Below are 53,954 nucleotides of genomic sequence, written 5' to 3'. Positions count from 1 at the left end.
CCCGGTGCGGATGCCTTCGGCGGTTCCTTGCCGACCAGGGCATCAATGCCATCACAAATCGCTGTAGCAAGGCGATCAGGCGGCAATTGATGTCTAGCCACCCCGACGTGCTGAGCAATCCGCTGGAGCGCTGCATGATAGTCGTTGATGCGTTGTTCTAGTTCTGCGGTTTTCCTGCCTGCTCCGAACATACGTCTGATCCTTAGTTTTCGTTGATTTGGGCGCCGCAGAACAACTTCTGCATGTGCTGCATCGCAGCCTCGGCCTGTTGCTCGCTGGCTAGGCCAGTCACCTGAACGGTTACACCCCAACTGCCGTCTTCATATTTGACGGGCTGCATCGAGAACGTCGGGACTGGGGCCTGAGTAGGAAGCTTGCTCATCACTTGGCCAGCTTGTCGAACTGACCGGACATGCCAGAGCCAGACGGAGCAATAATGCACTCGTTGAAGCTCGGGCCAACGTCGAAGATCATGGGCACGGCACCCGGCGTCTGGCTTAGCAGGGAGTCGGCAAGAACGGACATCCCTTGGCCGGGATAGACGAAGCGCTTGGTTTGCGTCTCACCCTGCTCATCCTCGTACAAGGCATTGACCTCGCCAATCTCCCGCAGCAACGCTTCCACGCCTTCGTGATTTTCCCGCCGGGCAACCCGTACTGCACTTTCCCAGATGTCGACACCCGTGCCGGAGTCGATGCCGCTGAACGAGATGCAGGTTTCAGCTTCTTCCTTCTGTTGCTCAAGCCAGGCTTTCGTATTGCAGGCCGGGCAAGGCAAAGAGTGGTCGTTCGGATCGAATCCGTCACAGTCGGCATTCCAGCAGTAGCCGTCTCCCCGGCATTCAATGGTTCCATGTTGGAAATTACACATGCAGCCCCTCCGTTTATTTAGGCAAGAAAGCCCGCTCGACTGCCATCGCAAGATCGGCCAGTGAGGGTTCGTTGTACCAGGCATCGACAAGCGTCTTGATACTCACCGGATTGCACTTAGCGGCTTCCAGCCCCTTCTGTTTCGCTAGATCGTAAGGTTCAACGGCAAGATAACTGACCCCAGCGCCTCGCATCAGCATTTCCATACAGGCATCTGGTTCATCGATAAAGGCCGCAACCGGATTCAGCGTCACAGCGCCTTCTGGGAAAGGCGCTAGCTCAACAAACTGGATAATCTTTGCCGGTTTGCCCGTTTCGGCTGCGGACTGCTCTGCAATGCGAGTAACCGCGTCCAGTACGCCAGACTGCGGTGCGCCGGTCACATAAATAGGCCGCCCATCAGCAACCCTCTGCTTCAGGACATCTTCCATGTCAATTTCTGGGCGGCCATCGAGGTGTGCCGTGTGGGCACGCGCCTTGTTCGCCGGGCTTGCCCAGATGGAGTTCCAGCCCATAGCGTAAGCGGTCTCCGCCTCGGAGTTGCAGAGTTCATCCATTACAGCAAGCGGATGCGGAGAATTTTCCAAGGCATTCAGCGCAACATTCTTCCCTGCTTCAAAGGCTTCTTCTTGGCTAAGGTCGCGGCCATTCGATGAAGTGGAGAACGAGAAGGCAGGGAGTTTGTTTTCCGCCCCGTGTGTGTGCTTCACCACTTCCTTCAAATCGGCCAATATCATTCGGCCAATAGTTTCGGCTGATGGTTGAATTTCGTTGCCCAACGGATAACTGCCTTCATCCGGATACTCGGCGAAATAGGCAATGTGGGCGTAATGCGTGGGCTTGCCGTCATCGTCCAGTACACCACTCTCAGGGCACGGAATGATGGTGATTTCTGTTTCCAGTTCATCCTCATCCGGCAAGCAGTCTTCCTTCAGTACCAGCCCTGCACATTCCGCCAGGTCTTTGATTTCCGCAACAGTCAGCGTAAGCATCAGTCTCTTCCTTCCCGTTTAATATAACGTCAGTATATACGCAATGCGTTTATTTATCAATGCTCGCCGCATGTGGAATTCTGAGGCAGTATTGGGCGGATGCCCTGCGGCCCTGGTTTTCCAAGAATGTCGCCCTCCATAGCATCTACTAGCCGCGCAGCATGGTTGTAGCCGATCTGAAGATGTCGTTGCACCAGCGAAATGGACGCTCGGCGATGCTCAAGCACAACAGCTTTTGCCCGGTCGTAATAGGGGTCTACACGGGTGCCCTTAATGTCCGGTGCTACGTCGATGCCAGACACGGACTTGATCACGTTATCCGTTGCCTTGATGGATTTCTCAATGGCAACGTCACGTTCGGCTACGTACCGGCATTGCTGGTCATGGTGCCGCCGAAAGGCGTTGAACTTCCGCAGAAAACCAGTAGGGGTAAGCCCATTCTTGACCGGCTCTACGGTCTGGCAGTGCTCGCAGAATAGCTCGACGACACTTTCCTTGGCGCGTACCAGCATGAATTACTGGCCTCCGCCGTCATTGGGCGTCCCTTCCAGCATATCTTCCATTGCATCGAAGTCGAATTCCCAATCCTGCCGGATACCTTCAAGCGTGTCGTCGCCAATGGAAACATGGTCACCACACGTCAAAAGGTAGCGGCTCCCGAACTTGCCGGTTGGGTCTTCGGTAATCACAGGCATGCCGCCGCAGTTCTGGCAAGGCTTGAATCCTTCCGGGAGCGCCACGGGCTGAGCGACTTTAGCCCGTTCGGCCATCCGATATTCACCTCCTGACTTGTTCAGGAATTCCCATGCCAAGGGGAAGCGGACGCGGAAGGACGCCAGCGCATTCAGGCAGGCCCAAGCCTCATCCGATTCGCCGTTCAGGAATTGTTCCTTGTCGATCCCGATGGTGCTGAACTGCTCCCCGCTTGGCAGGAATACCGTCATGCCGTCATTGTCGAAAACGGCATTCTCCTGCTTGGCTTGGAAGAGCACGAGAATCTGGTCACCGATACGGGCTGCATCACGCCCGCTGGGGTTGAAACCGTTGACGGGCGAGTTGGGAACCTCACGGTCACCCCACCAGTAATCGCCGTCATCGCGGACGCGCACCAAGGGCATGGCCATGCCTGGCTTGAACGGTTCGCCCTCGTGCCGGACGGATTCCCACCAGTCGCAGAGAAGCTTCATGGCTGGATGCTGTTCCATACCTCCGGGCACCCCGGCAATCGTCTTGGCAAACTTGCTTTTCTTGCCAAACGCCACTTTCTCCGCATGATCGATTGCCCGCAGAAACAGTTCCGCAGGCATCTCAACAGGGCCATTGGCCCGGTGCGCCTCGATGTCGTGGGTGAGAATGGCTGTTTGCCGCACTTCATGAAGCTGCTCTTCCTGGAAGGCGTCGATGCTCCAAGCGTGTTCCAGCGGAATGCCCGTAATGTCCACCTGCTCTTCCAGGAAGTAGCCCGCCAGTTCGCCTTGGAGTTCCCCGTCCGTGTAGATCAGATCGCAATCCTTGATGATCTGACGCCGCTCCCGATCAATCTGGTCTTCCTCTTCGAATCCCAGCACGGAAACGGGGGTAATACGCATGGCCGGGCCTTCACGCTCCGGCCAGCAGGAGCCATCCATGGAATAGGTAATCCCTTTGCCGGGGTGAAGCTTGATATGGATGAGATGGCGAACCTCCCAGTCATCCTTGGGATAGACACGCCACATGGCGGCGCTTTCGATGTGCCACTGAAATTCGATGTCGAACTCAGTTACGTCCGCAGGGATTGGCACAATCCAGCCATTGCGGATCAACTTCGAGCCACCAACGAAATAGCGCCGATTTGGATACGGCTGCCGAATCTCGATCCCGCCTTCCGGCATCACATCAATCGGGAGACTGGAGGTCACCGTCAGGATGATTTCCTCGCACATCAGCCCATCATCAAAGCGCTTGTTCGGGCGTCCAAGGATTTCGGCGGGAACCCACAGCTTCGGCAGAATATGCAGGATCGGACGATCTGCGTCAGCGCCACTGAGCGGATTACCGCTGGCATCAACCATCTGGGTCTGGCCGTTGGGAAGCTTTTGGAGTGCGTATTTCATTGTTTCTCGCCTTCTATATCGTCAATTTTTCTTCCGCAACAAGGCCGATAAATCGTCAATGGTGCGCCGCATCTGTTTCGCCTGTTGCTCCAGTCCGTTCTTTTTCTGAACGACAGCGCCGAAGGCTTCCCGACCACCATCGATTTCTGCCAGTAGCCATCGGACATCATCCCGAGAGAGCGTAATCGAGTTGTCGCCCACCTGGCGCAGTCGAGCAAGCACCTGATCGACTTCGGGGATGGTTTGATGTTTATCAGCCATTGCTGGAACCTTATGGTGCTCTGAGGGGGTTTGACGCACCGAGCTTGCGGATCAGCGTAATCGCCGCATTTCGCACTTCGACAATCCGGGGATCGTCAGCGTGGCGCGTGGCATGGGTCATCCGGCCCAGCATGGCACCAAGATTGTCGGCACGCTTCTCGAATTCATCGCGCTGGCGCTCGTACATGGTCAGCATGCCCATATACGAAGGTGTTTCCATCCAATCCGCAGAGCCATTGGCCATGATGTTGAAAAGCTGCGTTTGAGTCGGCTCCGGAAGCGTCCTGGCCAAGTCACCAAGGCGCTCGAAACGAGCGGCATACCATTGTTGGCAATGCTCCAACCGAGATGCCAACTTGGACATCTGGTCTTGCATGCCAGCGATACAGGCTTGCTTGAGTTCAACTTCATCAGCCAGCGCCTCGATGTCGTCAAACAGTGCTACCGGGCCATGCCAGTGCGCGTTGGGATCGGGAATCTGCTGATTGGATGTGCGAATCCAGCCTGCAACGTCATCTTCCGTGTGCCAGATATAGCCCCAGCGGCCATAACGGTGAGCGCCAAACGCGACCGGAGGCCAGCGGGTCTGCGAACCACTGAGCGGTTTGCGGGCATTCCAGACAGCGGCAGCAGCCTCCGGGCTGTCGTGATAGCTACTGCTTTGCTTCACTTTGCAATCCAGGCACATGCACTGGTAGCCTGATTTTCGACCGGATCGGCCATGGTGACAGCCAATACGTGTTGAACCACAGAAGGGGCAAGGCAGAAAATTGATCATGCTGGTTGGATGCTTTCAACGATGTTGCTGGGCACCTCAAAAAACCCTTGCTTCCCGGTGAAGGGAATCGGTGATGCTAGCGGATCGTGTTCAACAAAATGCCACGCGAAACGGCCTGGCCCGAAATTGCCGAAATATCCCGGTTCGGCCAGTTTCTCTGTTGGCAAAAAGCCTGCGAGAACTGCCGTGCCCAGCAGGCAACCACGAGGCATTTCCTTCAGATGACCAAACCCCATCTGCTTCAAGGCTTCCCGATACGCTTCCCACGCAGGATCGAACGGGCCTCCATCGGCTCTGGCGCAGAGATATTCCATCATCTCTTCGAGATCGTCCGTCGCCTTCCCGGCGTGAATCCAGATACGCTGGCCGATCAGATTGGCCCACGGTTTCCAGGAACGAGTCTCATAGGGCTTATGCAGGCCGGACATCAGCAAGGATGCGTGCGGCTGCCAAATGGAGAGCGCTTTCATCGTCCCTCTCCAAGTAGGGCTTCCATCATTTCAAGCGTCCGGGTCTTGGAGCCGCGAAACTTCAGCGTCGCACCGTGCCCTTCATCCGTTACTGACGGCGACTGAAGGGGGATTACAAAGGCGAGGAAAGTTGTTCCCTTCCCGTCTGCTGGGCGGCTTTCCAGCGCATCCACAAGGCTCCGATTGCCGATACCCAAGGGAACGGCAGCGCCGCCGATTCGGGCGTGCTCTTCGTCTTCGTAACGGCCCCATGATTTACCACACTCGCAGGTACGCTGCTCGAAACGCAATTTGAGCACGTCCTGGCAGTGCGGGCAGAAGAGCAACTTCATCCTGCCGATTGCTCCATAATGACGAAGGATTTGACATCGACTCGGAGCGGCACCTCTTCAACTGACCACCCGGCACCATTGGTTCCCAATTCAAGCTGTTTGTCGTGCTCGACCATCAATTCCTCTATCTTCTCGCGGTCTGGGTAATCAAGGCCGGTCGTACAGCCTTCAGCCACCTGATCCGCAGCTTCCTGTAATTTCGCTTCCAGAAAGCTGACATGGGCTTCGGCTGCTTCCTTGGTTGGCCACGAGGCCAAAGTCCAGGTCGTGTCTTCCTTGTAGCCGTACCGCGTACCCGTGACGACGAAAATCGATGCAGGCATCGCGGCTTTGCGCTGTTTTTCTACCGACAGAACGTGGTCGACACCCCAGCGAATCTTCTCGGCAAAGACAACTCCATCCACGGTCGGTGCGTTGTAGCCTCCAACGCCAAGGTAGATAGCCAATGTCCGCAAGGCGTCTTCACAGCTATCCAAGCGATGACGCACGGAAACCTCAAGGGGGTTACGAACCGGTGCCGCTACAGCATCCTCAACAGACGCGCATTCATGCCATAGCGCATGCTTGCGAAAAACACGGCTCAAGCTTTCGCATTCACCTACGAGAAAAACGGGCGTGCCTGCCATCAGGGCCGCGCCCGCCTCAAGAAGCGCTCCCTTCAGGATTTCGCCTGGCTGGCAAAACAGCACGAGGCGTTCGGACTGGGCGATTTCATTCAGGCAGCGCTCAGACAGTTCCGCGTAGTCTGCTGTCTGGCCTTCTCCGGCCTCATCAATCCAGGAAGATGCCGTCGTAACGCCAGAAGCCCGCAGTGCTTGCCAGCGATGGGCATGAATAACCTTGGATGCAAAATAGATGCCGCCACGTACCAGCGAACGACCATCGCGGGATGCAATACGCAAGACAGCCTCTGCTTTGGATAGGTCGAACTCGTTATTCGTCCTAACCCCCGACTCCATGTCGATCCAGAAAGGAAGATCGCGCCATGCAGTTGCAGCTTCACGGATGCGGGGCAACTCTTCGTCCAAAACATCCGGCCCCAAACCACCAGCGTAACCACAAAAGAGCGGAACCGAGCCGACAGTAGACATCGGAGGCCAGAACTCGGGCCGCTGCCCGGTGCCCTTCGATGCATCGTAAAGAAGGGCGATGCGGGACAGGCTTTCCGGAGCAGCATCGGCAATGAACTTCTGAATGACGCGCCACGACCCATCGTGATGCTGAAGAATCAAGTGCAGACCGGCGTCAAGCAGCTTGCGATAGATTGCCAGCACCTCTTCTTCAGTAAAGTCCGGGCGGCGGGCATTGATGTTCAACTGGATACGGCTGTAGCGCGACAGTTCGTCAATTCTTGCCTGGGCGGTGTCCGGAGCCAGAAGCTCACGAAAAATCTGTGTGCCGCACAAATGCGCCGCCGTATGAGGCAAGTCAAGGGAAAGGAACTTTTCCCGCCACTGGCGAGAAGGGTTGCGAGGGGTGCCTTCCTTCTCCGGAAACACAAGAATTGCCCACTCAGCGAGCGGATATCGTCCAGAGAGCGCCGCCAAGGTTTCCGGCGAAACAAGATCATCGGCACCGGTCAGGGATACGAGTTCGAGGCTCAATTCATTGCTCCTTGGTTGTACTGGGCTGTTGGCCCAAGGCAAGCTCCCAGCCCGCCTCACCCCACGACATTTGGCAATACTGGCAGTAGCGCATCCGCCCGGAAGCCGTAGCTTTCCATTGACTAACTCCACGCTTCTCGCAGCATGGACACATTTGCCGTTTCGGCTTTTTTGCCCCGAATCCTTGTCCTGCGCGAACGCCCATGATCAAGATTCCTCCGAAAATTCGTCTGGCACGTCAACCATGATGCAGCACCCGGAATATTGACCAAGCCGCGAGGCCACGAAGCATCGCCATGCTGCCACCAAGGGGGATGGGCCAAAGGTCTCAAATCTGACCCGCTTTCCAGCATGCTCTACATACTCTGGTAGGTGCGCCCCGTAGTCATTACCTGAGCATTTGAACGGGAAAATATCGTGCTTCGACAAGAACGGCCCGGACAAACCCCAATCGCTTTGCGGATAAAAACCATCGACAGGGTTTCCGGTGTCTTCGTCCAAGGAAGGCAGATAGCAGCCATCAGGCCTGTCAATGAACCACCAGGCGGGGAACTCCTTCTCGGGCCATATTGCTTTTGCTATCAGGTAACTCAGCGCTTTACCTTGAACGTCGTTAATCTCAATTTGCATGTTCGCCTCTTCAAATACCGCACTTGACGGTACGAACGATCTTCGTGCCCTCGAAGTAGTAGAAATACACATCGCCGTAACAGCCGTGCTTGTCGATCAAGCGACTCACAATGGAACCCCTTTTGATTCCCCAGCCTTGGTAGACGCCCTTCACCGGGCCGCTTTCGTTCTCGCCGACGTAGTGAACCTCGCGCCGAAGTTCGAATCGACGGTATTGGGTTGCCTTCTCGTAGCCGCGCAACCAGTCCGTATAGCGAGCATGATTTTGCGGTTCAAGAAAATGATCCGGAGGATGGCGCTCATAAAGTCGATTTCCAATCCGTTTCTTGCCCTGCAATCCGGTTTCCCAGCCAAGAGCAATGTCGGTATTCCAGCGGCCAACTTCACGCTGGATAACTTCGACGGAGGTATGTTTAGCGTCCATGGGAATCCTTAATGCAAGGCCGCAGCAATGCGGCTCAAAACGTCCGGCTCGATGATTTGCGCTTCATCGGCCAACAGCCCTTCAACGGTCGGATATAGGAACGCCTGGAAGCGCAGGCAAGATGCCAGCCATTCGTGCTCTTTCTCGGTGGCGACCCGATAGCAGACGCAACGCTCCGGCGTCCATCCACGATGTTTCAGGATTCGCTCCGGCCAATCACCAAAGGCCACCACGATCCCGGCATTGCGCCCAGCAGAAATGCGGTAGTAGCGAACCATCTGAATCACGACTGAGCCGCCTTTGCCTTTTCGACACGCTCTGCGCAGCGCATGCCCATTGCAAACCCGAGCCACATCGTATCGGTATCAGGGTCTGCGTAATGACTGAAGCTGTCATTGATCGTAATCGCACCCAGCGGGGTGTTGGCAGCAAAGGCAGGCGTTCCCTTGATCATGCCCTCGAAATGGGCACGCATGGTTTCGACCGAAATACAACCCGGATAGTCTTTGACGTTGAGCATTGGAACTCCTTGCAATATGGGTTAAGTATAAACGCATTGCGTTTATTTTGCAAGGTGCCAATAGCATACTATTGCTGCCTATTGCATCGGTGCATCTGCAAGAGCAAACGACCAGTCCGGGTGCATTCCGCGATTCCTAAGCAGCTCCTCACCTTGCTCGGTCACTCCCGGTGAAATCTTGCTCAGGCGCTCAAGCATTTCCGAAACACGGTTTCGAAGAATTTCGATATGGAACTGCTGGTCGTCGGTTTCATCACCCTCCAGGGTGGAGGACTCCATGCTGCTCAACAGGTATTCCCTGTAACTGAGTAGCTTCCAGGCATGCTCAGGATCAGCGACAAGCCGGAAGTATTTGCACCAGACGCAACTCAGGAAATCCGCGCAGACCCGTGACGCGACTCCTTTTTCGGCGTGCAATTTCTTGTGATCCTTGTTGTAGCGATCAATCTCTGCTTCATTGCCACTGGAGGCGCATTCCCCAACCGGGGTGTGCTGCATGTCCAGGGATGGTTCTGTAATGATGACAATTTCCTTGGCAATCTCCTTGCCGGTGAAATATTTGCCCATTACGTCCACCGCCTTGCCAAGCGTGTAGCGCGACTGATTCTCATCGATCCTGTAGTAGTGGGATTCGAAGGTCTCAAAATTGTGTTTAGCAGCCGCCTCGTAGGCTTGCAAATCCTTCTGGACTTCCCGATACAGATGATTCACGCCGCCTTTACGAATCTTCTTGGTGTCAAAGGTAAGCGAGCTTCCCCGGCGCTCAAGGTAATAGGTCAGCGTCTTGGCGGCATTGGCTCCAAGCCTTTCAACGCCAAGACCTTCCCTGTCCACAAGGAAAACGTAAGTCCGGAACGGATTGTCCAAGGGCAGAGACTCCCGTAACGAGGTTGTCAGGGTGTCTCGAACCATCATTAGATCGGCGACAGCGCTCTTCATGGCAGCGGCATTCGTTTCTGGATCGGAAAACGTGTACCCATCAGTCCGATATCCTGCGCGTGCTTTTTGCAACACTACGGTCACCGTACCGTTGGGGTTGAGAGCCGAAGGCGCTCGCACGATGTCGTCACACTCAATACCAAGCGTAGGAGCAAGGTTCCAACCGGTTTTCAGAAGGATTCGCCCCAGCAGCAAAACAGCTTTGAAATCATCCGGAGTCTCAGCATCCAGCAGGCCGCACTCGATGTGATAGGCAATCTCCCGGCATTGCTCGGCACTGTAGTAGTCGTCGGTGTTCAACCTTTTGAGATGCTTTGCCGTCTTGGTCTGCGTGATCGGGAAAGCTTCAACGACATGGAAACCAAACTTATCCAGGAACCATGTGACGCTGGATTTGTAGGTATAGGCCGTGGATGTCGTCAGCACACCTGTCTTTGCGGTGTTTTGCAGGAATAGCCACAATGCCTTTTGCAACTTATGGCCGGGCAGATCAAAAGCCTTCATCCCGTGAGTTGCCAGCAGCACAAGATGCTCGGCAGAGAGTGATTCCTTGGCAAGCATCATCACCGCCTTGAATTGCGTGAACTGATGATAGACGGTTGTGCTGTTGTACGACTTCTGGTCAATTGATTGCTTTTGTTCATACAGGAAAGCGGCCATGTCGTCGTAGAGTTTGACCGAAATCTCACGAATTGGGCCGTAATCGCAGTAGGTAGGGCGAGCAGAAAACTCGTTATCGAACGTCAATCGATAGGGAAGGGAAATTTCCGTCCATCTTGGAACTTCTAGGAACAGTTGCTCAATCAAATCCTTGATAGAGGTGAAGGTTCGCGCCTCGACGCGGGTTTCTCCACTCAGCCATCGAAGCAATCGCAGGTCGTTGGCGATGAAGACACAAACACCTTGTTTCTTTAGAGCAACCGCATCCTGATCAGAAAGATATGGGTAGCAATCGTGGATGGCCCGCTGAACCGCTGTCAGCTTATCCTTGAAGGATTGAGGCTTGCGCCCCTTCAAGGGGGTTGCTGAGAGCAAATTACCGAATCGTTTCAGGTCGCCGAACAGCGTTGGTGAGAGATTGTAGGTCTCCGTCAGATCAGCAGTATGCCCATGCACCAAAACCAATTTTCGACCCCACCGCACGGGGTCATGCTGTTCCAGCACAGCCTCCAAGGCGGTAGGCGACTGCCAAGTTCTGACTTCCTCCATAACCTTGTCGAGCAAGGCTGATTCCTTTTCGAAGGCATCCAACCCATGAGCCTTTAGCGCAGCCACAGCGGCTACATTTCTGACCAAGAGTGCGAGAATTGCGTAGGAATGATGCTTCACCGCCATCGCGGTCGACGGCAATTCTTCCTTGGCGTCCAAGGACAGAATCAACTGCTTGAAATACAGCAGGAAGGAAGGCGAAACCCGATATAGGTCACCCACGTCGGAGGTGCCAAAGCGCAATCTCAGAATGCTTGGCGGGAGCAACCCAGGTTCATTCTTGTGAATGGAATACAAGAAATTGAAGGTGCGGGCAGTTGAATTCCCCCGCTGGGGTTTCGGGCCAGGCAGGGTCAGTGACTTGCCTTCAAGGTCTGCCCACACCGCTTCTATACTCAGCGCCGCCAACCCGTCCCGAGCCAATGCTGAAAGGTGTTCCGGCTCCAATGCCGCTGCCACCTCCGGCAACGCTGGCAAGAATCGTGACAGGAAGGTTCTTACCGTGGCGGGCTTCACTTGCCACCGATCCGGATCAGCCCGGTATGTTTCAATGGCTCGTGCCACATCGCTTGCAAAACGAGGGGAAATATCAACGACGCGTTGAAGGTTGATCGTGCCGCCATGCTTGCCACGATGGCTGGTGTCCAGATTTTCAACCTTCATGCTGACACTCCCTGCGCATGCGTCTTGGCTTCGGCAGACAGTGTTGGATTCAGGTCGCTGAAAATGCGATTCACCCAGTCCTCCATCTGGCTTTCAAAAGTGACTGAGCGGGCAAAGTTGATGTATTTCAGGGTGGATGAGAAGTTCTCGTGCCCCATCAACGCCATGAGCTTGTACTGAATGAATCCGAGCGGCAAATGCTTCTCCAGCATGAAGCGGGCAAGGCTCGTGGCAAATGTCGCCCGAAGATCGTGAAAGCCTCGCTCAAACGACTGGCCAACCATGAGTTGTTCTTCGACAACCTTGGATGCCGCATTGGTAATTGATTTGCTCTTGATACCACCGCCCGAACGGTTGAGGAATAGTGGGCGGCGCTTTCCTGACCCCTTGAGCAAATCCCACTTGGCAGCCCGCCTCAGTCGTTCCGGTGAATTTTTGAACTCCCAGAGGGATTTCATCAAAAAACGAGGGATCAGGATTTTTCGTTCCTTGTTGAATTTCCCAAGGATGGTCGCCTCGAATACTGTCTTGTCAGTCAAGACGGGATCGACCACGATATCTTCAGGGAAACCAGCTACCTCCATAGCGCGTAGCCCACAGGCCAAGCCAAGCTCACCCCAGAGCTTCCTGTTCTCAAGCTGCATGTATTTGCTATCGAAGAACACCCGAAGTTCCGCAGCGGTGTATGGCGTCAGGGCTTCCCCGAGGGCGTCGTTTTTCGACTTGTACTTCTTCGGAATCGTCAGGTCGCTGGTCTGGATCATTAGCGCCTTTTCATCCTGGAACGTGCTGAACAGAAGATCGAAATCCCCATCCTTCCGGGGCTTCTTGATCGCAATACGAGAGTAGGTGAATGGGATGCGCTCAATCCGGCGTGTCTTCAATGCCCACTCGTAAAACTGCCGGATATGGCTGAGGTACAAATTGGCCGTGTCCCGCGAGATGTCCTCCCGCTTCACCCGCTCGATCAACACCTTTCGATACCGGTAAGGGGGAAGCCATTCCTTTGCCTTTTCGCTATCGGCGACGGCATAGACTTCACGCCAGTCCGTATTGGTCTCGGCCAGCCAAGCGAGGAAGCCACGCAATGAGTTTGCAATACCACCGAGCGTATCAACAGTGACGCCGCCTCGAACGTTGCGCTTGCCGCCCTTCTTCGGGGGCAAAAACTTGCCACGATAGCGATGCTCCATGAACAAGTTCATCTCAAGGCCATCGATAATTCTGGCTGGGCAAAACAAGAGGGGAAAGCCTTCCACCACATGATCGCGGTGAAAATGGATGTCACGAATCTCGGCCACTTCGTTTTTCATGGCGATCTCGGACTGTCCATCGAAATAGGGCAAGTCGCCGAGATTGATCGAGACACGGACAACCTGAACCAAAGACGAAGGGAGAACCTGTGGAACGGAATCCATCAGACTGCCCCTCCCGTGCCATCCTCAGAGGCATCGAGGCAAACTTTCACAGCCTGCACAAACCCGAGGCCAGTGATGTGGCGAACGAAATCAACAGCACCTCCGCCGCCACGGTTTGGGGTGCCATCCGGCAGCAGCTCGTTGACAAACTTCTCACCGGTCAATATGAAGCGAAAATCGAGGCCCTGGTAGCCGACTTGGACTCGAATGCTTTTCCGGCCAGGATCGAGGGGTTCATATTCACGATCAACCTTGTGGTACGCGCCAATGAAGTCCAGCACCTTCGAGAAACGCACGCGCCTGGCTTGGTTGATCTGGTCGGTATTCCACGGCCCCATGAAAAGCACTCCTGAACAGCACTACTGGATTTGGATATAGAACAAGGCAATAGCCCCGATCCAGTGTAACACTTTCAGATTGTGTTACAAAAGGACGTTAGTTTATAAATACCGTAGATGGCACTACTCGGCGCACACCTGTCACTGAGACGACGAATTGGCCCGCCGCCAGGTTGTTCCGACCCAACAGGCGTTTGCGGAGCCGTGATAGCGGTTCCGTCTTCCAGGAGGTCGTGCAATCTCTCTTGTGCCCAGCCATGGACGGCAGGGCACGGCCGCCGAGGATGGACACGGCGAATTCGTTGGCGAGGCTCGGAGTAGCAACATGGGCGCTGCCCGGCAAACCAAACCGCTCGATCCACGCCTGAACCTTCACCAGTTCGGTGCGGGCCAGTTGCGCAATTAGGGGGTTCTCGACTTTGGTATCGCAAGTGAGGACCACGAACGGCTGAACAGGCAATCCATCACGAACAAGCTCTGCAGCGGCAGCCATCGCCAGCCCGAGAACCGTTCCACTATCCTTCCCGAAACTCGTGCTATAGGCCGTTCGATAGTTGCCCATCAGCCATTTCAGGATGGCCTTGGCCTTGGCGATCTTCTCCTCGATTTCGCCCTCGGGCATCGCACGCAGTGCCACCGGGGCTTCCGCGATAATGACCGGAGAGAACCCGTCGACGGCCTGGTGGCCAATCAAATGGGTGTGGAATTCGGGAAAGAGGACTGCTTGCTCCGGCATGACTGATCTCCTGGGGGACTGAGACCAGTTTGCCTATCTGGGCAGGGTGTTTCTGGAAAGATATATGGCTACTGGGAACAGGCCATGCCCAGCGGCGTTGTCCGATATTTTCGACAAACTACGTTGTTTTGTCCGGAATATCGGACATTCCCGCGTTGCTGTGGAGCCAGGCCGCTGCCTTCTCAAGCACGAACCCATGGCAATTGGCCGGCGCGCAGCAGCAGCAAAGATCGCGTCCGTAAAGGTCAGCCACTTTCTTTCGGAAGGTCGGCTCAGCCTTAATTCTGCTCCACAGGTATGAGCGGAATTGCTCGACCACTTCGTCCCTGGTACCGTCTTCGCCTACCTTGAAGGGATTGCCGAAGTCGGTGCCGCGCATGATGTTCACCGCGCCTGGCGGAACGCGGTTGCCGTGATGGTATTTGTTGAGGACCGCCACCTATCGATGTGACGCTATTTGGCGAGCAGAGCAAGGGCTTCAGCCCGCTCCTGTTCCGTTGCCCGCTTCCAACCAGAGGGTTTTCCTGCCCACAGATCGCCGGTCTCGAGGTCTATCGACAGCCATTTGGTAGGGCATCGGGTTGTCAGGGTAAGGTCGACGACCGAAGGCAATTCTGGAACCTGGCGGCCACTGCGTAGGGCACGCTCGCTGATTACCTTGATCCAGTGCTGATGACCATGACGCTGAACCCGGCCGGCGCCGGCCAACTCTCTCAGCAGCTTTGCGGCGAGATGACCGGCAACTTCATGGGATCGTGGCACCGTGAGCGGATAAAGGACTTGTGAAATTGCAGATTTACGAAACGGTCCGGCAAGTGAATCCAGGGCCGCTTCGACGACTCGGCGATGCGAGGATTTGATGGGCGGGAAACTGGTAGGCATGGTTACTCCTTTGCGCGGGCCTTCGCTTCAATAGCTTGGGTAAAGAGCTGCCCCATGTCGATGCGTCCCTCCGCGATCTCTCGCAAGGTGTCGTCCGAGAAGGCCATGAGGATGCCTAACTGGCGCGAACGGAGCACGTCTTTGGCGCCTTCAGCCCAGGTTGCAGGGTTGGTCAGAGCGGAGTCGATGGGAAGATCCCGGGAAGAAACAAAGCCTTCGAGGATATTCGTCGCTTCGGAAACGGCAATTTGGTGCTTGGATGGCATTTCGAGTCCTTTCGGTAAGCCTAGAACAGCGATGGCTGGGTCAGGGCCGTAGCCTCGGTTTGCGGGGCGATGATGGGGGCAGGGGGTTTTTCCTGCGCGATCGGCGCTGCCTGCTCACCGAGATGGGCCAGCAGTTCGGCTTCATCCCAGATCGGAATGGACAGGGACTTGGCGGTATCAAGCTTCGTCCCGGCCGCCTCGCCGGCGACAACAACCGAGGTCTTTTTGGAGACGCTGCCAGCTACTTTGCCGCCGGTGGCTTCGATCATGGCTTTGGCGGCTTCCCGCGAGAGGGTGGGCAGTGTGCCGGTCAGGACCACGGTCTTCCCTGTCAGGACCCCGGCAGCGGCTTTCTCGACGGCCTTGGGCATGATCAGGCTGGCGAGGCGATGTGCTTCCTGAGCGGTGTCCCGAGACTGCAGGAATTCGAGGACCGAATCGGCCGTGACTTCGCCGACGTCGGGGACGGCAAGCAGAGCTTCCCGTGTGGTCGCGGCAAATGCCTCCCAGGTGCCAAAGGCGCGCGCCAGGTCTTTTGCAGTGCTTTCCCCAACCCCCTCGATGCCCAGGCTGAAGAGGAATTTGGGCAGGGGGCGGCCCCGTGTACCTGCGATCGCGGCTGCAAGGTTTCCAGCGGATTGTTCCCCGAAGCCAGGACGGGAGGCGAGGCGGGCCGTATCGAGGCTGTACAGATCCGATGCCTGGGCGATGAACCCTTCATTGAGCAGGGTGGCCACCGTGCTTTCGCCGAGGCCTTCGATATCCATCGCCAAGCGGGACGCGAAGTGCGTGATGCGGTACAGGCGCTGGGCAGGGCAACGCGAACCGCCAGTGCAGAAGTGCTCGGCGCCGACTTGATGAAGAGGGGAGCCGCACTCGGGGCAGGTGGCCGGCATTTCCCAAGGGATCGAGTTTTCCGGCCGGCGCTCAAGCATCGGCCTCAGAATTTCGGGAATGACATCGCCAGCCCGGCGAACGATCACAGTATCGCCCACGCGCACGTCCTTCAAGCGGACCTGACCAAGGTTATGGAGCGTGCCATTGGTCACCGTTACACCACCCACGAAAACAGGCTTCAGGCGGGCCACCGGGGTAATCGCGCCGGTGCGACCGACCTGGATGTCGATCGCCAAAACCTCGGTCGGCATTTCTTCCGGGGGGAACTTAAAAGCGACGGCCCACTTGGGCGTTCTGTGATTCCAGCCGATCTGCTCCTGCTGCTCAATGTCAGCCACCTTGAAGACAACACCATCAATGCCCCACCCGAGAGTCTTGCGCTTGCCGGCCATGGCTGCGAACGCAGACTTGATGCCCTCGAAGCCAGTCACTCGCTTCACGTTCGGGCTGACCCGAAAGCCTTGAGCTTTCAGGAAATCGAGCACCGCCACCTGGTTGGTGAACGCATGGTCTTCGGCCCCGTTCATGCCATAGGCGAAGAAGGTCAGGCGGCGGGAGGCGGTCACCTTTGGGTCCAGCTGGCGGACGGCGCCGGCGGCTCCGTTGCGGGGATTCACCAACGGGTCCTTGCCGGCAGCCACTAGCTCCGCATTCACCTTCGCGAAGTCGGCATCGAGCATCATCATCTCGCCACGCACCTCGATGGTCAGCGGCTCCGACAGGCGAAGCGGTACCGACTTCACGGTGCGGACCTGGGCGGTCACTTCCTCGCCGGTTTCGCCGTCGCCGCGGGTCGCGGCCCGGACCAGGAGGCCATCATCGTAGGTGAGGGTGATGGCGAGGCCGTCGTATTTGTCCTCACAGCAGTATTCCACTTCCTCGATGCCGACCCCCAGGGCGTCTGCACAGCTCTGGGCGAAGCGACGGGCTTCACCCTCGTCCATGGCGTTGGCCAGCGACAGCATCGGGGACCGGTGCGTTACCGAAGGGAAGTCCTTCAGCGGAGTCCCGCCGACCCGTTGAGTCGGCGAATCGGAGGTGACCAGATCGGGATATTCGGCCTCAAGGCGCTCCAGATCGCGGTAGAGAGCATCGTACTCCCCGTCGGAAACGAGCGGCTTGTCCAGGACGTAGTAGGCATGGGCCAGGCGGGCGACGTGGGCGCGCAGTGCAGCGACGCGCTCTGCTGGGGTGGCATTGGAATTCATGGCGGGTAATGTGAGAGGAATTGGTGGGTTTTCGGCAGGCAGCTGTGGCCATTCGACACGAAGACATTCCCCGTTGACGAACCACTTCCTGACGCCGGTATGGAGGATTACCGCAGGGCCTTCGTCCGGGTCGCGGTGCACCTTCCCGAGTTGGTAGTAAATCTGATCGCCGTTGGCACGGACCAGGGCCGGACCGCCGACACGATGCTCCACTGAGGAGTGCTGGCCGAATCCTCCGCGCTTGGGATTCTCGCAGTAGTAGACGACACCCCTATCGGGGTACTCGACTGCGGGAAGGTCGCCATCCCGGCCCAGGGCACCATTGATGAAGTGGCGGATGGTGCCGTCGGGGGCGGTTAGGCTTCCGGTGAAGGTCTTGGAATATTCGGCCATGACGAAATAGTACCGATCGGAACCTGGCGTTTCAGAAGAAAGTCACCACGACCCCCAAGGGCGTTACGGGTGGACAGGGGACATCACCAGCATGCGCTCGAGGCGGCCTGGAGCCTCCGAGTGATCGAAATCCTTCGGTAGGATTGCGCTGGGGTCGGCTGCGGCGCGCCGGAGGCAGGCGATAGTGCTCTCTCGGTCGTCAGCGTTTCGATGGAGCTGGCAGGTGAGGGAAAGTCCTGCCAGAAAGGCGCGTTCGTCGGAGGACATGTGCGGGAAATAGGGCCAGACCTGACTCAGCAGCTCGATGTCGGCTTGGCCCGCCTCATGACCGGCGTACTGGCCGATCAACACGAACAGGAACAGGGCGACGCCGCTGGCGGCAACGATGAAGGAGCGGCGAAGAATGAGAGACTTGCGGGTCATGATCAGTCGACGAACTTGATCTTCCCGGATCCGGAGACGTCAGTGTCTTTATCGGTAGGGTTGCCCGCGATTTTGATCTTGCCCGATCCGGAGACCCGGGCGCGAACGGTATTGGTGACCGTAGCCCTGATGTCACCGGAGCCAGACACCCGCAGTTTGGCGGTCTTTACGGAAAGGCCAAAGGCGGAAACTTCCCCGGAGCCAGATATTTCCGCCTCGAGCCGATCAGCCACACCTTCGAGCTCAACATCTCCGCTACCGGAGATTTCAAGCCCCAGCTCTTCCTGACGAAAACCACGATAAGTTATCTTCCCTGCGCCCTTTACTCTCAAGCCGGTCACTTCGGGAAGAACAACCGTCACTTCGGCCGTAGGGCCGCCGATGTTCGTGACGCAAACGTTGCCGCCGCCGATTCGGATGTTCTGGCCGGAAACGCCGCCGAGGATCGAGCCATGAAATTGCTGGACTGCCCCTTTGATGATCGTGGTAACGCCACCGACCTGGGAAATGAATGTGGGCTCGGTATCGATGGTGAGCACGTGGCCAGAAACGGTGGTCAGGACCTTCGGCAGGTAGGACTTGTCCTTGCATTGGATGGTAAGGCTTGGTGTTGGCCCCTGAACGATGGTCAGATTCACGGCGCCATCGAGTTTGATCTGCCGAACATCCGGAGATAGCGGGCGAACCTCGCTTCCTGGCTCGGGGGGGCGGTTGTCTTGCCCGCCAAGGCGATCAATGGTTTCGCAGATCGCGGAAGCAGACGCCTGCACGTCAGGCCGGTCGCCGAGGCGCAAGCCAACATGTGAGGCAATTTGTGCGAAGCCTTCACGGTACTGGGTAACTTCGCGTTGAAGGGCTTCGATATCGGTCTTGGGTTTTCCAAACATGAACGGTGACTCAGGGAGGGGGATGACCTCTACAGGATGACAGAGGTGGGGATGCCTTTCTGCTTTAATGCGGTCGCCAGCTCGATGGGATCGGTGGTAACGGCATCGGCAAACGGCTCATCGCCGAAATTGTCCGCGCTGTACAGGTAGCGCCAGCGCGCAGCAGTCTCTTCCGGAAACGCAAGGGCCTGGAAGATCATGGTCTGCCCACCATCGAGCCAGCCGCACTCGACCTTCTGCTCGTCCGACCAGTCATGCTGGAAAGCTTCTCGAAAAACGGATCGCCCGAGGTTGGCCAGGTCAGCATCCAGTCCTGCCTGGACGGCAGATTTTTCCCACCGATCCCACGGATAGTCGCCGGCGGTGCCGCCGAAACACGGCGCTGTCAGTATGGTGTCCCGCAGGCGGATCATGTCAACGCCGTTGAGGGTGGGTGCAATTGGCATCATGGGAATTTCCTTTGAGTCGGCAATTTCAGAGCCGGAGAGCGTAACACGCTGAGTCATGGGTACAGAGCCTCGCATTCGGCATTGGCCATGGAAACGTGAGGCCCACGCATTGAGGCCGCATCAGTCGACCGGTGGCGATAAAGGATCTGCGGTCGAGGCGAGTGTTCTTGAAGTCCGGCCACCTCCGCCGGCGCCGGCTCAATGATCGGGGTAGGCGGGTCAAGGGGAGCCACCATCTTTACTGGCAGGCGCTTCACAATTGCATCTCGCCACCCCGGTAGCAATGAATAGACCCCCTGCGTGATGGCAATGCCGAAGCTGGCGGCCGCTGCAATCTTGCCAAGAGAAACCCAATAGCTGATCAGCTCGGGCAGAGGGAGATTCGGGACGAACATCGAGCCAGCAAAGAAGTGAAGGGTGAGGGCCACGAAGTCCGTGACGGACCAGATGAGTTTCTGCAAAGGGTCCGAATGCATCAGGGCTGTCCAGCCCATCAGCAGGATGCAGAAGCGGTGCAGACTGGCTGTGTACCAAGGGGGAACCGGCACCAGTCCGCGCTCATGCCCAAGCCCAAAGGCGATCCCGAAGAGCAAGGAGCAGAAGACCAGAAGAAACGCATCGTGGCGAGCCAGGAAAGACGAGAGGGCATTCATTCGTTGAAGACCTGGACCCGTGAATGGTTGCGCTGCATCAGCGATGCCAAGCTGCGCTTTGCAGCATCGAGCTCGTCATTACCGGACGGGGATAGTACGAACACAGGATCAGGCGTCCCGCTCGAGAGGATGGCAAAGTCCGCTAGGGGCTGAGCGGGGTCGCTGTCAAAGCGCAGAGGCCGCAGCAAAGACTTCCCTTCCTCGATAAGCCGGCGCGCAACCGCTGCCTCGCGGTCATTCCGGCACGGGAAGTAATTGGCGTCGGTGGGCAGGCAAGCCAGATTGGTAACGGTGTAGTTCCCCTCACGTCGCCCGGGCTTGGCCGCAACCAGACACAAGGCATAGGTCGGGGGAGTGCCAAAGTAGGGGGTGCCGCACCTTGCCTCGATTTCCTCGGCAACCTCCTTTGCAACCCACAAGCGAAGCCCCGGCAAGTGCTTGAGGACGAGCTGCCAGCTGTAGGTGGTGAGTCGGAGTTCCTTGAGTGGGGCAAAGATCAAGGCGTGGCCTGCTTGCGCCTTCAGGAACGATTCGCAATCGGGGACAGATGAGACACCGGTGTCGCGCGAGTAACGCTCAGGCGCAAACAGGGAGTCGGCGAGCGAATGGTTGCCCATGCGTATCCAGGCGGCCGCCTCCAGCACGCGTTCCCGAACGGACAACCAGGAGCGATGATCTGCGCCTGCAGAAATCTGGTTGAGAACGGATTGCTCCATCAGAAGATCCAGCACGCCGTCGATGCTCACCTCGGCAATGGGCTCTTCCATCCGCTCCCGGATGTCCAGGTTGCCGGCAATACTGAGGCACCCGTCATCCTTTTCGAGGATTGCACCAGGCCCGTAGGCGCCGGCCCCAGAGAAAAAGGATGTGTCCTCCACGGAGTCGCAATTGTCAGCGTGAAGGAATCCGGTACCGGGCATGCGGGACAGATAAAAGAGACCGCCCCGTCGACCCACATACATTTCAACCCCGCCGGGGACGCACATGCAACGGGGGCGGCGATCAGATTTGCGGCAGTTGGCCAGCAACTCCTGTCCAGCGCGAGTCGAAACCAGCCATTCCGCGGTGTGAACGCCGGAGCCGACCTCAATGCGCTGGACTTGTGGCTTCATCCTGGTGGCCTCTTGTCGGGGAAAAGAGCAAAGACGTTGGCGGGCAAGCCGGCCAGCAACCGGTAACGATCGGACGCAGTGTCGCGGTCGGTCCATTGGAGAAGGTCGGTAAGGCCTGCTCGGGTCAAAGGGCCTGAGAGGAGACCATAGCCGTCAGCTTGGTAGTTCGGGGACATGGCAATCAGCCGCTTAGGCTGCATTTTGCACACCGAATAGGCTCCGTCTTTGCCGAGCAGGACAGCATGTTCATCGGGGCCTAGTTGCTGGTGCATGACAAAGGTGTACTCAGGAAGGTTGCTGATCAGCTTTTTCATTGCTTTTTGTTGTTGTCGACCGCATGCGGGGACGTTCCCGTCGGTTCCAAAGGCCCCGGCACTCGTCCTCGGTTGCGGTAACCGGAGTTGCAATACGACAGTGGCTGCACTGAACCTGATATCCACCATCGCAGGAAATAAGAGATGCCTCGCCAGAGCAGCAGGGGCAGTTGCGCAGCGTGTTCTCGCCACCCCGCCGCGGGGCGCTCGCTGCGATCCGATCAAACTCAGCCGGAGTGAGCTGCAGGGCCTCACAAGCGAATTGCCGGAAGAAAATCCCCAGGCTAGGGGCAGAGAACTGCCTCCACAGCGAAGCTGCAACGGACAAGGACCGAGCTCGTGCTTCGGGCAGCTTTGCCCCTCGCGTAATCTCACCGATCAGGTAGGCAGTCAGTGTCGGCGAAGCGTCCAGGGCTTCCTGGAACTTCTCGGCACCGAACTCGCGGACGAAGCTGTCAGGGTCTTCGCCTGACGGTAGGCGGCACAGACGAATTTCATGTTGGTCACTAGCCAACGGCACCAGCATCTCTGCGGCCCGCCAGGTCGCTTTCGCGCCCGCTGCGTCCCCATCAAAACAGAAAAACACACGATCTGCTAGGGACAGCACCATTTCGGCTTGTGTCTCCGTCAGGGCGGTTCCACAGGTTGAAACGATGTGCTCGATCTGCGCCTGAGACGGAGTAACCACGTCGAAGAAGCCCTCGCAGACGATAATGGAGCGGGTCATGCGAATAGCCTGTCGCGCCTGTTGAAGTCCGAACAGGACGCTCCCCTTCTGGTAAAGGTCAGTTTCCGGGGAGTTGAGGTACTTTGGTCCTTCTTCGCCCAAGCGACGCCCACCGAAGCCGATCACGTCGCCATTGTCGGCCCGGACCGGGAACAGCAAGCGGTTGCGGAAGAAGTCGTAGCACCCTTTCTTTTCCTTGCGCGGCACGGCCAAGCCTGCTTCGAGCAGGGCATCACGCCGGAAGGTCCGATCGTCGCAGAGCGTCGCCCAGGCTTCAGGCGCGAAGCCAATGCCAAAGCGGATAATGGTGTCGTCATCAATTCCCCGCTCAGCCAATGCTGCCATAGCCGGCCCACCGTTCGGGCCGAGGAGCAGCTGCTGATATTTGGCGCAGGCCCGCCGCAGGACGTCCCGCGCCTTCGCGTGGCGATCAGGCTTTGCCTGGTTGGGCTTGTTGGAGGGAATTTCTACCCCTGTCCTGGACGCCAGCATACGGACCGCCTCGGGGAAGGTCAGTCCCTGCTTGTTCATTACAAAGTCGATGGCGTTCCCGTGTGCGCCGCAGCCGTAGCAGTGGTAATGGTCAGCAAAGACTTTGAAGCTAGGGGTGGCTTCGCTATGGAATGGGCAAAGACCACTATATGTGGATCCCTGCTTTGCGAGCGCAACCGTCTCCCCGATAAAATCGGGAAGATCCAGAGCGGCCACAATGTCGTCGATCACAGGTTGAGGTATCACAGGCCGAAGTAAGCCCCGAAATGACGAGGGAAACAACGCCGCCGGTCCATTTATACGTCTAAGGCCGGGATTTCGGCTGTATTTCGCTATCGGCAGAGTCTTGGGTGACGTGCAATCATTCGTCACGTTTCTCAGACCCGTGGACATTGCAGATGAATCGACCGACCCCGCAGCTGATCAAGTTGAAGAAATGGATGCGCAAGAGCACCATCAACTTCTTCGAGCGCAATCAAGATGTCATTGCCGCGCCGAGCTTCGTGCCGTTGTGCAATCAGATGATCGTCGACGTGATGTCGTCGGGGTTTGAGGTCATCTCCCGCGACACGCACTTCATTACCTGCCGCTCCCGCCAGATCCTCTCCCATAACCTGAAGGGGGATGTCTTCAAGGAAGACGAGATATTCGCCGCCGAGCTGGCAATGGACGAACACTTCAATCGTCTGCACGAGTATTTCGACACCCGCATCGATCAGGGCGAAAAGAAACTCGAGATGGGTGGATTCTCTCCCAATGAGATGCAGCGCTTGGTCAATAACTACGAGACCAAGACGGTCACCAACGGTGTCACGCAGTACCTGGATATCCTGGCCAAGGCCGACTATTACATCACCATCCTGCATTACCTCTGGGTCACCAGCGAGCTCTCCGACAATCCGGATGAAGCCCGGCGCGTGAAGCTCAACACCGAGCGCGAGGTCCGGCACCATCTGTTTGGCATCATCCGCGCGAGCAACACCCACTACAACAACATTCGGCGCATCTGCAATGGCGTCGTCGAGAAGCGCCGCCAAGAACGGTTGGCCCAGGCCGAACGCGATCGCCAGAAGGCGGCAGAGAAGGAAGCCAAGCGACTGGCTGCGGCCCAGCAACGACAGGCTGAACAGCGCAAAAAGCGCCTAGCCAACCAACAGCAGAACTTGGATGCCGCGCAGTCCGAGATGGACGGTCTTTCCTCGCCAGCTGTTGCCGTCGCGTGATGAACAATGTCCGTGGTCAAGCTCAATGAGGCACAACAACGGGCAGTAGAGTCCGAGGACCCGATCCTGTGTTGCGCGTGTCCGGGCAGTGGCAAGACGCGCGTCCTCATTGCCAAGGTGCGGCATATCCTCCGCACCCACCACGACCCCCGCATCGTGATGACAACCTTCAGCCGAGATGCGGCTGAAGAAATGCTTGACCGCATCCAGAAGGAAAAAGGTCTATCCCGCGAGCAACTGAGCCGATTGACGATCGGCACGTTCCATTCCCTAGCCCTGCGCCAGCTCAAGGAAATCGGGAAGATCGGCAAAATCCTCTCCGACATTGAAACGCGCCACCTGATTAACCGAGCGCTCCACGACACCGGCCTTGAGATCACGCCCGACGAAGCCGAGGCGAATATCGCGCGCTGCAAGGCCGATAAGGAATTCGCCAAGGCCTACCCGGAACTCGCGCGCCTCACGGCCGTTTATCGGAAGCACCAGGAGGCAACCGATGGTCAGGACTTCACCGACCTGCTGATCATGGCAAATGAGCTGATGTCCGCAGGGAAGATGAAGCCGATCAGGGCCACCCATATTCTCGCCGACGAGTTTCAGGACATCGACGACATGCAGTACGAGTGGTTGATGCACCACCTGGGGCAGAACCCCGCCCCCTGCGCTTGTGCCGTCGGGGATGACGATCAATCGATCTACGGCTTTCGCCGCAGCCTGGGCTACAAGGGCATGATGGACTTCGTGGCGGCCACCGGTGCCGAGATCATCACCCTCGACACCAACTATCGTTCGACGTCCGGGATCATTGAGTCCGCGAGCAAGCTGATCGCTTACAACACCGACCGTGTGCCCAAGAACATCAAGTCCGCCCGGGGCGATGGGCCGGCGCCGAAGGTGATCCCCCTTGGCAAGGACGACAGCCAGGCGATGCGGATCGTGCATCTGCTGGACAAGGTGTGCGCCAAGAACGGCGTCCCCGAGCCCCTGCCGAACCGTGAGCCGTACCGCTTTGGCGTCCGTGCCGGACAGGTTGCTGTGCTGTCCAGAACGAATGCCGGCCTCCACGAGATCGAGTCGGTGTTCATCAACAACCGTGTTCCGTACATGCGGACTGGCCGGTCGTTCTGGGACGCGCCAGTGCTTCAGGTGTATCTGGCCATCCTCCAATCGCTGATTCACAAGGATGGCATGGGGCTGGAGATCGGCCTTCGCTGGGCCAGGATCAGTGATGCCCAGATCCGCCAGCTCACCGAAATTGCCGGGGGCTCCATCTGGAATTTCATTGACCCGATGGAGCCGGTGCCTTTGCCCGGTACCGGTAGTGCCGAGCTGGAGAGCATGGTGCGCCTTGGCCGCGGATGGACCACCAAGCTGACCGGCAAGGGGGCCGAGGCAGGCGCCCAAGGTCCTATCTACGGCGTGGCTTCATGGATGTCCCGCGTCATGACCAAAACCTGCGGCGAAGATGACGACGGGAATGCCATTCAGGAGCGGGGGCGGCGAGAGGTCCGCGATCTGGATCGTCTGGAGGCAGCCCGCGATGCTCTTGCTGATGCTCGGGGGCCGCTGGCCACCCGAATTCGCCGCGTCCAGGAAGGCGACGGCGCCGAGATCCCGCGCGTGATCCTTTCAACCTTCCATGCCAGCAAGGGCCTGGAATGGGATCACGTCTATCTGATCGACTGCTATGGAGGCGTTGTGCCGAAGGTCTCGGAGCTTTGCTCTGAAGCCGAGGTGGCCGAGGAACGCCGTGTCTTCTACGTGGCAATGACTCGCGCCCGGGACGAACTGACGATCTTTACCCGTACCGACAAGCCAAACAGTGAATTCCTGGTTGATTCCGAACTGTGGTTCGGTAAGACCCAATCTCAATCCAATGACCAAAAAGAACAGGTGATGCAATGAATCCTGCTGTAGTTCCTGATGCAACCTCCATCCCCGCCATGGTGAGCCACCTCGCCGGGGCCGAAGTATCTGCTCTTGCCCTCGTGTGCGCGGTGGGCGAGGGCGCTCATGCTTCCGTCGCGGCCTTCATCACGCCTGGTGCCCACTGCTTGGCGTCCTTCCGGAACGCAATCGTGAAGGAGGGTGACTACAGCGACACCCTTCTGAGCTTCGACGACAACCCGCCCCCTTACTACGGGAGCAGCACCCTGGATATCGACCTCTCGACAGCCGCCGACGTCATCGGCGTCGACCGTGTGATTTGTCTCGTCACTCAGGTGGGCGACCAGGTAAGCGTGGTCCGCGACTACGACGGCCTCGAGGTCACCTTGCTCGAGGCGACGAAGATCCAGTTCGGCCGGTTCGTCGAAATTCTCGATGGCTCCGGAGTCGGTGGCCGCCACCTCCTGCATTGAACGATCGCACCATGGACTCCTCCGCCCGCCCCCTAACCCGTCTCGAATGGACCAGCACCCTGGCAGGTCTGGGTCTGGTCATCGGCGCTGCCGTGCTGCTCGAAAGCGCGCCGCGCGGTGACTATGCCCAGATCATGCTGATCCTGGGGGCGGCAATGGCGGTGTCGGTGGTCTGCATGGCGCTCGTCCGCACTTTATCCAGAAAAGGGCGTGACCGTTCCGTACCCTTGGAGCCGGAGGTAAATACCAATGGTTACGCACGAATCTGACGACATGCCCAACTGCTGCTACGTCTTCATCCACGCTTCGCCTGGTGCCCGAGTCGGCCTGGTCAAGAAAGGCGCGCCGGGATGGCTCATCACCTCGGTCGACCAGAAGGACATGAGCGACGCCGATGCTCGCAAGGTGGTCGAGGTCCTGAACGGCGTGAAGGGTGTCAATCCGGAGATGGCTGACCGCATGCTCGCGGCCGCCACAACCGGTTGGCGCTGCCCCCGTTTCCAACTTGAAGGAATCGCTGCATGAACGGAAAGCAGGTGGCGATCTTGTTCACCGCCTTGGTGATCGTGCTGGCGCTCTACGACGCGCTGCTGCACCACTTGTCGGCACAAGATGGCTCTCCGCCACCCCCTGCAGCTACCACCGAAAGGAAGAACCCATGATGCTCCGCCCCCTTATCCTCGCCGCCGGCGTCGTTTTCGCCGCGGCTGTCCACGCCGAAAGTCCCGATCTCCTTATGGCGATCGAGCAGGCCGCCCAAAGCGGGCAGGCTGGCGAGGTGCTGGCTTATGGGCAGCCGGCGCTCGTCGTGCCGGTGCAGAACCGCCCCTGCATGACCGTCGGCGTCGTCTATCAGGAAGGAAAGCGCCAACGCGGCGGTCCCCGCATCGATAACTACCAGGTGTGCCAGGGCGCCGAGCCCGAGCGCATCAATGACGTGTCGCCGGCACTGCCCGACGATCAGCAGTTCAAGCAGGTGGCCCAGATGGCGATCCGGGGCGCGCTGCGCTATGGCGTCCAACGTCGCGACTGGAACGATTACCGCCTCGATACCCGCCGCCTGTCCGCTGCGGACTCCTATGGCTGCGCCCAGGTCGAAACCGTCGTCTCGACCGAGGGCATGCTGGTCTCCTACAACGTCGGGAGACTTTGCCCGTGATGCGTCTCTCGCTGGCCGAGGCCAAACGCCTGGGCCTGAAGATCGCCGCCGCCACCCCGGCCGCCCGGAGCACCGCCGGCCGAGGGCGGAAGGGCAGGATGCCTGAAGACGTCCTCTGGATGTCGGTCCGCGCGTCCTACCCGGAAGCCGTCCGTGAATATCAGGGCGCGGTGCCGGGCCGGCGCTTTCGGATCGACGTGGCCTTGGTCGATGAGAAGATCGCCATCGAGTGCGACGGCTGGCAGTACCACGGCAAGTTCAAGAGCGCCCATGAGACCGACCGGGAGCGCCAGAACCTGCTGGCGGTAGCGGGCTGGCTTATCCTGCGCTTCACCTCTGGCCAGATCTTCAAGGACCTGTCCGGCGTCTCAGCGACCATCGACGCTGCAGTCCAGCAGAGGAGGGCGCTGCTGTGATGGCGGCCCTTCGCGATAGCCCTATCGGCCTCGGCAGCAAGCGCCAGCGGTTCGCTTGGTGGCCGGTGGCCAGCTACGCCGCCCCCAAGCCCTTCACCTCTCACAAGGGCTGGTATTGGCTCCGGCCCGTTGTTGAAACGAGCACCATGAGCGTGGGCCGGATCGCTTACGCCAACGATAATTCCGCCCTGCGGCCGCTGTCCCATCGGACGATCGTCGCTGCATCCCTGGTGGGCTTGGCTACGGCGTTCGCCGCGCTGGCCAGCGCGATCCACCCCCTCGTCATCTCCCTCCGCTGAAAGGAATCACCCCAATGGAATCGGCCAATTCGACCCATACCGGCGGTCATGCAATTAAGCGTCAAGCCCTGACCCAAGGCGTCAGTCCCGCCCCCCGCCGGGATATCTTTGACACGCTTCCCCATTGGCTTGACTCGCCTAGTCTTGCTTATTCCTCCTGGCTGGCGGGGCAACGGCTGAAGGACTCCACCAAGACCGTGTACATAGCCATGTTTGGACGTTTCTGTCAGTGGCTAATCGGGCAGGGGAGGAGACTGGACCAGCTGGAGGCAGACGATATTAGAAAGTTCCTGGACAGTGCGAATCCAAACCTCCCCGAGAGCCGGAAAGCTCGCACTAACAGCGGCCGCCAGCGGCAACAGTATGTTCGCCAACTTGAAAAAGTCTTTGCTCATCTAGGCTCGCTTGGCCACGCCGGCACCAACCCTGGTCGGATGGCAGGGTATGAGCGCGTCGGCTCCGGCTCCGATAAGCCGACGCGGTTCCTGAGCCGTGAGGAGGCCCAGGCAGTGATCCGGCTTATCCAGACGAGACTAGACGAGCTCAGAAAAGAAGAGAAAAGCATAGACGAGTGGATGGAGTTCCGAGACCTCGCCTTGATCGGAGTGATGATCGGGGGGGGACTCAAGGTGAACCACATCGAGCGCCTGACGCTTAATTGCATGGATATGGTGGAAGAGCGGATTGACCTCTCCCGACCGGGCCATGCCCACCGCGCCCGGCTGTTGGCTTTCGCCGTGCCGGCCGTGAAGGCCTGGCTCTCCGTACAGGAGCAAATGCACGGCCGGAAGCTGGAACCGGCGCAGAAGATCTTCGAGGCTGACCGGTCCTCCGGCTTCGGTCGGAACAGCAAGACGGTGACGCTCTCGGCCTCCTCGATCCATCGCCGGACGCAACGACTGCTGGCCATTGCCGGAATCACCGGCGAGCGCGCCAGCGCGCAGACCCTGCGCAACACCTACGCCGGTCTCCTGATCGACGGCGGCGCCACTGACGATCACCTGGTCGATTACCTCGGCCTGCAGGCCTCGGTGACCGCGCAGCGCCTGCGCACCGCATACGCCAGAAGCCAGCCCAAGCCCGCTGGCGACGCGCATCTCTCCGAAGAGGGCTGACCCCATGACCACGAATTTCCGAATGATCCGCCGGGAGGCACACCAATGAAGCTGAAGTTGAAACCCCTGCAAGCAAAAATCCTCGTCAAGCTGGGCACGGCCCGGGAGATGCCCTTGGACCAGCTCGCTAAGGCCCTGAAGCCTGTTCGCGAAATGCAGGGGATGTCCCTTGCGGAATGGGACAACGAGATCCGCCTGAACATTGAGCTCCTGTCCGTCTACGGCGTCATCCAGATTCACGATCGACTGGGCGTCAGGAATTGCTTCGCCCCGGACTTCGTGGTCCGCTGGGCCGACGTGCATCGGGTGCGCGCGGCCGCCGAAGGAAAGAAGTACAAGCCGTCGATCGCCATCCCCCTGGTAGTCGCCGCCGTGCTGGCCACCGCTACCACCGGCTGCAGCACCTTCCCCGGGATGACTCAATCGACGCCGGCGCCGGTGGTGAAACCCTACAACGCCGACGGGACCCCGCCGCCAGAACGCATGGAGCAGTTCTACAACGCTCGCACCGGAAGCATGGTCTATCGCTTCTGTGTCGGCGATGAATGTCCGTTGCCAACACAGAAGAAGCCCGTCCAAAAAATGGCAGTCGTCACGGAAACCAATCCGGATGGCACTACAACCCCTGTAGAACAGAAGGCCGCATTCGCCAGTGCGGACACCATCTCTCCGACCCAGAATGCTGCTGAGACACGCAAGGCGGTTCGCGAAGCGCTGTCATCTCCCAAAACAGCATCCAACAATGCGGCTGCCGCGGCTCTCGCCGCGCAGCTCAACGAGCAACGCCGAGCCCTCCAGGCCGCCGCGGGCGTCGAGCAAAGCCCCGCTTCGCCTATAACCGCCCCAAAATTGTCTGTGAAGACGCTGGGGGTGGGCAGCGGCCAGGCTCCGGCAGCTGCCCCTGCGCCAGCGGCAAAGCCGTCCGTACAGGACAACTCCCCGGTCCTACCGTCCACCGGCACGCGCGTTCCGTCAGCTCCATCCGCCAAGGCTTCGGTCCTCAGCGGTGCGACGCTGGCCAGCGCCAACGCCGGCATGGCTCGCGAGGCCGTCGGCGGGGTGGCGGCAAACGTCCAGATCACCGAAACACCGATGACGTCATCGGTTTCTGAAACAGACCAGATGGTGTCCCTTGGAAGAACCGTCGTCGTCGCGACCGCCGGCGCCATGGCCGGGGCCGCAGCAGGTATTGGTGGTGCCGTCGCCGCCACCCACGCGGTCGACAACCTGGTCAGCAAAGCGATCGCCAAGGCTACCGGCGACTCGTCGGCCGAAGATTTCCTCGCTGGCTGGGCAAACAAGTGGTCCGCAAAGGACGCAGACGCCTACTTCAACCAGTATGCGAAGGATTTCTGGCCCAGCTATGGCCAGGCCAAGAACCCGTCGACCTGGGAGCAGCAACGCCGCTCCGTTATGGTCCGCCCCGGCGCGATCAAGGTCGATGTCGAGGTCGTCAAGGTCGAGGAAAAGGACGGCAAGGCGTCCGTTCGCTTCTGGCAGACCTACGAATCGACATCCTTCAAATCGCGGGTGCTGAAGTCCCTCGAGCTGGTAAAAGCCGATGGCGGTTGGAAGATCCACCGTGAGCGCCTGATCCCGGTCGAAGCGAAGGCCTCCAACGCTTGAGCCCATGGCCCGCACCCGCAAACCGAAGCCCTGGCAGCCCACCATCGGTGGGTTGGCCCACTATGCCAGCCGCTACAGCGGCCTGAGCCGCGGCTGTCCTGTTCGGGTGCTCGCCGAGGCCATCGGCGGCCGCATGCGGGTGGAAATCATCGGCCACGCCGGACATCCGGTTCGCATTACCGTCAAAACCTCCTACCTCTTTCCCATGCCGCCCAGTCTTTTCGACGGCATGCCATGAGGCCTGCTGATCGTTCCGAGAGCCACCATGAACAGACCCCTATCCCCCCTGCAGATCGCCATCCTGGGCCGCGTACAGCACCTTGATCGGGTTCCGGAGGGGCAGCTACGAAGCTACCTGGTCAAGTCCATCCACCTTGAGTTCGGTGGGCAGGATCAATGGGAGAAGGAATTTCTCCTAGCGGTCGACTTGCTGTGCCTCTACGGCGCATTGCGTTTCGAGAACCATCCCCGGAAAGGCCGTGTGTTCATCAGCGCCAAGCCTTCTGGCAACCCCACAATCTCTGCCGGCGCTTTGCGTGAAGGGAACTCAATTCTTGAACGGCTACGCACACATGCAACCGTTCCGTTGATGGCGTCCGTTCTCCTGGGGGCGGGGTGCACCCTTATCCCATCGAACGACCCGCCACAACCGCCTCCCAGCTACAACCCCGATGGGTGGATGGCGCCCAGTCGCATCGAACAATTCTTCAATCGCGGGAAGATGGTCTATCGCTACTGCCATGACGATGAATGTCCGTCACCGACACCGAAAGTCACCGCGACAGCCCAGCGGCGCATCGAGCCACCTCGCTACGATGCTGTGGCCACCACGCGCCAGGCGACACCCCTGGGAACTACCGGTGGTGTCGTTGCTGCAGAAACCGAGAAGATGGCCAAGGACGCCGCGCCGGCCGTTAAGCCAGCTGCTGCCCTCGTCGCGGTAGCGACTGGCGCCTCCATGACCGCCGCCGGGAAAGCAGTGGCTGCTGCCTCTCCGACCATGTTGGCCACGCTCACCAACAAGGAAACCCCGCCTGTCGGCATCACGCTCAGAACCGACGGAGATTTCACGTCCTACAAGGGCATGGTGGGCTTCCAGCAGGGATCGATGGTCTTGGATGGTCTGAACCGCCAGAAGGTCTCCGAGATGGCATCACAGGCCCGCGAAGCCGAGCGTGTCCGCTTGCGGGGACGGGTAGCTACCACCCAGTTGTCCGAGGAGATGAAGAAGCTGGCCGTCGGCCGCGCCTACGCCGTAAAGGTCGAGTTCGTGAAGCACGACGTAGACAAGGCCAAGATCCGCATCTTGAGTCCTCAACAGTCCTCCGGCGAAAACGCCACCGGCACTGTCCGGGGCGTCGACGTGATGCTCGACATGCCCGAGAGAAAATTCCTGTCCGGCACGGTCAAGGAAGGTGCGTGATGAGCCTCGAACGCGCTGTGACCCTTTCTGCCGACCTGGTGCAGCGTCGTGCGGATCTGATTCGACTGTTCGGCGAGGCCCGGTACCAGGAACGCACGTCACTGGCCAAGGAACGCATCAAGGAGGTGATGGCGCTCCAGAAGGGGGACAACCCAATCAGCGCCGCCATCACCTACTGCAAACACCTCGCAGTCCAGCACCCGGGCGAGGACGTGTCCACCACCCAGCAATTTGTTCTGGCCGCCGCAGCGGACCTCGCCGAAGGCAAATGACTCCATGATCAAACGCGCAACCGTTCTCTTCGTCTTGCTGTCCAGCGGATTTGCCTTGGCCCAGCAGCCGGTCGACAACGCCCCGATCTTCCAATTCAACCAGCAGGCCGACGCCTCCGCGCTGGCGGAAAAATATGCGGCGGCGCTCAAGGATGATCCAGAGTGCGACACCTACCGCCTGCAGCTAGCCAAGCTCGCCAAAGGCAGCCCCTACGACGGCCGAACTGCACCCCAGATGACCCAGGTCCTGCGCAAGGCCAGGGCCGCTGGCTGCCACAAATAGCATGCCCTGCTACATCCAACCGATGAAGGACGGCGGGACGATGTTCCTGTGCGGCGAATTCGGCCCTCACTGCGGCGCCTGCGCGTCCGTTGGGGACTTCCTGTGCGACTTCCCGGTCGGGGACGGCAAGACGTGCGACATGCCCCTGTGCGAGAGCCACGCCACCGAAGTCGCGCCGAATGTCCATTATTGCCCGGGCCACATGGTGCTCTGGGATGAATTCCGCGCGGCCGGGGGCGTTCAACGTGAGCTGGAAAACGTGGTCCCCTTTGCTCGGCCGAAGGAGGGTCGCTGAGTGAAGAAGAAAATCCAGAAACGCCTATGGCGGCTCCGTAGCATGGCAGGAAACCCTTCAAGGATTCCTCCATGCCTCTGAACCTCGTTTCCATCACCGGCGCCGACGATAAAGTCCTACCCTCCGAACTGGCTACCCTGTCGGCCCGCTACACCAATCCGATCACGCCCGAGTGGGCGATTCTCTATTTCCCGGAGAAGGAAGGCTCGCCACGGAACCCCTCTGCTGCCTGGCGTGAAGCATTCCTGGCCCTGGGCTTGCCCTTCACCGCAGCCCATCTCTGCGGCACGCAAGTCTTTCGCGAGATCCTTGATCCACGCACCGCCCCGGCGCGCATTGCCGACATTTCTCGGTACCGGCGCATCCAACTCAACATCAACGCGCGCCGACCCGAGTTCACCGAGGAAGAGGTCCTGTCGGTCTACCGCACGCTGCACCAGGCTGGCCTGCACCTGATCCTTCAATTCCACGACGGATCTCGCCAGGCCATTCAGAAGTTCGTTGCCGAGGTCGATGCCAGTTCCCTGTCCCGTATTGATCTGCTCTACGACGAATCCAAGGGGACCGGGCAGTGTCCGGAGCAATGGCCACCGATCTCGACCGTCGGCCAAATCCCGTTGCACTGCGGCTACGCCGGCGGGCTGGGCCCCAATGTCCTCGAAATCGAGCTGCCACGCATCCACGCATCCGCAACTGCCTGGCGCGACGTGCCCTACTGGATCGACATGGAGTCGGGGGTTCGCAGCGACAACCATTTTGACCTGGCCAAGGTGAGAGCCGTGCTTGAGATCGCCGCCGGTACCGCCAAAGGTCGAGGGGGCGTCTATTTCGCCTCCAAAGTCGTCCATGCCCATCGCTGGAAGGCGCTGCGCGACAGCGGCACCAAGACAGCATCTTCCTGGATCGATGAAGCCGGCGAGGGCCAAACCGCCGATTACGAGGAGCTGGCTGACCGGTGCCTAAGCGAAATCGCCGGCTCCGAGCGCCTGGTGCTCTACTGCGAAGCCGGGGAAATCCTCAAGGGGGCAATTCTGGAGGCTGGCGCCGCCTTGATGGCCGGCGTGCCGGTATTCCAGGTTGGGGAATGCGACAGCATCAGCCGCGTTTTCCGCCAGCACCGCCTCTGGCATTACTGCCTCTCGATCGACGAGGCGATCTCCTCTCCCGCAAGACAGCATCAGAAGCAATGAAGATTCAGGCCCCCTTTACCCCCGCCCAGGTTCAATATCTCAACGAGCGACAATGCCACGTGGACGGCAGCATGCCCATCCACCCCTTCACCTGCCCAAATCGCGGTGACGGCATTACCTACGACGAATCGGGTGCCGCCGATGTATCGCTCGCCACCCACAGTACCGAGGGCGGTGACCGCGGCCTCCTGATCGCTACCGAGCAAGGCTGGATCTGCCCCCATTGCGGCTACACACAGCCGTGGGCCTACGCCCTCATGGCCGAGCCGCCGGTACCGGTGGGCGAGATTTTCAAGGACTTCCCGACGATCGACCAAATCTACGGCCACGTCCAACCCACCATCCTCGACCAGTTGATCGCGGATTACCGTGCACTGGCCGCCCAGGGCAAGCCGGGGGCGGAAATCATGTGGTTCTGCCTTGAGCGCCGCCGGATGGCGCTGATGCCATTGACGGCCCGCCTGGCTGGGGAGCACGTCGCATGATCCGCGGACACGATATCGATGAAAGCATCAAGGGAAGTCGGCTAGACCCCCTGTACCAGGAAGCCCGCGATCTCGTCCTGAAAGGACGCCATGCCTCCATTTCCATGGTCCAGCGCCATCTGCGGATTGGCTATAACCACGCTGCACGGCTCTTGGAGGCGATGGAAGGCGACATCCTTGGTCCTCAAAACGCCAGTGGCGTTCGCCAGTTTCTATCTACCGTCACGCCACCGGCGGCTGCTGATCGGAGAACATCATGACCAAAGCTCCCAACATCGAAACCCTCATCCAACAGCGCGTCGATGTCGCTCTCGCCAACCGCTTCCGCTGCGAGCTGGCAAGCCCTACGAACGGGCAGCCCCTGGCCCCGGAGGAGCGCCGGCGGACGTTGACCATTCTCTTCACCGCAATCGCTAAGGGCATGGGCCTGGAGCGCTTCCTGGAGACCCCTGTCGAGCGCCTGGATCAGTTTGCCGTGATGTCGGTCGTGAAGAACCACGACACCGGCGGCTTGCTCCGCAGCCTGATCAATTCCTTCATGATCGCCTACAGCTGCCCGGAAACGGCAGACCGCGCATTCGCTGCGCTGCTCGAGCTCGAAGCCATGCGCGCTGAACTGGCCCATGCGAGGCAGCAGCCAACCAAGAATCCAGTTCTTGAAGCGGCGGAGAACGATCTGAAGGCGGTACTGGCCGAGAAACTGCCGGCCGCCCCCTACCGCATCCTGTACGGCGCCGATCGGCTGTTGGTATTGGCTGCTGAACCAATCCAGGGCCTCCCGCCCGAAATCAACGGCGTCCCGGTTGAATTGCGGGTCAGCAATACAGTGGCCACCACCCATTGAGATCGATCATGAAGGCGCTATCCATCCGACAACCCTGGGCCTGGCTGATCGTGCGCCCAGACCTGACCGACCCCCAGCAACGTGCCGCCGCCGTCGCCGCCGGCGAGATCAAGGACATCGAGAACCGTACCTGGGCAACGAAGCACCGGGGACCATTTCTCGTCCACGCCGGCCAGACGTTCGACATGGAAGGCTACCTGTGGGTGAAGGGCCGCTTTCCGAAAATTCCGCTTCCTCGCCCGGGTCAGTACGACCTTGGTGGAATCGTCGGCCAAGCCGTGCTGACCGACTCCATCCCGCCCGAGAAGGCCAGAGACGGCCAACTGACGTCTCGCTGGTACATGGGGGAGCATGCCTTCGTGGTGGGAGATTCAAAGCCGCTGCCTTTCCGCAAAGTGAAAGGGAAGCTCAACTTCTTCGAGGTGAAACCGGAGGAGACTCAGCCATGAGCCAGGCGTCCACAACTCCCCCTGTGATCGCCGACGTGATCCGCCTCGTGCAGCGCAGCCGGCTCGACCTCTCATCGGAAAAGCATCTGCAGGAAGGCGTCGCCGAAGTGCTCAAGGCAGCCGGAATCGCTTATGAAAGGGAAAAACGCCTGTCCCCAAAAGACATCCCTGATTTCCTGATCGCCGGCGGCGTAGTGGTCGAGTGCAAGATGCGGAACAAGTCCAAGAAAATGGACATTTTTCGACAACTGGCCCGGTACGCCACCTATCCCGAGGTGACCGCGATCATCCTGGCCTCGAATGTCTCCATGGGGCTTCCACCGGAGATCGAAGGAACGCCGTTATTCGCCGCCTCGTTGAGCCAGGGGTGGATCTGATGCGGACCTACGGCGAACTCCGATTGATCGAAGGCGGTACCGCCTGGGAAATGTCCTCCCTGGAGCCGCATGTCGCCATTCGCCTGAAGCACATCTTCCCCCGGGTGCCGAAGCAATCAACCGGTCCCTTCCGCTTTCCCCGCGATCTGATGCACGCGGCGGACCTCGATTGGTTTCTCTCTCGGTATCCGCTGGCCATGTCGGACGGTGACCGGAACGCGCTGCGAGGCGGTCGGCTCGACTTCGAGATGCAGCAGGCCGAGATGGAGCGCATCCTTCTCCCCGAATACGTCCCGCCGGCGGTTGTAGGCCTTCGCGAAGGGCAGAAGGTACGTCACTACCAGATGCAGGCCGTCGAACTCCTGCGGCGGCGCCGCTCGCTGCTCCTGGGCGATGAAGGCGGACTGGGGAAAACCTACACGGCAGCGGCGTTCCTGTGCGCTGAAGCCCAATCTCTCCCAGCGGCCGTCGTCTGCGACCCGCACATGCAAAAGCAGTGGAAGGACAAGCTCACCGCTTTCACCCACCTCCGGGTGCATATCATCACCAAAGCATCCCCATACGATCTGCCGCCGGCGGACGTCTATGTCTTCCGTATCTCGCAAATTGGCGGATGGGCGGACATCTTTGCTACGGACTTCTTCAAAGCAGCCGTATTCGATGAGCCACAAAGCCTGCGCACGGGCACGTCGACCGCCAAGGGCGCCGCTGCCAAGGTGTTAGCGAACCACGTGTCTTACAGGCTCGGGCTGACCGCTACCCCAATTTATGGATACGGCATTGAAATGCACAATGTCATGCAGTTCATCGACGACACGGTGCTCGGTAGTTTCGCTGACTTCTCCAGAGAATGGACCGATGACATGGGCCGCATCGGGAACCCGAAGGCTCTGGGAACATACCTCCGCGAACAGCACGTCCTCTTACGACGCCTCAAATCGGATGTGGGCCTCGAGCTGCCAAAGGTGTCCAGAATCATCGAGTATGTGGACTTCGATGCCAAGGCTGTGCAGTCCATCGAGGACCTGGCCAGGGTGCTGGCCATCCGCGCCACCACTGGCACCTTCGTCGAGCGCGGGCAGGCCGCCCGGGAACTGGACATGATGGTCCGGCAGGCTACCGGGCTCTCCAAGGCCAAGGCAGTAGCACAGTTCGTCCGCCTGATGGTCGAGGCCGGCGAGCCCGTCCTTCTGGTTGGGTGGCACCGGGCCGTCTACGACATCTGGCTTGAAGAACTCGCAGACCTTCGCCCGGCCATGTACACCGGCTCGGAAACGGCTGCCCAGAAGAACAAGGAAAAGGATCGGTTCCTCACCGGCGACACGGACGTGATGATCATGTCTCTCCGCTCAGGAGCAGGCATTGACGATCTGCAGTTCCGCAGTTCGGTTGTGGTGTTCGGCGAGCTCGATTGGTCCCCGGGCATACACCAGCAAATCATCTGGCGCTTGGATAGAGAGGGTCAGGAAGATCCGGTCACCGCCTTCTTCCTCGTCAGCGAGGAGGGCAGCGATCCGCCCATCATGGACGTGCTTGGTATCAAGGCCAGCGAGGCTAATCAGATCGTAGATCCGCACCTTGGTGTGCAGAAGGTCGATGACGACACAACCAACCTCGGCCGCCTGGTTGAACGCTACCTCCAGAAAGTCAGCAAAGCCTCGAAGAGGCCCGCTTCGACGGTTCCGGCCGCGGCGATGCAGCCCGAGGTTGCGACAACTGGAAGTCTGTTCTGAACCATGGAAAATCAAGACTGGCCAGTCAGATGCCAAGAATGTGGATGGCGAGGAAGCAACCAAGCCATCAACAGCGGAGTTCCCATTTCCGTCACTGGTACCCTCAGCAAGGTTCGTTGCCCTATTTGCGACTCGACCCGCGTTGAGGAGGACGACAAAATCTTTACCGGGAACTACCTTATCCTGGCCCGGCAGCAGGGGCATGAAGTGCTGCAAATGGGAATTCAGCGCGATGATCCGCCTGAGTTCAAAAACTGGCGTTGGAGCGTCCATTGGCCTACAGGCCAAGCGGGAACCGCTTCAATCCTCGATCTTGAACCGTTCGGCTACCCAGAGCCGCTTTTCCAAGAAGTTCTACTCAAAATCGGACTCTGGGCGCGCAATGGCGATTCGAAAGCCATGTGGTGGCTTGGGTCATACCATGAGGTCGGTTGCCGTACTTCCGGCGCAAACGGGGCAAAGGCACTGGCCTATTACCTTGCAGCTATTCGTCACGACATCAATTCCTGTGATTATTCGAGCATACGTCGCGTCCTTATTGAAGGTTTTGACGATCTATTCCGCGACTATCGCCGCGCCGATGTCGCTAACAAGACTCCTCATGATGTCTGGTCATTCCTGGCCAAATTCGGTGAATTCCAGATGAGAGACGGCAAAATTGGACCCCGCTGGCCTTATTCAAATGATTGGCAGGCCTGCATAGCGATTGCGGAGGGTCTTCAATGACCGTCTACGTCGACAACATGCGGGCCGGTTATGGACGAATGGTCATGTGTCACATGCTCGGGGACTCGGAAGCCGAGGTACATGCAATGGCCGACTGCATTGGTGTCGCCCGGCGCTGGTACCAGGGGGATCACTACGACATCTGCCTGGCTAAGCGGAGCCTGGCGATCAAGTCCGGTGCGGTGGAAATCACCTCGAGGCAAGCCGCAGCAATGAGGCGGCGCCGGCGAGAAACCGGCTCTCTTGGAAGCCCCGAAGAGGCTGAGACCTGGGTCAGGACGTCGATCCGCGAGCGACGGGCGGGAGCCACAGAAGGAGCCTCTGCATGAGCCAAGAGCATCCGTTTGATCGGTGCGCGCTGATACGCCTTGCCGAAGAGCAATACGACCCGAGCGTGGTCATGATCGACAGCCATCGCATCAGCAGCATCCCCTGGCCGGCCGATTCGGCCTCGCCAATGACTTTGCAGCTGGCGGAATCCGTGGCTGCCAGTGAAAGATCAGCGGTCAGTTTTCTGTTGGCCATGACCAGCATCAACTATCGCTTCTGGTACCGGGCTCCCGATGGCACGCTCAGCCGTTACAGCCATCTGGGCAAAACAGGAGCCCGTGCATTGTGGGCAGCCTTCGAGGCGGCTTGGGGTACGACGGTCCACACCGGATCGGAACTCGCAAAACGACTGCATGCCGACGAATTCACGGTTCTGTTTGGGCACATGCCTGATCGCGAGGGACGGCTGGCCATCCTTGGCGATCTGCTGGCCCACGACAAGCTCTCAGCGGCCACCGAACTCCTGCTGGCGGATATCCACGCCAACCGGAAGGTGACCGTCGCCCAGGCAGCCGGCCTGGCAGCGATATTCCCTCTGGCATTCGATGACCCCTACCTGAAGAAGGCCCAGCTGGCGCTCTCGATGATCGCCGCATTCCTGCGTTCCACGGGGCTTGATGTAGGAGCCGAGGGCTTAACTGCATTTGCCGACTATCAAGTTCCAAGAGTGTTACGTGGGCTGGGCGTCTTGGCATACAGCACATCCCTTGCGGACAAGGTTGATCAACGAATTCTCTTGACCGAAAACGGGCATGAAGAACGAACAATCCGTGCGGCCACGATCCTGGCCTGCGAGGCGATCGCGGCGCACACCGGTGGCACTTCAGCGGACATCGACAACTTGCTGTGGTTATCGCAGGACATTGCCGGCGACGCGCCATTCCATCTCACCGAAACCCGTTGGTATTAAGGACGTTGGCAAACATGGCAGAAGCACTCACCCCAAAGACCCAGCCCGAGGTGGACCGGATTGTTGAGCGGATGAAGGCTTTTCTCGACAACCCGTGTCCGGACGGCCCAAAACGCCTCTCAATGTCCCGAGAGGACGTGCGCTGGGTTGTCGCTGAGATCGAGGGAGGCAGGGAAGCCTTCGGCACCCTGGTCCAGACGAATGCCGGCATGCGGACGCGCGCAGCGACCATGCAATCGACGATCGACACGCTGATGTCCATGCGACCAACCGAGAACCCTTCATCTACAGCACGATAGGCCCACCATGCTTTCCTCTTCATACCCAAAACTTGACGCCAGCACGGCGAACACCGACTTTCTGGTAGCCGCCGATAAGCAGGCCATCGAACGATTTAAGGCCGCTTACACCCAGTATGCGAAGGCTCTCGGCACAAACTCGGCCCGGCCCGTGGCCATTTCCCACCTGGTTGGGGAATCCGGGGTGATCCAAGCCTTCACGCTGCATATTCGGCTGGCCGGCGTGGATCAGTCGCTTCTGGCTTTGCTGATCCTGCTGGAGTCCAGCCTGGACACGATCGACAGCTGGCTCATCAACGAATTCGACGAGGATCTGGAGCGCGAGGAATCCATCGAAAGTGGATGTGACCTGATTTTCGGGCCGAAGGAACTGCGCATCGAGGAGCATATTCCTGTGCTGGTCGACCTGGATCTTGACCTCCGTAGCGTCACCGAACTGGCCGTTCAATCCAGCCTATCCGTAGATCGGGCGCTCTCCGCTTTCGCGAGGATCGACACCGACCGATTTGATGGAGACAGCCCAGTGAAACGCAAGCTCACGGTATATGCCATGGATGCCGACGAGCAGTGCGACGATTGCGGTGAAGACCTGATTCTCCTCGCCGGCGTCGTTGATGAAGAACACCAAGCGTCAGGGGAAACGCACCGGGACGTATTCCGCCAGCAGATTCATCGGGAAGATTTTCACGATTTCTGCGTTCTTCTTTCGTGGCTGTGCAAAGAGAGCCAGGTGGCTGAATTCACCAGCCTTAATCATACCTGCCAGTCCGAAGAGGAGATCGTGAAGGCGCTCTCGGCTCTTCACAAAGACGAGTTATCGCAGATTGATTCGATGATGGCCAACGTCGCCGGCATGATGCAGGAGCTGTTCGGCAACCTCGGCGAAGGTGAATCAGAGGGCGGCGACGCCAGACCCACCCTTCACTGAGTTTTTCTGCGCCGTTACGCGGCCAGCAGATGTTGGTGGAAGCCATTGAAGGCGCGGAAGCGATTCGCCGCCCCCAGGACGTATTGCACCATGATTTCGGTGCACAGCCACCGCCGCCCCAAGAGCTCAGCTGCTTTGGCTGTCGTGAAGGAGCCAGAGAACGGATCGACGATCAGGTCTCCAGGTTGGGATAGGTACTCAACCAGGAATGACGCAAGCGAAAGCGGCATAGGCGCGCCATGCGCCGGCAGCCCCGCTGCCCGGGCGTCACGCTTGTATTGGCGCTGATCGGCGCAGGAATGTCCGAAGGTCAGAACATTGCGCGGGATCTTTCCCTCTGTCTGGTTCCCAAATCGTCCGGGATGGACGCAGTACGCACCGTCCGAAAATTCGCCGTGTCGTTGCTCGCCACCCTGGGCGATCAGCTTCAGGTGACGCTCAGAGTGGGCCATGAGAACCCTTCTGTTGTCAGATCGCAGCGACCGAGGGTCGTTGGTCAGCCAGTAGATCGGTTCATAGCCATTGTTGAGGTGCGTTCTCTCGATAGAGGCGTAGCGCACGGGGCCGGGGGGCTTAGACGGATTGCTCCAAATCAGCTCGTCGACCTTATAGAGCCCAAGACGGTCGTGCAAAGCAATTAGGAGACGTTCTCGATACAGCGATCTAGCCCCGCCAGGGAGAAAGATGTCGTTCGAGATATTCAGGGCAATCGACCCTCCGCGAACCAGATTCTTGACGATGGGTTCAAGGTGGCGAACGACCCAATCAACATACTCCGTTTCGCTCGGATTTCCATAATTCCGGGCTTTCTTGAGCGGATAGGGCGGTGAACACAAGCACAAGCACACCGGGGCGTCGATCTGCGAGAACACGGTGTCACAGCTGCCCAGGATGGCGACACCAAGCTCGGTCGAGAACCCAACCACGGAGACGCCAGAGTTGATCTGGTCCAGGTCTTTGCTGGCTGGCCTGGTGAGCTGCCATACGCCGCGCTCCCCATCGACGCGCTCGAGCACGCCGGCATGCTTCAGAGTTTGTTGATGCCAGCGAACGGCTCTCGCCAAGAGACTGTGAGGCTGCTGATCGCGCCCGACCGGCGTCTTTCTGGAGAATTCGTCAGGATCGATCCCCGCCCGGGTGGCCACCTGGTCGTAAAGTGCGGCGTTGTCGACACGCCCACCTCGCTCCGCGGTATAGGAGTGCAAGACGGCAGAGAAGAGATCCAGCTGGACCTGTTGGGGCCGGGAAGCCGTCGTCTCCATGGTCAACGCACCTCGCCCACGGGATAAACAGGGGCCTGGATGCGCTGGTGACGCACCAGTATCCCTTCAATGGCTTTGGGGCCGGTAAACTCGCTGGCCCAATGGCCGCGCTCTACCTCGTTGGCTGCAATATGCGCCAGGACACCTTGAACGTCGATAGCGGACAAGGAAACGACATGGGGCTTTTGGGGCGTCTGAATGTGTTCGCCGTCGCGATCACGATAGGCTGTAATCCGGCCGCCGGGACCAACTGCTGTGACCAGGGCGGGGACCAGGAATTGACGGACCACGTAGGTACCTGACAGATTGAAATCGTCATGGGGCACCACCTGCTCATGAAGTAACAAGTCGCCGACGGACGCCTTGTTGCCCTTGGTGACAGCCGGCGTATGCAGGACGATGTTGTGGGAGGCATCCGCCCATCGCCTGACACCGCCGCGTTTAACCAGCAAATCGGCGTTGAGCTTGTCTTTGAACCGAACGGCTTCGTTATATGGCAGCCACTCCGCCACAGTGGTTGTGTCGTTCCAGTCACCATCCTTGGAGAGCGTGATCATGTACCTGGCCACCGCACGCCACTCCAGACGGAAGGCGTTAAGCTGGGCATCAAGGCCACGTTCGATCGGCGCAGGCTTCGTGATATCGCAACCCGAGGAGTCCGTCATGGACGGGCTGGGTTGCGACTGAAGGGCGGCAGCGTGGATGCTCATCTTTACTCCTCTGGTGGTGGCCCGGAAATGCGGGGTTCAGGGAGTATTCTGGCAATGTCGCTTAACTGATTCTGGAAAACCCAATCACAGTATTGGCCGTTCGGCACCTCTCAACGTGCACGGGTGACGACACCGAAATTACCAGCCACAATCGCGGATGATGGGATTCTTGCGGCTACGCCGAAGACAAGCCGCCAAAGCGCTCGTAGAAGGACTTTTCGGCATCCGGCATAGACGGATTGGGACCGTTCATAAACTCGGTGATGTAGTGCTCGGACAGAGGCAACAGCGCCTGATAGATTTGACGCGCCAGCTCAAGAGCTTTGACGCCCTTCCACCCCTTTGGCAGTAAACTCGACGGCAATTGGGGATCCATGATTCTGATCCGCCGAAGATCGTGCATCATGCATAGCCGTAGTGCAAAGGCCTCGGCCGAGCGCATGGAAGGGGCCTTCGACAACCACTCCAATACACGTGAGTAGCGTTCCTTGAAGGCTGCATAGCGGTCAGCCACGGTGGAGAGATCCCAGGCGCGACCGACCACCTCCTTGATCGTGCCATTCATCGGACATTGCTTTTCTGTTCCCACGAAACAAACAACTTCTTTCTCCAAGATTGATCCTGCGCAACAAAGCATGTTGTCACCCTCCATTTGCGGTCGGATGAACACGTTTTCGCAGATACGGCCATAGCCGGCCCATTGCAGATCCATCGACGCCTGCACGTAAGCATCATGATCCAGATTCCAGTTCTTTGCGATCAGAATGCTCCACAAACCGGTCCATGTAGCGTCCGGACACTGGTAAACACGCCGAAGAGGAACCTCGGCTCGCAATGAGCCTCGTTCTGAGAGCCGGAAGATTGAACGACGACCGTGAGCTTCGCTGACCAACCATCCCTCTGTGACTAATCGATTCACTGCGGACCGGATGGCTTGCTCGGAAATTCCTACTAAGCCCGCTGCATCTACAAGGCTGCCCAGGGCTACCTCACCGCCATGAGGTTTGATGACGTCGCAAAAAATTGTCACGACCATCGATCTTGCTCGCGTTGGCTCTGCAGACCAATTCTTGAGCCAAGATTCAATAGATTTCATAGGTTCCAAGGGTACTGTTATGCGATATTCGCCGCCTATATTCGCATTTAAGTAGAAATACGGAAACCTATAATTCATTGCATGCTTACGAAACCTTTCCCGCCAATTAGCTGCCTTTCTCCTCTTTCGGGCGAGGTTTGCGCGCTAGTGTAAGATCTGCCTGCAATTGCTCAACTGCCTGGCGTAGCTCACCCAGTTCCTCAGCCTGGGACGTGCTCCTGCTGACTGCCTCCTGCCGGTGCTGGTCAGCCGTCTCATATCGAACTCGCATTGTCGTGGCCTCCTGTTGGGCCGCCTGGAGCCGAGTCATGGCGTCATCAAGACGAACCTTGGCCTCCGTCAGTGCGTCCTCCTGTACCTTCCTGGCGGCCGTCCCAGCCACGTTCTCTGCCCGCAGCCGTCCAACTTCTTCGCGTAGCACAGCCAAATCCTCACGGACAGCAGCCGTTTCTTCTCGAGACTTATCCAGTTGATCCGTCAGCCGCTGCGTTTCCTTGCGGCTCGCCAGGCGTTCGTTATCCAACTGCTGCATCAGGCGATGGGTTTCCTGTCGATGTTGCTCGGTCGCCTGTTCCAGCGTGCGATTGGCGGCCTCAAGAGAGGCAAATTGCCGCTGAAGCTCGGCATCTTTGCCTTCGATGGTCTTCTGGTGAGCCGCCACTTTGCCCGATTCCTCGGCAAGCTTGCGTTCTGCCTCGTTGAGGCTCGCCTTCAGTTCGCTGGCCCTGGATTGAACAGCCGAGAGTTCGCCTTCAGCGCGCACCCGGAGTTGGTCGGCGGCCAGTGCGGAATCCCGCGCTTCCTGGATGGACGATTCGATTTCCCGTGCTCTCGCATCCAGCGCCGCCGCTCGGTCAGCCATCTCCTCGGCGGCAATCTGGCGAGCAACGGCCACCATGTCACCCAAGGCCTTGTCGATGACCGGCACAAAAGCCGCCGGAACGCCGTCGACCGTCCGCTCGGGCACCTGGAGAGTCTTGGACATCGACGTCCAGAAGTCGTTGATGAGGTTCTGGACGAGTTCATTGCCCCCTTTCCGTCCGATATAGCGGTCGGTGGCCAGCAGCTCCTGGACAGTCGGGCGGGAAGGGCGCTCGCCACGGCTCAAAATCTCGTAGCAGGCCCTACGCACATGATCGAAGGTCACCCCGGAATCGCGGCTCATGCCCGATCCTCCGCGCGAATTAGATCGATAACCCGCCCCCGCGAGAGGTTCATGGCCGAGCGGAAATCGACAGTCTTCAGGAGCTTGGGGATGGCGTCCTCAAAGGACAGGGGCGCCAATGATCGAATCCGGTACTCGGCGACCCAGAGGCGATCCAAGCAGTTGGCGTAGAGCTGGTTGATCAGTTCAACCGGTTCCAATTCGGGGGAATCGCAGAGGATGAAGCGACTGCCCGGGTTGATCAACAGCGCAGCGGCCGGGGCGTCATCCCCGGGAGCAGGATCCTGAATCGCCAAGCGCAGCTGAGCCTTTGGGTAGTTGGCCACCAGTCCCATCACTGCACCAACTGGACCTATCCCGTGAGCTGCGGGCATTCGGGTGTAAAGCCGGGGCACAACACCAAACACGTCGTCCTGCAGCCCAACTCCAAGACCGCCCAACACCCGGGTCAGATTTTCCACCCGCACAGGGTCGGCTTTCGATCGGAAGTCCGGCCAGGACTCCTCCAGGGCGTCCTCCAGGAAATGCTCGCCGATCGGCTGACCGATCAGGGCCGAGTAGTCGGCGAGCTGGCGCAGGGACCAGCCCAGGTAGGCGATGGCCACAGCGATCTCAGACCTGATTTGCGGCACGCGGACGGGGGTGTTGGACACGATATCTCCTTGAGGGTCGGCCGGGAATCGTGAAAAAATCCCCGTTTCCTCTCTAACTATCTGATTCAGATTCGAGAATCCGAAAATCATCTGACAAAGTATCAACCTTGCGTCGGAAATCCAGCACGTAATCACCGAAACGATTGATGTGCTCCAGCCGGTATGGGGCCAGTCCAGCTAGGACCTCCTGATTGATTACAGCCCCTTCGGCTTGGAGTTGCTTCAGCACCCGGCTCATCCCCACCACGTTGTGCAAGATGACTAGGTTGGCGACCAGATGGTTGTATTTGATGATCTTGCGCTGTTCATGGCGCAGGTTTTCGGCAATCACCCCATCTCCGCCGAAGAAAAGTTTTTTGGCGAAACCGTTGAATTGCTCCGATTTGTTGGTTTCCGCCTGAATGAGTCGGCGTAGTTCGACGTTGCCAACGTATTTCAGCAGGAATATGGATCGAATTACCTTGCCCAGTTCCTTGAAGGCGAAATACAGCTTGTTCTTTCGGCTGTAAGTCCCAAGGCGACGCAGGATGGCTGAGGCCGAAATCTTCCCGAGCTTGATGGATACGGCCACACGCAGCATGTCCGGCAGATGTGTCTCAATCATCTGCCAATTGATGTCGTCACTGAACAGCCGGTCGATATGGGTGAATTTCTTGTTGCTATCTGGCCGATGGAACACCAGATCCTTGATGCCTCGGATGCGCGGCATCAGCTTGATGCCCAACAGGTGGGAAAGCGCAAACACCGTGTAGCTCTGGGCTTGGGTATCACCATGGATGGTGTCAGGCTGGATATCCGATGTATTGCTCATCAACCCATCGAGGATATGTGTACCTTCGTAGGTGCCACAGGAAATGAAGTGACTGAACAGTGCAATGAACTTGTCGGAGACATGGTAGTAACCGATACCGCCATAACCGCCGTAGCGGATGTGATGTTCGGAAATCAGGTTCTGCTCGTAGAGGTTCCATTTCGTACCGTCAGCCGAGGCATGCTTGCCTGATCCCCAGTAGCCGGGCAACTCGAACTTGTTGTAGGCGTTGATGACCTTGACGATGGCCTTTTCCAGCACCTCCTCCGTCACGTACTTGATGTTGACCCAGGCAATCTGCTTGCGGCTCATGCCCCGAATCGAGCGCGCCGTCTGGGTTGGCCCGAGGTTGCAGCCATAACAGAACAATGTACTGATGACCCGCGGGCGCAATTCCTCGATCCGGCTTTCGGTGCCCATCAAGGGCCGGAATAGTTTATGTAATTGCAGCCAACGCTCGGTGTCGATCAGTACATCGACGATACTGATGTTCTCCATGTGCTCAGTGATCAGCTGGTCGATCGTCCTGATGCCGGGCGGCGGCTCACTGGTAGGAGGTTTTTTCAAGATCAGCCGGCCATCGACGATTTCGGCATAGGCATTTTCTGGGAACTCGGCAGCGACGGCGTCTGCCGTCTCCAGCAATGCTGCCTTTAATGACTCGGTAAAGGCCCTGGAGTCAGTTTCGACACCCGTGACCTCGCCGTACTGCGCCAATTCGCGACTCAGCGTGTCATCGTCTACCAGTTGTTCCCGATAGTCGTCGTAACGTTCTCCATGCAGGATGAACAGGTCACCCGATTTCAGTTCATCGCGGATCGCATACAGGACCGCCAGTTCAAAGTAACGGCGGTTGATGGCAACGATCTGACCATCGGCGCGCTCGGAAATGACCAATTTCCGCCAGGCTGCGGGTAGCCACAGAAAGTCCTCCTCGGCATTCAGCCCGATCAGCGACAACGGAATGATTTCATGCCGGGTGCCGCGTAGCACCTGAAGCGCTTTCATCATCCGGATCAAGGTGTCGTCCTCGCTACTGCTCTGCGGATTGACGATTTCGATGCAGTTCAGCAGCTGGGCGCGAACCATCTTGTAGGGTTGGATGAGGAACGGCAGGTGATTGCGTCCGGCGTAGGCCATGTGCTCATCACAGATCGCCACCAGGTCGTTGACCTCGGCGATCAGACTGCCACCGATGGCCTCCACCCGTTGATGATCCGTGCCGTTGATCCGGTAGGCCAACAATATTTCTTTCAACTGGCCGACCAGACGATCTGTTTGCTGCAGATGTTCCTGCTGGTATTCGCCCAACTTGTTGCGCGCCTGATTGTCCAGGTTCTGGAGCATGCGGACGAACAGGTCGGCCGCATCGTCAAGCGTCTGGGCAAATTGCGAGCGAATGTAGATGACGGCCAGCGCATAGCGCTTCTGGGGCTTCAACTCGGCCATTGCTGTCGCATCGAGCGAACGGGCAATGTAACGGTACTGCTTGAGTTTAGGAACAGGAATGTCCGGTGTGGGAAGTTGGTCGACCAGGAGCTGGAGCCTGCGGATATGCTGAAGATAAGAACGGGTTTCCTTGTTGGTCGGCTTCTTCGGTTCCCGCTTGAGCAGGTTCCAAGTGCTGCTGTTCTCTCCCAACTTGACCTTAAACAGGCCGTCAACCAAGGCTTTCACCTTGGTATCAAGTTGGTCGGCAATACTCGCAAAATGAACGTCGTAAATCTTTTCCCTTGCCTGGATACCCAACCGATCGAGCGTGGAGAAACCGGGCAACTCGTAGCGATGATGCACTAATTCTTCAAGCATCACGTTGATGATGTCGGCCACCACATGCCGGCTGTCCGCAGCGGTTTCTGCCACGTGCCGCAACCAGGCGCGCCCCTGATCGTCCAGCGGACGAACATTCAGATAGCGTCGCAAGGCAGTAATCAGGGTGGTGCGCGCCGTCGTTCGGTCGAACTGACGAAGCTCATCAGTCCTGGCCGGGCGATACCCCGTTTGAGCCACAATGTGCTGGCGAATCATGGACGGGACATCCCTAATGTGGACGAAGTACCCAAGACGCTGAAACAGCTTCAGGTAGATGAATGCTGCCGAGCGGGCAATGGGACGCTTGACGGTCTTGTCGATGAATGCGATTTCATCGGGCGTCAGGGTATAAATCTCGTCGAGATCCTGTTCCGATGGGTCCGCCTTCAGGCGGGGATAGGCGGTCTCGTGAAGCTGGGTCATGCAGCCTCAGTCCCAGTGCCTGCCGGTGGCTGGGTCACGGCAAACTGCCTCCAGGAAGCACTCACGGGCATCGGCAATGCGATGGAGTTCGTCGAGCAAGGTGTAGAGATGGTCGTCCAGGATATCGGTCGAGGGCGTCGGGACAGCAATCTGATATCGACGGCCCTCCTGATCCAAGGGCTGTGCCTGAAACCTGGAAAGGCTGGTACTCGTCATGTCCCGCAAGGCGTTAGCGACGGCACGATGGCTGCCATTGAAAGCTGATAGATCGAGGGAAACCTCGATCGTGGTAAAAGCAACCTCGGGCAGGCTGGGCAATTGCGGCGCCGAAACGGGCGGCGTTTCCGGCAGTGCCCGATCCAGGCCTTGCTCGAATCGCGCTTTCTGGTCGATGCTGACCCCATCGAGATAGCGCATGGCGGCCTTCACGTCGCGCCAGCCCACGTAATTCATCAACTCCCGAATATCCCAACCACTCATCCCGGCCCACTGAGCAAACCCGCGGCGCAATGAGTGGCTGCTGAAGGCTTCGGCGTCGGCCACGCCCGCTTGGCTCAGTAACTTCCGAAGCATGGGAATGATGCTGCTCGGCGTTAGCTCAACGCCTGATAGATGACCCCAGCGATCGATTTTGCGGAATAGCGGACCGGTCGTCAGTTTGGATAATGCGAGCCAGTCTTCGACGGCCTCGAGTGGGCACAGTCGGGACAACGCCGGGCAGGAGAAGCTTCGCCCATCCAGGTTGCGATCTCCTTTGCTGCGAGGCAAGAAACAGGTCAGCCCCTCACCGGGCTTGATCTCGATGAATTCGATGCGAAGGTTGGCCAGTTCGTCGGAGCGGAACCCGCGCCAGAATCCAAGCAGAATCAGCGCTCGATCTCGGGTGTGCCGCAGGGCGCTGGCTGAATCGCCCCGGCTGACCGCCGTTGCGGTGGCCGCTACCAGCCAGTCGGAGACCCCGTTCAATATCTCCAGTTCCAGCGGCTTGGCCCGCTTTTCCCGGGCGGGATGAAGTGTTCGGATGCCTTTGAGCAATTGCCGGATTTTTGGCGCCTTGGTCGGATCCTGGAAGCCATGATCCTGGTGCCAGCGCGACAGTGCCGCGAGACGGTGTTTCAGCGTATTCAGCGATAGCGATTCGGCGTAAGCAGCAAGATAACGGACCATCGAATCGATGGTGGCCGGCAACAAGCCTCCCCACTCGACCTCGAAGTGCTGGATGGCGGACGCATAGCTGCGTCGGGTGTTGGCCCGTTCGGCCGCATCAAGGTAAAGCGAGACCTGATCACTCATATCTGATTCGTCAACAAATGAAATTGCTCACATTGAAACAGAATTTGTAGCGCTTAATCCCAAGCTAAAGCCCCACCGGTCTGGTACTCGGTAACTCTCGTTTCGAAAAAATTCTTTTCCTTCCTCAGATTGGCCTGCTCGTCGAGCCAGGGCAGGACGTTTTCGGCGCCCAGGAAAGGTTCTTCAACGCCCACCTGCCGCGCCCGCCGATTGGCGATGAAGCGGAATTGCTGGACGTGCAGTTCGGCGTTGTAGCCGAGGATGGGCTCGCGCAGGATGTAGCCGGCGTAGGCCGTTTCGGCCGCTTCCGCTTCGTCCCACAGGGTGCGTAGCGCCTGCGGATCGAGTTCAAGGCCCTCTTCCTTGAGCAGTTCTCGCACGACGCGGATACCGAAGGCGCAGTGCAGGACTTCGTCGCGCATGATGTATTGCAGTTGCTCGGCGGCCCCCTTCATCAGGCCGCGCCGTTGCAGCGCGAAGATGGGCGTGAAGCCGTTGTAGAACCAGCAGCCTTCGAAAATCACCGCGAAGAAGAAATAAGAGAGCGCGAATTCGTGCAGGTTGGCGCGATCGGTGAGGTCGAAATCGGAGCGCAGTACCTTCTCCAGCCGGCGGTTGGCCAGCGCGATCTTGCCATGGATTTCAGGCACGACGCGGTAGCGGTTGTAGATTTCTTGCTGGTCGAGGCCGATGCTTTCGATGCAGTGCTGGTAGGTCCAGGTGTGCAGCGCTTCTTCATAGACCTGCCGGGCCTGGTAGATCTGCAGCTCGGGCGCGCTCATCTTCTCCATCACCGCCAGGCCGATGTTGCGCATGGCCAGGATGTCGGAGGTGGTCAGGTAGGCCAGCACGTTCTCGAAAACGTGGCGTTCGGCCGGGCTGAGCTTGTGGTGGTAGTCGTGCACGTCCTGCGCCATGCTGATTTCGAGCGGCGTCCAGTGGTTGCGGTTGGCCTTGAGGAAGAATTCCCAGGCCCACGGGTATTTGAAGGGTGCGAGCTGGTTGATGTCGGCCTTGCCGTTGACGATGCGTTTGTCGGCGGCGTTGATCGCCGACTGCGCGGCAGCCGGCGGCGGACTGCTGCGGTGCGCATCGGTTTTTGGCAAATTTTCACTGGGTACCTCAGTAGTGGGCTGGGCGGCAGCTGTGGCGGTGAATGCGGTGACTTGAGATGGGGTTTCCCAGTCATCGAAGAGGTATGCGGCAGTCATTGGGATATTCCGGATAAGAGTGTTGGAAAGGGGGCTCAACCGTTGCGTACGGTGACGCCGGGCAGGACGGCTGCGGCGGCGGCAAGCAAGGCGGGCGGCAACGATGCAGGCAGGCCGTCCCGGCGACACGCCTGTAGGACGAACTGCGTGATCTCATGCGCGGCCATTTGCCGGGCCATGCGATGAACGGCGTCGGCGTCGACCAAATCAGCATCGATGGTGCAGCGGATTTCATACGGCGTGCCGGCTTCCAGGAGCAGGGACAACGACCGAGCAGCAGCTTCGCCGGAGCCGCCGCCTGTGATGCGTCGGTAGTCCTCGAAGGGACCTTTGACGTCGAAACCCACCCAGTCGAGGAGTGGCAGCGCCGCCGCCAGGCGTTCCGGGTAGATGCCGGCAGTGTGCAGTCCGGTGGCGAAACCGAGGGTGCGGACCTCGCTGAGGGCCTGTACGAGGCCACGCTGCAGCAGGGGTTCTCCGCCGCTGAAGACGACACCATCAAGGAGACCGCGGCGGGTAGTCAGCCAGGCGCGGACGTCCTGCCAGCCGCGTTCTCCGCTGCCGCAGGAGTGCAGGTGCGCGTTATGGCAGTAGCCGCAACGCCACGGACAGCCTTGGCAGAAGATCACGGCGGCCAGACGGCCGGGGAAATCGATGGTGGTGAATGGCGTCAGGCCGCCCACCACCAGTTCGGCCTCAGCCATGCAGCGTGCGCTCGCCGCCGGGCTCGGCAAAATGGCAGCGTTCCTTGTGTTCGGCCTGCTTGCCGGGGTTGAACTCGGAAACGGGGCGGTGGTAGCCCATGACGCGGGTCCACACCTCGCAGCGCTGGCGTTCGTGGTCCTGCAGGGGCGAAACGGTTGTCTTGTCGGACATGGCATTCTCCTTACGTGGTGGGTGAATCAATGGGCGGTGCGCCGGGCAAGCAGTTCCTCGTCGCACTTCGGGCAGAACTCGTGCTCGCCGGCGAGATAGCCGTGCTTCGGGCAGATCGAGAAGGTCGGCGTCACCGTGATGTAGGGCAGGCGGAAGCGGGAGAGGGCTGTGCGTACCAGTTGTCGGCAAGCGGCCGGGGTAGAAATGCGCTCCCGCATATACAGGTGCAGCACGGTGCCACCTGTGTAGCGGGTCTGCAGTTCGTCCTGCCGCATCAGTGCCTCGAAGGGGTCGTCGGTGAAGCCCACCGGCAGCTGCGAGGAGTTGGTGTAGTACGGCTTCTCGGCGGTGCCGGCCTGAATAATCGCGGGCCAGCGCTTCTTGTCTTCCTTGGCAAAACGGTAGGTAGTGCCTTCGGCCGGCGTCGCTTCCAGGTTGTAGAGATTGCCAGTGGACTCCTGGTAGTCGCGCATTTTGTCGCGCAGGCGGTCGAGGAGGCGCAGGGCCAGGGCATGACCTTCGGGATGGGTGATGTCGGCCCTGCCGCCGGTGAAGTTACGCACCATTTCGTTAATGCCGTTTACACCGATGGTCGAGAAATGGTTGCGCAGGGTGCCGAGGTAACGCTTGGTGTAAGGGAAAAGCCCGGCGTCCATCAGCCCCTGGACGACCTTACGCTTGATCTCCAGGCTGTCGCGGGCCATGTCGGCGAGGCGGTCGACGCGGGCCATCAGCGCCGCCTCGTCGCCGGCATGGAGATGGCCGAGGCGGGCGCAGTTGATGGTCACCACACCGATGGAGCCGGTCTGCTCGGCGGAACCGAAGAGGCCGTTACCGCGCTTCAGCAGTTCGCGCAGGTCGAGCTGCAGGCGGCAGCACATTGAGCGCACGTGGTTCGGCTTCATGTCCGAGTTGAGGAAA

At 59.0% G+C, this 53,954-nt stretch carries 69 protein-coding genes (2 of these 69 cut by a window edge); 28 read left to right on the top strand and 41 right to left on the bottom strand.

What is annotated here, in order from left to right; translation table 11 throughout:
• From AZSP09_RS18255 to dnaG, 30 genes are all read right to left on the bottom strand, one after another.
• Positions 1-191, bottom strand: partial view of a GIN domain-containing protein gene (locus AZSP09_RS18255; RefSeq protein ID WP_152091042.1) — the 5' portion only. It extends 724 nt beyond the left edge of the window; 191 of the gene's 915 nt are visible here — the first part of the coding sequence; it begins with the start codon at positions 189-191; its stop codon lies beyond the left edge, outside the window.
• Positions 192-202: 11 nt separating this feature from the next.
• Complete coding sequence (locus AZSP09_RS18250) at positions 203-382, bottom strand: hypothetical protein (RefSeq protein ID WP_152091041.1); 180 nt, start codon at positions 380-382, stop codon at positions 203-205.
• Positions 382-870, bottom strand: a complete 489-nt coding sequence (locus AZSP09_RS20180) for a hypothetical protein (protein ID WP_197739103.1) — start codon at positions 868-870, stop codon at positions 382-384. Before AZSP09_RS20180 ends, AZSP09_RS18250 begins: the two co-directional genes overlap by 1 nt.
• A gap of 13 nt (positions 871-883) precedes the next feature.
• Positions 884-1,861 carry a hypothetical protein gene (locus AZSP09_RS18240; RefSeq protein ID WP_152091040.1) on the bottom strand — a complete coding sequence of 326 codons (978 nt, stop codon included), beginning with the start codon at positions 1,859-1,861 and terminating at the stop codon, positions 884-886.
• Positions 1,862-1,917: 56 nt separating this feature from the next.
• A complete protein-coding gene (locus AZSP09_RS20780; protein WP_152091039.1) occupies positions 1,918-2,373 on the bottom strand; it encodes a DNA translocase FtsK in 456 nt (151 codons plus the stop codon).
• A gap of 3 nt (positions 2,374-2,376) precedes the next feature.
• Positions 2,377-3,954: a hypothetical protein gene (locus tag AZSP09_RS18230; RefSeq protein ID WP_152091038.1), complete on the bottom strand. Its 1,578-nt coding sequence runs from the start codon at positions 3,952-3,954 to the stop codon at positions 2,377-2,379.
• A gap of 21 nt (positions 3,955-3,975) precedes the next feature.
• A complete protein-coding gene (locus AZSP09_RS18225; protein WP_152091037.1) occupies positions 3,976-4,215 on the bottom strand; it encodes a hypothetical protein in 240 nt (79 codons plus the stop codon).
• A 10-nt stretch (positions 4,216-4,225) separates the two neighbouring features.
• Positions 4,226-4,993 carry a Lar family restriction alleviation protein gene (locus tag AZSP09_RS18220; RefSeq protein ID WP_152091036.1) on the bottom strand — a complete coding sequence of 256 codons (768 nt, stop codon included), beginning with the start codon at positions 4,991-4,993 and terminating at the stop codon, positions 4,226-4,228.
• The gene (locus tag AZSP09_RS18215; RefSeq protein ID WP_152091035.1) at positions 4,990-5,463 is read right to left on the bottom strand and encodes a hypothetical protein; all 474 of its coding nucleotides are present in this window, start codon (positions 5,461-5,463) and stop codon (positions 4,990-4,992) included. The genes AZSP09_RS18220 and AZSP09_RS18215 overlap by 4 nt, the downstream gene beginning before the upstream one ends.
• Complete coding sequence (locus AZSP09_RS18210; RefSeq protein WP_152091034.1) at positions 5,460-5,795, bottom strand: hypothetical protein; 336 nt, start codon at positions 5,793-5,795, stop codon at positions 5,460-5,462. Before AZSP09_RS18210 ends, AZSP09_RS18215 begins: the two co-directional genes overlap by 4 nt.
• Positions 5,792-7,399 carry a hypothetical protein gene (locus AZSP09_RS18205; RefSeq protein ID WP_152091033.1) on the bottom strand — a complete coding sequence of 536 codons (1,608 nt, stop codon included), beginning with the start codon at positions 7,397-7,399 and terminating at the stop codon, positions 5,792-5,794. The genes AZSP09_RS18210 and AZSP09_RS18205 overlap by 4 nt, the downstream gene beginning before the upstream one ends.
• 207 nt (positions 7,400-7,606) lie before the next feature.
• Positions 7,607-8,029: a phage protein NinX family protein gene (locus tag AZSP09_RS18200; RefSeq protein WP_172974830.1), complete on the bottom strand. Its 423-nt coding sequence runs from the start codon at positions 8,027-8,029 to the stop codon at positions 7,607-7,609.
• Positions 8,030-8,039: 10 nt separating this feature from the next.
• Positions 8,040-8,453: a hypothetical protein gene (locus AZSP09_RS18195; protein ID WP_152091031.1), complete on the bottom strand. Its 414-nt coding sequence runs from the start codon at positions 8,451-8,453 to the stop codon at positions 8,040-8,042.
• Between the two features lie 8 nt (positions 8,454-8,461).
• On the bottom strand, positions 8,462-8,740 hold the full coding sequence (locus AZSP09_RS18190) for a hypothetical protein (protein WP_152091030.1): 279 nt from the start codon (positions 8,738-8,740) through the stop codon (positions 8,462-8,464).
• Positions 8,737-8,973, bottom strand: coding sequence for a hypothetical protein (locus AZSP09_RS18185; protein WP_152091029.1), 237 nt, complete (start codon positions 8,971-8,973; stop codon positions 8,737-8,739). Before AZSP09_RS18185 ends, AZSP09_RS18190 begins: the two co-directional genes overlap by 4 nt.
• A 78-nt stretch (positions 8,974-9,051) precedes the next feature.
• Complete coding sequence (locus tag AZSP09_RS18180; protein ID WP_152091028.1) at positions 9,052-11,784, bottom strand: hypothetical protein; 2,733 nt, start codon at positions 11,782-11,784, stop codon at positions 9,052-9,054.
• Positions 11,781-13,202 (bottom strand): site-specific integrase, encoded by a 1,422-nt coding sequence (locus AZSP09_RS18175; RefSeq protein WP_152091027.1) that lies wholly within the window; start codon positions 13,200-13,202, stop codon positions 11,781-11,783. Before AZSP09_RS18175 ends, AZSP09_RS18180 begins: the two co-directional genes overlap by 4 nt.
• Positions 13,202-13,540, bottom strand: coding sequence for a hypothetical protein (locus AZSP09_RS18170; protein ID WP_152091026.1), 339 nt, complete (start codon positions 13,538-13,540; stop codon positions 13,202-13,204). Before AZSP09_RS18170 ends, AZSP09_RS18175 begins: the two co-directional genes overlap by 1 nt.
• 97 nt (positions 13,541-13,637) lie before the next feature.
• The gene (locus AZSP09_RS18165; RefSeq protein ID WP_152091025.1) at positions 13,638-14,276 is read right to left on the bottom strand and encodes a hypothetical protein; all 639 of its coding nucleotides are present in this window, start codon (positions 14,274-14,276) and stop codon (positions 13,638-13,640) included.
• 118 nt (positions 14,277-14,394) lie between these two features.
• On the bottom strand, positions 14,395-14,715 hold the full coding sequence (locus AZSP09_RS18160) for a DUF4326 domain-containing protein (RefSeq protein WP_269473836.1): 321 nt from the start codon (positions 14,713-14,715) through the stop codon (positions 14,395-14,397).
• Between the two features lie 14 nt (positions 14,716-14,729).
• Positions 14,730-15,158, bottom strand: coding sequence for a hypothetical protein (locus tag AZSP09_RS18155; RefSeq protein ID WP_152091023.1), 429 nt, complete (start codon positions 15,156-15,158; stop codon positions 14,730-14,732).
• Positions 15,159-15,160: 2 nt separating this feature from the next.
• Complete coding sequence (locus tag AZSP09_RS18150) at positions 15,161-15,424, bottom strand: hypothetical protein (protein WP_152091022.1); 264 nt, start codon at positions 15,422-15,424, stop codon at positions 15,161-15,163.
• Between the two features lie 20 nt (positions 15,425-15,444).
• Entirely contained in the window at positions 15,445-17,922 is a 2,478-nt protein-coding gene (gene ligA / locus AZSP09_RS18145; protein ID WP_232058923.1) for an NAD-dependent DNA ligase LigA, read from the bottom strand.
• Positions 17,923-17,985: 63 nt separating this feature from the next.
• Positions 17,986-18,345, bottom strand: coding sequence for a hypothetical protein (locus tag AZSP09_RS18140; protein ID WP_152091021.1), 360 nt, complete (start codon positions 18,343-18,345; stop codon positions 17,986-17,988).
• Between the two features lie 2 nt (positions 18,346-18,347).
• A complete protein-coding gene (locus AZSP09_RS18135) occupies positions 18,348-19,232 on the bottom strand; it encodes a GIN domain-containing protein (protein WP_152091020.1) in 885 nt (294 codons plus the stop codon).
• A gap of 29 nt (positions 19,233-19,261) precedes the next feature.
• Positions 19,262-19,738 carry a hypothetical protein gene (locus AZSP09_RS18130; RefSeq protein ID WP_152091019.1) on the bottom strand — a complete coding sequence of 159 codons (477 nt, stop codon included), beginning with the start codon at positions 19,736-19,738 and terminating at the stop codon, positions 19,262-19,264.
• Entirely contained in the window at positions 19,735-20,334 is a 600-nt protein-coding gene (locus AZSP09_RS18125; RefSeq protein WP_152091018.1) for a hypothetical protein, read from the bottom strand. The genes AZSP09_RS18130 and AZSP09_RS18125 overlap by 4 nt, the downstream gene beginning before the upstream one ends.
• Complete coding sequence (locus tag AZSP09_RS18120; RefSeq protein WP_172974829.1) at positions 20,331-21,446, bottom strand: DUF1173 family protein; 1,116 nt, start codon at positions 21,444-21,446, stop codon at positions 20,331-20,333. Before AZSP09_RS18120 ends, AZSP09_RS18125 begins: the two co-directional genes overlap by 4 nt.
• Positions 21,443-21,760 carry a hypothetical protein gene (locus AZSP09_RS18115; protein WP_152091016.1) on the bottom strand — a complete coding sequence of 106 codons (318 nt, stop codon included), beginning with the start codon at positions 21,758-21,760 and terminating at the stop codon, positions 21,443-21,445. The genes AZSP09_RS18120 and AZSP09_RS18115 overlap by 4 nt, the downstream gene beginning before the upstream one ends.
• A complete protein-coding gene (gene dnaG, locus AZSP09_RS18110; protein WP_172974828.1) occupies positions 21,732-23,210 on the bottom strand; it encodes a DNA primase in 1,479 nt (492 codons plus the stop codon). The genes AZSP09_RS18115 and dnaG overlap by 29 nt, the downstream gene beginning before the upstream one ends.
• Before the next feature lie 167 nt (positions 23,211-23,377).
• Between dnaG and AZSP09_RS18105 the strand changes: the two genes are divergently transcribed.
• The 28 genes from AZSP09_RS18105 (at position 23,378) to AZSP09_RS17975 (ending at position 41,721) form a co-directional block, all read left to right on the top strand.
• Positions 23,378-24,202: a hypothetical protein gene (locus tag AZSP09_RS18105; protein ID WP_152091014.1), complete on the top strand. Its 825-nt coding sequence runs from the start codon at positions 23,378-23,380 to the stop codon at positions 24,200-24,202.
• Positions 24,203-24,214: 12 nt separating this feature from the next.
• The gene (locus AZSP09_RS18100; RefSeq protein WP_172974827.1) at positions 24,215-26,107 is read left to right on the top strand and encodes an ATP-dependent helicase; all 1,893 of its coding nucleotides are present in this window, start codon (positions 24,215-24,217) and stop codon (positions 26,105-26,107) included.
• On the top strand, positions 26,104-26,562 hold the full coding sequence (locus AZSP09_RS18095) for a hypothetical protein (RefSeq protein ID WP_152091012.1): 459 nt from the start codon (positions 26,104-26,106) through the stop codon (positions 26,560-26,562). Before AZSP09_RS18100 ends, AZSP09_RS18095 begins: the two co-directional genes overlap by 4 nt.
• An 11-nt stretch (positions 26,563-26,573) precedes the next feature.
• On the top strand, positions 26,574-26,831 hold the full coding sequence (locus AZSP09_RS18090) for a hypothetical protein (RefSeq protein ID WP_152091011.1): 258 nt from the start codon (positions 26,574-26,576) through the stop codon (positions 26,829-26,831).
• Complete coding sequence (locus AZSP09_RS18085; RefSeq protein ID WP_152091010.1) at positions 26,812-27,087, top strand: hypothetical protein; 276 nt, start codon at positions 26,812-26,814, stop codon at positions 27,085-27,087. Before AZSP09_RS18090 ends, AZSP09_RS18085 begins: the two co-directional genes overlap by 20 nt.
• On the top strand, positions 27,084-27,224 hold the full coding sequence (locus AZSP09_RS20020) for a hypothetical protein (RefSeq protein WP_172974826.1): 141 nt from the start codon (positions 27,084-27,086) through the stop codon (positions 27,222-27,224). The genes AZSP09_RS18085 and AZSP09_RS20020 overlap by 4 nt, the downstream gene beginning before the upstream one ends.
• Entirely contained in the window at positions 27,221-27,721 is a 501-nt protein-coding gene (locus AZSP09_RS18080) for a hypothetical protein (protein WP_152091009.1), read from the top strand. Before AZSP09_RS20020 ends, AZSP09_RS18080 begins: the two co-directional genes overlap by 4 nt.
• Positions 27,721-28,137 (top strand): endonuclease domain-containing protein, encoded by a 417-nt coding sequence (locus tag AZSP09_RS18075; protein WP_232058925.1) that lies wholly within the window; start codon positions 27,721-27,723, stop codon positions 28,135-28,137. Before AZSP09_RS18080 ends, AZSP09_RS18075 begins: the two co-directional genes overlap by 1 nt.
• Positions 28,137-28,436: a hypothetical protein gene (locus AZSP09_RS18070; RefSeq protein WP_152091007.1), complete on the top strand. Its 300-nt coding sequence runs from the start codon at positions 28,137-28,139 to the stop codon at positions 28,434-28,436. The genes AZSP09_RS18075 and AZSP09_RS18070 overlap by 1 nt, the downstream gene beginning before the upstream one ends.
• Positions 28,437-28,450: 14 nt before the next feature.
• Complete coding sequence (locus AZSP09_RS18065; RefSeq protein ID WP_152091006.1) at positions 28,451-29,551, top strand: tyrosine-type recombinase/integrase; 1,101 nt, start codon at positions 28,451-28,453, stop codon at positions 29,549-29,551.
• A gap of 45 nt (positions 29,552-29,596) precedes the next feature.
• Positions 29,597-31,177 carry a L,D-transpeptidase Cds6 family protein gene (locus AZSP09_RS18060; protein ID WP_152091005.1) on the top strand — a complete coding sequence of 527 codons (1,581 nt, stop codon included), beginning with the start codon at positions 29,597-29,599 and terminating at the stop codon, positions 31,175-31,177.
• Between the two features lie 4 nt (positions 31,178-31,181).
• Complete coding sequence (locus AZSP09_RS18055) at positions 31,182-31,415, top strand: hypothetical protein (protein WP_152091004.1); 234 nt, start codon at positions 31,182-31,184, stop codon at positions 31,413-31,415.
• Between the two features lie 27 nt (positions 31,416-31,442).
• Entirely contained in the window at positions 31,443-32,600 is a 1,158-nt protein-coding gene (locus AZSP09_RS18050; protein WP_152091003.1) for a hypothetical protein, read from the top strand.
• Positions 32,600-32,872, top strand: a complete 273-nt coding sequence (locus AZSP09_RS18045; RefSeq protein ID WP_152091002.1) for a hypothetical protein — start codon at positions 32,600-32,602, stop codon at positions 32,870-32,872. Before AZSP09_RS18050 ends, AZSP09_RS18045 begins: the two co-directional genes overlap by 1 nt.
• Positions 32,873-32,876: 4 nt before the next feature.
• The gene (locus tag AZSP09_RS18040) at positions 32,877-33,155 is read left to right on the top strand and encodes a hypothetical protein (protein ID WP_152091001.1); all 279 of its coding nucleotides are present in this window, start codon (positions 32,877-32,879) and stop codon (positions 33,153-33,155) included.
• 1 nt (position 33,156) lies between these two features.
• On the top strand, positions 33,157-33,450 hold the full coding sequence (locus AZSP09_RS18035; RefSeq protein ID WP_152091000.1) for a hypothetical protein: 294 nt from the start codon (positions 33,157-33,159) through the stop codon (positions 33,448-33,450).
• A 71-nt stretch (positions 33,451-33,521) separates the two neighbouring features.
• Positions 33,522-34,640, top strand: coding sequence for a hypothetical protein (locus AZSP09_RS18030; protein ID WP_152090999.1), 1,119 nt, complete (start codon positions 33,522-33,524; stop codon positions 34,638-34,640).
• Entirely contained in the window at positions 34,637-35,125 is a 489-nt protein-coding gene (locus AZSP09_RS18025) for a hypothetical protein (protein ID WP_152090998.1), read from the top strand. The genes AZSP09_RS18030 and AZSP09_RS18025 overlap by 4 nt, the downstream gene beginning before the upstream one ends.
• On the top strand, positions 35,122-35,385 hold the full coding sequence (locus tag AZSP09_RS18020; RefSeq protein WP_152090997.1) for a DNA translocase FtsK: 264 nt from the start codon (positions 35,122-35,124) through the stop codon (positions 35,383-35,385). The genes AZSP09_RS18025 and AZSP09_RS18020 overlap by 4 nt, the downstream gene beginning before the upstream one ends.
• Entirely contained in the window at positions 35,382-35,969 is a 588-nt protein-coding gene (locus AZSP09_RS18015) for a hypothetical protein (protein WP_152090996.1), read from the top strand. The genes AZSP09_RS18020 and AZSP09_RS18015 overlap by 4 nt, the downstream gene beginning before the upstream one ends.
• Positions 35,970-35,977: 8 nt before the next feature.
• Positions 35,978-36,418: a hypothetical protein gene (locus tag AZSP09_RS18010; protein WP_152090995.1), complete on the top strand. Its 441-nt coding sequence runs from the start codon at positions 35,978-35,980 to the stop codon at positions 36,416-36,418.
• A complete protein-coding gene (locus tag AZSP09_RS18005) occupies positions 36,415-36,795 on the top strand; it encodes a hypothetical protein (RefSeq protein WP_152090994.1) in 381 nt (126 codons plus the stop codon). Before AZSP09_RS18010 ends, AZSP09_RS18005 begins: the two co-directional genes overlap by 4 nt.
• Positions 36,795-38,528, top strand: coding sequence for an SNF2-related protein (locus AZSP09_RS18000; RefSeq protein WP_152090993.1), 1,734 nt, complete (start codon positions 36,795-36,797; stop codon positions 38,526-38,528). The genes AZSP09_RS18005 and AZSP09_RS18000 overlap by 1 nt, the downstream gene beginning before the upstream one ends.
• 3 nt (positions 38,529-38,531) lie before the next feature.
• A complete protein-coding gene (locus AZSP09_RS17995; protein WP_152090992.1) occupies positions 38,532-39,254 on the top strand; it encodes a hypothetical protein in 723 nt (240 codons plus the stop codon).
• A complete protein-coding gene (locus AZSP09_RS17990) occupies positions 39,251-39,583 on the top strand; it encodes a DUF4031 domain-containing protein (protein WP_152090991.1) in 333 nt (110 codons plus the stop codon). Before AZSP09_RS17995 ends, AZSP09_RS17990 begins: the two co-directional genes overlap by 4 nt.
• A complete protein-coding gene (locus tag AZSP09_RS17985) occupies positions 39,580-40,494 on the top strand; it encodes a queuosine salvage family protein (protein ID WP_152090990.1) in 915 nt (304 codons plus the stop codon). Before AZSP09_RS17990 ends, AZSP09_RS17985 begins: the two co-directional genes overlap by 4 nt.
• A 14-nt stretch (positions 40,495-40,508) precedes the next feature.
• Entirely contained in the window at positions 40,509-40,793 is a 285-nt protein-coding gene (locus AZSP09_RS17980; protein ID WP_152090989.1) for a hypothetical protein, read from the top strand.
• A gap of 7 nt (positions 40,794-40,800) precedes the next feature.
• A complete protein-coding gene (locus tag AZSP09_RS17975; RefSeq protein ID WP_152090988.1) occupies positions 40,801-41,721 on the top strand; it encodes a hypothetical protein in 921 nt (306 codons plus the stop codon).
• A gap of 14 nt (positions 41,722-41,735) precedes the next feature.
• Here AZSP09_RS17975 and AZSP09_RS17970 read toward each other — a convergent pair whose 3' ends face one another.
• From AZSP09_RS17970 to AZSP09_RS17920, 11 genes are all read right to left on the bottom strand, one after another.
• A complete protein-coding gene (locus AZSP09_RS17970; RefSeq protein ID WP_152090987.1) occupies positions 41,736-42,983 on the bottom strand; it encodes a site-specific DNA-methyltransferase in 1,248 nt (415 codons plus the stop codon).
• Positions 42,984-42,985: 2 nt separating this feature from the next.
• On the bottom strand, positions 42,986-43,693 hold the full coding sequence (locus tag AZSP09_RS17965) for a hypothetical protein (RefSeq protein WP_152090986.1): 708 nt from the start codon (positions 43,691-43,693) through the stop codon (positions 42,986-42,988).
• Between the two features lie 175 nt (positions 43,694-43,868).
• A complete protein-coding gene (locus tag AZSP09_RS17960) occupies positions 43,869-44,729 on the bottom strand; it encodes a PaaX family transcriptional regulator (protein ID WP_172974825.1) in 861 nt (286 codons plus the stop codon).
• A 166-nt stretch (positions 44,730-44,895) separates the two neighbouring features.
• Positions 44,896-45,954 carry a DNA-binding protein gene (locus AZSP09_RS17955; RefSeq protein ID WP_152090984.1) on the bottom strand — a complete coding sequence of 353 codons (1,059 nt, stop codon included), beginning with the start codon at positions 45,952-45,954 and terminating at the stop codon, positions 44,896-44,898.
• Complete coding sequence (locus AZSP09_RS17950; RefSeq protein WP_152090983.1) at positions 45,951-46,607, bottom strand: hypothetical protein; 657 nt, start codon at positions 46,605-46,607, stop codon at positions 45,951-45,953. The genes AZSP09_RS17955 and AZSP09_RS17950 overlap by 4 nt, the downstream gene beginning before the upstream one ends.
• A 52-nt stretch (positions 46,608-46,659) precedes the next feature.
• Positions 46,660-49,653: a Tn3 family transposase gene (locus AZSP09_RS17945; protein ID WP_152090982.1), complete on the bottom strand. Its 2,994-nt coding sequence runs from the start codon at positions 49,651-49,653 to the stop codon at positions 46,660-46,662.
• A 6-nt stretch (positions 49,654-49,659) separates the two neighbouring features.
• The gene (locus AZSP09_RS17940) at positions 49,660-50,946 is read right to left on the bottom strand and encodes a site-specific integrase (RefSeq protein WP_152090981.1); all 1,287 of its coding nucleotides are present in this window, start codon (positions 50,944-50,946) and stop codon (positions 49,660-49,662) included.
• Positions 50,947-50,999: 53 nt separating this feature from the next.
• Entirely contained in the window at positions 51,000-52,157 is a 1,158-nt protein-coding gene (locus tag AZSP09_RS17935) for a ribonucleotide-diphosphate reductase subunit beta (RefSeq protein ID WP_152090980.1), read from the bottom strand.
• A 35-nt stretch (positions 52,158-52,192) separates the two neighbouring features.
• Positions 52,193-52,861 (bottom strand): anaerobic ribonucleoside-triphosphate reductase activating protein, encoded by a 669-nt coding sequence (locus AZSP09_RS17930; RefSeq protein WP_152090979.1) that lies wholly within the window; start codon positions 52,859-52,861, stop codon positions 52,193-52,195.
• On the bottom strand, positions 52,854-53,033 hold the full coding sequence (gene nrdD / locus AZSP09_RS20700) for an anaerobic ribonucleoside-triphosphate reductase (protein ID WP_152090978.1): 180 nt from the start codon (positions 53,031-53,033) through the stop codon (positions 52,854-52,856). Before nrdD ends, AZSP09_RS17930 begins: the two co-directional genes overlap by 8 nt.
• Before the next feature lie 26 nt (positions 53,034-53,059).
• Positions 53,060-53,954: the 3' end of a ribonucleoside triphosphate reductase gene (locus AZSP09_RS17920; RefSeq protein WP_152090977.1), read on the bottom strand. 1,145 nt of this gene lie beyond the right edge of the window; 895 of the gene's 2,040 nt are visible here — the last part of the coding sequence; its start codon lies off the right edge, out of view; its stop codon occupies positions 53,060-53,062.

Origin of the sequence: Azospira sp. I09 (genome assembly GCF_009177135.1) — a bacterium.
GTDB classification, from domain to species: Bacteria; Pseudomonadota; Gammaproteobacteria; order Burkholderiales; family Rhodocyclaceae; genus Azospira; species Azospira oryzae.
The sequence above is the reverse complement of the archived record's forward strand: the minus strand, read 5'-3'. Positions and strand labels throughout refer to the sequence as shown.

Excerpts from the sequence above, each read along its gene's own strand:
- AZSP09_RS18135 (WP_152091020.1), bottom strand. The coding sequence starts at position 19,232 with ATGTTTGGAAAACCCAAGACCGATATCGAAGCCCTTCAACGCGAAGTT.
- AZSP09_RS18105 (WP_152091014.1), top strand. The coding sequence starts at position 23,378 with ATGAATCGACCGACCCCGCAGCTGATCAAGTTGAAGAAATGGATGCGC.
- AZSP09_RS17955 (WP_152090984.1), bottom strand. The coding sequence starts at position 45,954 with ATGAGCCGCGATTCCGGGGTGACCTTCGATCATGTGCGTAGGGCCTGC.
- AZSP09_RS18035 (WP_152091000.1), top strand. The coding sequence starts at position 33,157 with ATGCCCTGCTACATCCAACCGATGAAGGACGGCGGGACGATGTTCCTG.
- AZSP09_RS18090 (WP_152091011.1), top strand. The coding sequence starts at position 26,574 with ATGGACTCCTCCGCCCGCCCCCTAACCCGTCTCGAATGGACCAGCACC.
- AZSP09_RS17975 (WP_152090988.1), top strand. The coding sequence starts at position 40,801 with ATGCTTTCCTCTTCATACCCAAAACTTGACGCCAGCACGGCGAACACC.
- AZSP09_RS17960 (WP_172974825.1), bottom strand. The coding sequence starts at position 44,729 with ATGGTCGTGACAATTTTTTGCGACGTCATCAAACCTCATGGCGGTGAG.
- AZSP09_RS18120 (WP_172974829.1), bottom strand. The coding sequence starts at position 21,446 with ATGAAGCCACAAGTCCAGCGCATTGAGGTCGGCTCCGGCGTTCACACC.
- AZSP09_RS18020 (WP_152090997.1), top strand. The coding sequence starts at position 35,122 with ATGATCCGCGGACACGATATCGATGAAAGCATCAAGGGAAGTCGGCTA.
- AZSP09_RS17990 (WP_152090991.1), top strand. The coding sequence starts at position 39,251 with ATGACCGTCTACGTCGACAACATGCGGGCCGGTTATGGACGAATGGTC.
- AZSP09_RS18030 (WP_152090999.1), top strand. The coding sequence starts at position 33,522 with ATGCCTCTGAACCTCGTTTCCATCACCGGCGCCGACGATAAAGTCCTA.
- AZSP09_RS18230 (WP_152091038.1), bottom strand. The coding sequence starts at position 3,954 with ATGAAATACGCACTCCAAAAGCTTCCCAACGGCCAGACCCAGATGGTT.
- AZSP09_RS18225 (WP_152091037.1), bottom strand. The coding sequence starts at position 4,215 with ATGGCTGATAAACATCAAACCATCCCCGAAGTCGATCAGGTGCTTGCT.
- AZSP09_RS18250 (WP_152091041.1), bottom strand. The coding sequence starts at position 382 with ATGAGCAAGCTTCCTACTCAGGCCCCAGTCCCGACGTTCTCGATGCAG.
- AZSP09_RS18055 (WP_152091004.1), top strand. The coding sequence starts at position 31,182 with ATGGCCCGCACCCGCAAACCGAAGCCCTGGCAGCCCACCATCGGTGGG.
- AZSP09_RS18115 (WP_152091016.1), bottom strand. The coding sequence starts at position 21,760 with ATGAAAAAGCTGATCAGCAACCTTCCTGAGTACACCTTTGTCATGCAC.
- AZSP09_RS18210 (WP_152091034.1), bottom strand. The coding sequence starts at position 5,795 with ATGAAGTTGCTCTTCTGCCCGCACTGCCAGGACGTGCTCAAATTGCGT.
- AZSP09_RS18050 (WP_152091003.1), top strand. The coding sequence starts at position 31,443 with ATGAACAGACCCCTATCCCCCCTGCAGATCGCCATCCTGGGCCGCGTA.
- AZSP09_RS18200 (WP_172974830.1), bottom strand. The coding sequence starts at position 8,029 with ATGCAAATTGAGATTAACGACGTTCAAGGTAAAGCGCTGAGTTACCTG.
- AZSP09_RS17935 (WP_152090980.1), bottom strand. The coding sequence starts at position 52,157 with ATGACTGCCGCATACCTCTTCGATGACTGGGAAACCCCATCTCAAGTC.
- AZSP09_RS17940 (WP_152090981.1), bottom strand. The coding sequence starts at position 50,946 with ATGAGTGATCAGGTCTCGCTTTACCTTGATGCGGCCGAACGGGCCAAC.
- AZSP09_RS18045 (WP_152091002.1), top strand. The coding sequence starts at position 32,600 with ATGAGCCTCGAACGCGCTGTGACCCTTTCTGCCGACCTGGTGCAGCGT.
- AZSP09_RS18025 (WP_152090998.1), top strand. The coding sequence starts at position 34,637 with ATGAAGATTCAGGCCCCCTTTACCCCCGCCCAGGTTCAATATCTCAAC.
- AZSP09_RS20780 (WP_152091039.1), bottom strand. The coding sequence starts at position 2,373 with ATGCTGGTACGCGCCAAGGAAAGTGTCGTCGAGCTATTCTGCGAGCAC.
- AZSP09_RS18165 (WP_152091025.1), bottom strand. The coding sequence starts at position 14,276 with ATGCCGGAGCAAGCAGTCCTCTTTCCCGAATTCCACACCCATTTGATT.
- AZSP09_RS18240 (WP_152091040.1), bottom strand. The coding sequence starts at position 1,861 with ATGCTTACGCTGACTGTTGCGGAAATCAAAGACCTGGCGGAATGTGCA.
- AZSP09_RS18215 (WP_152091035.1), bottom strand. The coding sequence starts at position 5,463 with ATGAAAGCGCTCTCCATTTGGCAGCCGCACGCATCCTTGCTGATGTCC.
- AZSP09_RS18220 (WP_152091036.1), bottom strand. The coding sequence starts at position 4,993 with ATGATCAATTTTCTGCCTTGCCCCTTCTGTGGTTCAACACGTATTGGC.
- AZSP09_RS18080 (WP_152091009.1), top strand. The coding sequence starts at position 27,221 with ATGATGCTCCGCCCCCTTATCCTCGCCGCCGGCGTCGTTTTCGCCGCG.
- AZSP09_RS18175 (WP_152091027.1), bottom strand. The coding sequence starts at position 13,202 with ATGGATTCCGTTCCACAGGTTCTCCCTTCGTCTTTGGTTCAGGTTGTC.
- AZSP09_RS20020 (WP_172974826.1), top strand. The coding sequence starts at position 27,084 with ATGAACGGAAAGCAGGTGGCGATCTTGTTCACCGCCTTGGTGATCGTG.
- ligA (WP_232058923.1), bottom strand. The coding sequence starts at position 17,922 with ATGGCCGAATATTCCAAGACCTTCACCGGAAGCCTAACCGCCCCCGAC.
- AZSP09_RS18170 (WP_152091026.1), bottom strand. The coding sequence starts at position 13,540 with ATGGGGCCGTGGAATACCGACCAGATCAACCAAGCCAGGCGCGTGCGT.
- AZSP09_RS17985 (WP_152090990.1), top strand. The coding sequence starts at position 39,580 with ATGAGCCAAGAGCATCCGTTTGATCGGTGCGCGCTGATACGCCTTGCC.
- AZSP09_RS18000 (WP_152090993.1), top strand. The coding sequence starts at position 36,795 with ATGCGGACCTACGGCGAACTCCGATTGATCGAAGGCGGTACCGCCTGG.
- AZSP09_RS18015 (WP_152090996.1), top strand. The coding sequence starts at position 35,382 with ATGACCAAAGCTCCCAACATCGAAACCCTCATCCAACAGCGCGTCGAT.
- AZSP09_RS18125 (WP_152091018.1), bottom strand. The coding sequence starts at position 20,334 with ATGAATGCCCTCTCGTCTTTCCTGGCTCGCCACGATGCGTTTCTTCTG.
- AZSP09_RS17995 (WP_152090992.1), top strand. The coding sequence starts at position 38,532 with ATGGAAAATCAAGACTGGCCAGTCAGATGCCAAGAATGTGGATGGCGA.
- AZSP09_RS17970 (WP_152090987.1), bottom strand. The coding sequence starts at position 42,983 with ATGGAGACGACGGCTTCCCGGCCCCAACAGGTCCAGCTGGATCTCTTC.
- AZSP09_RS18095 (WP_152091012.1), top strand. The coding sequence starts at position 26,104 with ATGAATCCTGCTGTAGTTCCTGATGCAACCTCCATCCCCGCCATGGTG.
- AZSP09_RS18185 (WP_152091029.1), bottom strand. The coding sequence starts at position 8,973 with ATGCTCAACGTCAAAGACTATCCGGGTTGTATTTCGGTCGAAACCATG.
- AZSP09_RS18005 (WP_152090994.1), top strand. The coding sequence starts at position 36,415 with ATGAGCCAGGCGTCCACAACTCCCCCTGTGATCGCCGACGTGATCCGC.
- AZSP09_RS17980 (WP_152090989.1), top strand. The coding sequence starts at position 40,509 with ATGGCAGAAGCACTCACCCCAAAGACCCAGCCCGAGGTGGACCGGATT.
- AZSP09_RS18150 (WP_152091022.1), bottom strand. The coding sequence starts at position 15,424 with ATGCCATCCAAGCACCAAATTGCCGTTTCCGAAGCGACGAATATCCTC.
- AZSP09_RS18085 (WP_152091010.1), top strand. The coding sequence starts at position 26,812 with ATGGTTACGCACGAATCTGACGACATGCCCAACTGCTGCTACGTCTTC.
- AZSP09_RS18155 (WP_152091023.1), bottom strand. The coding sequence starts at position 15,158 with ATGCCTACCAGTTTCCCGCCCATCAAATCCTCGCATCGCCGAGTCGTC.
- AZSP09_RS18075 (WP_232058925.1), top strand. The coding sequence starts at position 27,721 with ATGCGTCTCTCGCTGGCCGAGGCCAAACGCCTGGGCCTGAAGATCGCC.
- AZSP09_RS17965 (WP_152090986.1), bottom strand. The coding sequence starts at position 43,693 with ATGAGCATCCACGCTGCCGCCCTTCAGTCGCAACCCAGCCCGTCCATG.
- AZSP09_RS18065 (WP_152091006.1), top strand. The coding sequence starts at position 28,451 with ATGGAATCGGCCAATTCGACCCATACCGGCGGTCATGCAATTAAGCGT.
- AZSP09_RS18010 (WP_152090995.1), top strand. The coding sequence starts at position 35,978 with ATGAAGGCGCTATCCATCCGACAACCCTGGGCCTGGCTGATCGTGCGC.
- AZSP09_RS18130 (WP_152091019.1), bottom strand. The coding sequence starts at position 19,738 with ATGACTCAGCGTGTTACGCTCTCCGGCTCTGAAATTGCCGACTCAAAG.
- AZSP09_RS20180 (WP_197739103.1), bottom strand. The coding sequence starts at position 870 with ATGTGTAATTTCCAACATGGAACCATTGAATGCCGGGGAGACGGCTAC.
- AZSP09_RS18180 (WP_152091028.1), bottom strand. The coding sequence starts at position 11,784 with ATGAAGGTTGAAAATCTGGACACCAGCCATCGTGGCAAGCATGGCGGC.
- AZSP09_RS18140 (WP_152091021.1), bottom strand. The coding sequence starts at position 18,345 with ATGACCCGCAAGTCTCTCATTCTTCGCCGCTCCTTCATCGTTGCCGCC.
- AZSP09_RS18195 (WP_152091031.1), bottom strand. The coding sequence starts at position 8,453 with ATGGACGCTAAACATACCTCCGTCGAAGTTATCCAGCGTGAAGTTGGC.
- AZSP09_RS18060 (WP_152091005.1), top strand. The coding sequence starts at position 29,597 with ATGAAGCTGAAGTTGAAACCCCTGCAAGCAAAAATCCTCGTCAAGCTG.
- AZSP09_RS17930 (WP_152090979.1), bottom strand. The coding sequence starts at position 52,861 with ATGGCTGAGGCCGAACTGGTGGTGGGCGGCCTGACGCCATTCACCACC.
- nrdD (WP_152090978.1), bottom strand. The coding sequence starts at position 53,033 with ATGTCCGACAAGACAACCGTTTCGCCCCTGCAGGACCACGAACGCCAG.
- AZSP09_RS18040 (WP_152091001.1), top strand. The coding sequence starts at position 32,877 with ATGATCAAACGCGCAACCGTTCTCTTCGTCTTGCTGTCCAGCGGATTT.
- AZSP09_RS18070 (WP_152091007.1), top strand. The coding sequence starts at position 28,137 with ATGGCGGCCCTTCGCGATAGCCCTATCGGCCTCGGCAGCAAGCGCCAG.
- AZSP09_RS17945 (WP_152090982.1), bottom strand. The coding sequence starts at position 49,653 with ATGACCCAGCTTCACGAGACCGCCTATCCCCGCCTGAAGGCGGACCCA.